This is a genomic window from Microvirga sp. BSC39 (assembly GCF_000739015.1).
Taxonomy (GTDB): domain Bacteria; phylum Pseudomonadota; class Alphaproteobacteria; order Rhizobiales; family Beijerinckiaceae; genus Microvirga.
Map to the genome: position 1 here is coordinate 113750 of NZ_JPUG01000077.1, position 56165 is coordinate 169914.

Here is a 56165-nt window from a genome sequence, read left to right on the forward strand (position 1 = left end):
CGTCGCGATCAAAGGAATCACGACAGGTGATGTGGATGCTGCTCGCAAAGTCTTAGCAAGGCATAAAAACTCGGTTTGGCTCGGCAAGGGTGAGAGCCAGGCGCAGTGGGAGCTGGTTCGGTCCGGGCTGAATCTTATTGAGGCTTGCGACGACTATGAGCGGCAACTCGCAGCTCGCGCGCGCACGCAGTCAGAGCTGATCGACTTCTATGTAACTACGCTCCGTGAGGTCGACCGCTTGCATCGGGAGTTCGAGCAGGCTGTTGGGGAATTTATCGATCCACATAGCTTGATGCATGAGGTCATCCAGCAATCTCGCCATCGCTACCGCCGGCTCGCGGAGAAGGTGCAAGCAATCTTCATGAAGCACTTGGCAGCAACCGGTTGGCCGCCGGCGGAGCGGCTTGCAAATGCAGAGACATTTGACCGCTTCGTGGGTTCGCGTCTGAAGGCCTCAGGGCGTCGGGTGGCTTACATCTTAGTCGATGCTCTCCGCTACGAACTCGGGGTCGCGCTGGAAAAGATGCTGGCGGAAGACGGGCCGGTTGAGTTCCATGCCGCTTACGCGCAATTGCCCACGATCACACCGGTCGGCATGGCAAGCTTGCTGCCGGATGCCCACTCGCAGCTGACGCTGTCGACGGAAACCGGGGTGCTTGTCCCTAAGTTTGGGGGGGTGGCCGTTGCTAATGTTGGCGCTCGCATGGACGTGCTTCGAAGTAAGTTCGGTGATCGGTTCAGCGAAATGCCGCTCGGAGACTTTGTTCGCGGGAAGTCTAAGATTTCAGCCACCGTCGATTTGTTAGTGCTGCGGTCAACGGAGATCGATAGCCAGCTTGAGAACAATCCAGAGACGACCCTTGGATTGATCCCGTCAACGCTCAAGTTTGTGCGCCATGCGGTTCACAAACTGAAGGGCATGGGCTTCAACGACGCCGTCATCGCGACCGATCATGGCTTTTTCCTGAATGCGCAGGCAGATCATGGTGATGTTTGCGCTAAGCCGCTCGGGAGATGGGCGATCAATGCACATGATCGTATGCTTCTCGGCACGGGCAACGAGGACAGCAATAATCTCGTCGTGGCTGCTGAGCGGATTGGCATCCGCACTGACGCAGCACAAGCAGCACTGCCGCGGAGCATGGCCCCATACAGCAACGGTCACCTCTACTTCCATGGCGGCGCCTCCTTGGCGGAGGCTGTAGTTCCGGTCCTTATCGCGCGACTGGATTCTGGGGGGCAAGCGGCCGTCTCTCGCTCTTCGGTCGAGCTCAGTTACCGCAATGGTGCGAATCGCATCACCACGCGCGTGCCGGTCATCGAAGTGGCGCTGATTTCGGACGATATGTTCTCGCGCGATATAAGCGTTGAAATCCTGTTGGAGGCCCATGATGCCAAGGGCCGTGTTGTAGGGGAACCGCGGCCAAGCGCGGATGTGAACCCTGCCACCCATACAATCACCCTTATGCCTGGCGATCGTAAGCAGATCGCCGTGGGCATGGACCGGGAGTTTGAGGGCAAGTTCCTGGTCAAAGCTCTCAATCCGACAACGCTGGCAAGCTATTTCATCCTTACCCTTGAAACGGACTACACCGTATGAGTGAGCACGACCAACTAGATACGAAGCTCCTGTCAGCTTTCGATGGAAAGGTGGTCCGTAAAGATCTCTTGCATCGGATCAAGAAGGGAACGAACGTGCCGACGTTCGTTCTTGAGTTTTTGCTTGCCCGCTTCTGCGCCAGCGACAGCCAGGCAGAGATCGATGCCGGAATGGAAGCCGTGCTTGCCACGCTTCAGGACAACTATGTGCGCCCCGATGAGGCGAATGCCGCGCAGTCGAAAGTCGCGACAAAAGGAACCCACCGCTTCATCGACAAGGTGCATGTGCGCTATATCGAGAAGGAGAAGCGGCACTGGGCATCCCTCGAGAATTTCAACTCTCAGCGGATCGCGATTGGCGAAAAGTTCTATCGCGACAATGACAGGCTCCTTGAAGGTGGAATCTGGGCAGAGGTCACGCTTACGCATAACGATATCGAGGAAGATGATTACGCTTTCTACATAGAGGATTTGCGCCCGATTCAGCTGTCCCGGTTTGATTTTGCTCGCTACGCCGAGGGACGAAACGGGTTCACACGCAATGAGTGGATTGACGTGATCATGCGGTCGGTGGGCTTGGAGCCTTCAAAGCTCGATCACCGTGTAAAGATGCATTTCATAGCGCGGTTAGCTGCGTTGGTGGAGCCGAACTACAACTACATTGAGCTTGGGCCCCGCGGAACGGGCAAGTCGTACTTCTTTAGCGAATTCTCCCCGTACGCCACGCTTATCTCGGGTGGTCAGGCAACCAAAGCAACACTGTTCTATAACAACGCCCGCCGCAAAGTGGGCCTCGTTGGCTATTGGGACACAGTAGCTTTTGACGAAGTGGGCGGCATCAAGGTTCGTGATCCGGACACGATTCAGATCATGAAAGACTTTATGGCGAATGGCCGGTTCTCGCGTGGCGCAGAGGTCATCGCTGATGCGAGCTTGAGCTTTGTCGGTAATATAGACCTCTCGGTGCAGCAGGTTGTCAACTCTACTGAATATGACCTGTTCCAGCCCTTGCCGCCTGAACTCGATCTTGCTGTGATGGATCGCTTTGCGGCGTACATCCCTGGCTGGGAAATGCCTAAAAACAGCAGCGCCTTTCTCACGAGCCGATATGGCTTTATTACCGACTATCTAGCAGAGGCTTTCCACTATCAATTCAAGCACACCAATCGGTATGAGGAAGTCAGCCGTCGCGTTCGCTTGGGCAAAGCCGTCGAGGGCAGAGACGAGAAAGGCATTAAGAAGACAATCTGCGCTTTCCTCAAAGTTCTGCACCCCAATGGCCCTCCGACCGACGAGGAGTTTGATGAATACGTCTCCTACGCGGTCGAATGCCGACGTCGCGTTAAGGAGCAAATGAACAAGCGCAAACCTGATGACGAGTTTGCGAAAATAGGGCTCTCGTATTTCGATGCAGCCGGGAAAGAGATTGTCGTTTATTGCCCGGAGTCCAAGGATGCCGAGGCGACCCAGCAGCCCGCGCGACGCCGCCTGCGGCAGAGCGGGGAAAACGCGGTGTCCGAGAGCGATAAGCCGAGTTCGCCAATTGTAGCAGAAAGCCCACTGCCATCGGCCGACACAACGGATGCTCCGTCACCCGTGTCTAACGGGAGGGTTCCTGAGTTGAGGGAGCAGCATTTTAGTATCCTCTATGGCGACACCGGTTATAGCTACGAGTCTATCCTTGGTCCATATTTGCGCGGCGCGAAGTCGGTGGTCATCGAAGACCCCTACATTCGCATGCCACATCAAATTCAAAACTTCGTCAGGTTCTGTGAGACTGTTCTTCGATACAGCGTTGCGAAAAAAATAACATTGATAACGAGCTACGACGACAAAACGCAACTAGCCGACATTTCGGAGAAACTCGAAGAGCTGAAGCAAAGTTTGCTCGAGCTAGACGTTGCGCTTGAGATCAATCTTAATACGAACATGCATGACCGGGAGATCAGAATCGACAACGGGTGGGTGATCAAGATTGGTCGCGGTCTAGACTTTTACCAAAAGCCAGGAGGCTGGTTCGAAGTGGGCTCGCACGATTTGAGCTTGCGCAAGTGCTTGGAAACGAAGGTCGACATATTCCGTGCCACAACCGGTACAGTCGCTTGAGCACCTTGCAGCTTTCTTAGCTGAAGGGCTTACCCAGAGAGAATAGCGTATGCCGACGTTTGAAGAGGTGACAGGGTCACTCGACAAGATCATGGGGGTGAAGGCGGTCTGGGGTCGCTCTTCGGAGCCTGTCATGTGCTTTGGATCGCGCGGTGATGAGGCTCTTAAGAATCCTGGTCATTTTCAGCAGGCTCGTGCGACCGCGGAAAAGGCGATCTTACGGCAATACCTTGTCACCATCGGGGGCGGCGCCGAAGTCAGTTCAGATTTGCGCGGTCGGGTTCTGGAGGTTGTCCGGGTGACGGGTGTGTACGGGAAACGAAAGCTTTCGTTCGCGATCCCGCCTTGATGGCCCGCCTGGCGCAGTGGCCGGTGGCGGTCGTGCTTTCAGAGGTCTACCGCATCGAGGGCGAACCGCGGCTGATTGAAGACCTCGGCTTTGCGGACAAGAACATCCTGAACAATGCCTATGACGGTGTGCGACGCGACGAAGCCTCTATGACGCAGCTTTGGGACGCGGTGCGCTCCGTGGAGGTCGCCCGTCGTTGGGATGTCGAGCCGCTGCTAGGCTTTCGTGATCCGGGAAAAGTCCAGCTCTGTAGTTCGCTCTACCCCAACGTCCGTGCTGGATCGGCGGAAGGGAGGCGTATCAGGAAAGAAATGGTCGATAAGGAGCGGGACCCAAAGCTTGCCAGGGCGGTGAAGGAGAACAATCGGGCACGCAATGGAGGCATCATCGTCTGCGAGGGCTGTGACTTCCGCGACGAGAACAACGTGTTGTTCGACGCTCACCATCGCGACCCCCTCGGTAAAGGACCCCGCTGGAGCTGCCCTGAAAGCTTCGCCGTACTTTGTCCGACTTGCCACCGCTGGTGCCACTACAAGGCCGCCGACATTCTTCAGCCTCTCAAAATTCCCACGTTGAGAGCAGTCCGATCCGGTGCAGTTAAGTTGGCTGCGACGGCGATCGCTGAATGACCGCTGCAGGCGCCCCTTGGCAAGGCGGGCTCTAGGCAGCGCCCCGAGCCGCCACACGTCTCGGCTGATACGGGCGACGATCCCCGGCGCAAAAAGGCTCAGGATTCACCACCAAAGCAGACCCTGCTGATCGCCTGAAGCCGTCGGCTGCCCTCCGCCTTTGAGGCGACGGACAGTTCCAGACGAAGCAGGATGATAACTCAAAAAAGCGAGCTCACGCAGAGACTTGCGAGGTTCTTGACTTGGCGCAGGCGCCCGGGCAGAATTCCTGTGTGCATGAGAGCATAAGGCGAGGCCTGGCACCCTAGACTACTGTCGCCAATTAAGAATCCAGCGCCAGTTTACTGGAAATGCTGATGAAATCCCGGAAACAATCTACGGAGGACGTGCAATGCACGACACGGATCCGTTTACGCGGACGCCAGCGCTGGACTCGATTGCTGAGCAGCCGCTTGAAGAAATGCTCCATTCATTCGAGAAGGAATGCGAGGTCGCGTTTAAGGAAGAGATCTATCTCGTTCGCGATAATGGCGCGGTGTTCAGGCGCTCCCGCCTGAATGGGCGACGCAGAAAGCTCGATGAGCTATGGACCTTCGGGACCCTCAACCGTCATTCGGGCTACTTTGAGATCGCGGGTGTTGTTGTACATCGGGTTGTAGCGACGGCCTTTCACGGACCAGGGCCATCGCCAGACCATGTCGTGGACCATATTGACACCAATAGGCTCAACAACCGTGCCGAAAATCTGCGCTGGGTCACGCGGCTAGAAAACATCCTTCTCAATCCCATCACGCGTGCGCGGATAGAGACCGCCTACGGCTCGCTTGACGCTTTCTTCGAAAACCCGGGTGCCCGTCCTATCCCTAATTGGGAGTGGATGCGGGTCGTTACGAGGGAAGAAGCAGAGCAGTGCCGCAAGCGTCTGGAGCAGTGGGCGCAGACGGCGAAAGTGGGTAGAGGCGGAGCGCTGGATGAATGGCTATACAAGCCTGCTCCTGAAAAGTCGCTCCCGGCCAGGATCAACTTCGTCTCCTCTCCGTTAGGAGAGATCCAACGAGAAGCTTCCGAGGTGCCGACCTTTTCGTCTCCGGTGGGTCAGGACGCCGCGCCTCCTCGGTGGCGGGGAGCCGTTGCTATGGCGCCAGAGCCGGAACCACTAGACATGCCCTCGCTTACAGCGAGCGCGATCCAGCGCAAGTGGCGGACGCCAACCGAGTTCCCGCAATGCCCTAGGGCTGTTTCTGAGGACGGTGTCGCCGGCTATCAGGCGCGGCTGGTGCCGGGCAGTGTTTTTGCCCGAAATCGTTATGGAGAAAGCACTGTGGTGGAGGCGGCCATTGGCCCCGATGGCATCCTATCCGTGGTCTGTAATAGCCCGTCGGGCGTCAAGGACTGGTCTCATGCCAAGGTGTATAATGAGAAAGAAACCTTTTGTCATGAGTCCGGCGGCACGTTCTTCACTCTGGAGGGCGCGATGAAAGCCCATTGCGTGACTATTGGCGCCCCGTTTGAGCAGTATGAGGGATCAATCGACGACTTTTGTTAGAGAGTCGATCTAGCGGGTGGGTAAATGCGGATCACGTTATCTAAGGCCGACATAGAGAAGTACGCCAGCACGTACGCGTACGAGGGCGACGAAGAGTTGGCCTCATTGATGATTGATGCACGCACGCGCGGTTTTATGACACGTAACGATCTTGAAGCAGTCGCGAGGTGGAAATGGCGCGGCGGACGAACTCGTCAGCTGGTAAGCGAGAATATGGATGACGAGGTCCGCGAAATAAGTCAGACCGCATTCTCGGCGAAAAGTGAAAGACTGAGAATTGGCGCGCTGCTGGCGTTACGCGGCGTCCAGTGGCCGATGGCGAGCGTTATCCTGCATTTCGCCTTTCCCGATCAAAATCCCATCCTTGATGTTCGTGCGATGAAAACTGTCGGGGGCTCCACACTATATATTTTCGAGAAGTGGCTCGCTCATACAGAGCTCTGCCGGCAGAAAGCGCAGGCCGGCAATGTCACGCTGCGTACTCTGGACCGCGCGCTGTGGAGTGCCGACAAGGCCCAGAATCCGAAGAGGCGGAAAGCGCCGCTGGCGCATGGCGACACGTGATTCGGATATTTCAGCGAAGCGGCTCGGCAGCACGTAAGGTAGCCTGCACCAGAGCAAAGAGCCGATGGTAGAGATAATCAACCTGGCTGTGACTGGTTATCGCTTCACGATCCGTTTCTGAGTGACGAATGCGGAGCTGATTGCCCAACTCCGTGAGCGCAACGGCATCCTGCTCCAGCGCAGCGCGAAGTCGGGGTGAATCCGGGCCGGATACGGAGTTAAGGAGGGACGAAATACCAGCCTTCTTTGCCGATCCGCCTAGGGTTTTCAGGCGCTCCCAAGCGTCCCATAAGGCTTCGAGAGATTCGCGCCGTATGTCGAGATCGGGATCGAGAAACTTCCGGCGTGACTTATCAAGCAACCGATCAAGCTCGGAATCGCCGGTGCGGAACGCGATGCGAGACAGTGTGTCGGCGAGCGCCAGGGGCGCAAGCCGGACGATCTCTCCGCCCTCGCTGAGCTCAAAGACAAGACCGTTGCGCCGGAAGATGCGATTGACTGAATCGCGAAATTCGGCGCGGCCACCCTCAACCTCAAAATTGAGGTGATGATGGCCAAAATAGGAGTGGTATGAGCCCTCGACCGGCTTTCCGACCGCCTGCCAGCAGAATTCGATCACGTCGAGCCCGTCCAGCATAGATGGCATGGCTGCGGACGGGTGCCACGGCTTTTCGTCAAGGTTGGGAATCTCGGAGCGCATCACCTGCCAGAAAGCAGTCTCATCGGTGCCGATCGGCCCACGTCCATCCGGACACATGGCTGGAAAGCGCGCCCCGAATGAGCCGTCTTCGACACGGCTGCGGATGATGGCGCGGATTCCATCCCAGACGGCTTGGTTGATTGTGTCGCGGTCGCGCGGAAGTGCGCCCGCTTCCCGATCACTAAAATAACTCATGTCTCGATGGCCTTAAGGAGGCGCGTCACAATGTCGGATGCGTCGCGCTGGCGCCGGGCGCGGCTTTCTCGGGCTTCTACATCGTCGTCTTCGCCCATCTCGAACTTGGCGACAGCTACGGGACCGTTCTTCCTGTAGCCTTCCGTGTCACGATCATCGGCGAAGTGCTTGGCAAGGAGACCGAGAACTTCCCCCACGACATTTTTGTGCTTCCCTTCTAGTGCGGCTTTAAACTTCGCGGCGGCAGATTGGATCCCGCCGTCGAAATGCTCAAGGCAGTAGACCAAGTCGTGAGCGTCCTTACGTTCGTCGCGTTGGTCGACGGCATAGGCTTTGAGGCAGGTGAAGGCGACCAGATCGGCATAGTGGAGGTTGACTGCCGCGACGCCGTTGTCGCCAAGCAGCTCGGCCCTGATCTCCCTCGTCTCATGGTGATCAAAAACTATCGATGAGTGCGGGATATTAAGTGCCGAGACGTTGCCATCGGTGGGCAACTCCATCACCTTCCCGCCTGATTTGGCGGGATCGTCGGCGAGAAGTTCGACGATGACTTTTATCCCGCCCGTGAACACTTCCCAACGCCAGGAGACGGCTCTTCCCGCATTGTTTGTAGCGCGGGTGAAGCCCAACTTTTTGAAGTTGTCTTCTAGTGTGTGATACGCGTCCGTGCTGGCCAACATATGAAGCTGGATGACAACATCCAGGTCTCCTGTACCCGCGTGGGCGGGAACATCCGGCGGGCGCTTTGCTATCAGGTAGCGCGGAGTGAGACCGCCAATCAGGTAGATTGAGTCTCGCCACGGCCCGAGGCCGCGGATTAGAGTTACAAGGACTCTCTCACAGTTCTCCGTGACGTTAGGATCGTATCCTTCGGCTGTTGTGGGTTTCGTCATGATCAGATCCTCAGTAGTTCTTTTCTTATATGCTCGGCCATGTCGCGGGCGCGCCCTTCGCCGCGAAGAAGGTCCAGATAGACCTGCACAGGGCTCGCGAGCCAGAGATTGTCTACCTTCTCCTTGAATAGGAATTCGCTTTGGGTCTTCGTTTCGAGGATGTCGACATTTGCGCCTTCCGTTACCGGGCGGGCATCAAAATCAGCCAGCATTTGCTCAACACCGCGTACAGGCGGAACGCGAATGGCGAGACGTGAATAGCTGGACAGGAAAGGGGCGTAGCGCTGTGCAGCAGCTTCCTGGGTCAGGGCATATTCAATGCGCTCGCCCTCGCAGTGCATTGCGATGCGGTGCGCCAACGCAGAAAGATCTCCCCCGGGCACATAATAGCGGCGGCGGGGCAACTGCCGCCGCGATGCTTGTATCTGCGTTTTCCACTCATTTAGAAGTCCCGGCGCGTTCGAAACACGGCGTTCTTTCGAAGGCCCCTGGCCACGTGCCGATACCCATTCCATCTTTTCCAGCATGGTGAGGGTCTCGGAAGCGGTGGCAGGGGATACTTCGGCGATGTGGGAGAGTCCCGTTACGCCCAGCCACTCGTCCTGCTTTATGAGCAGCGCGTGCAGGACTTGGGAGCGCTTCCCCGTAAAAAGAGTACGGACGGATTTTTCGAATGTCTTGGGAACGGGGCGGTCGATGTAAAGGTAAGCCCCTTTGGCTGGGATAAATAGACTTCCGCCGGTATCGAAAAAACCTACATCTTCGGCCTGGAGCAGCGCGCGAGCGCCCTGTGAGATTGAGTCGGCGGCAACCAGAGCAACGACTTGAGTCTTTCGTTCGTGGATATATGTGTTACGGAGATCCCGCATTTGCCATAGCAGCTGCCTAACGTCGCGGGGATAGACAGCCTTTTTTATTTCGACCAGGAGCACGACCTCCTTGCCTGCGATTTCAAGGTCGATGGCTGCATCGATCGTCCGTCCCATTCCATTGAAGGGATGCTCGACCTTGCTGATTTCAGCGTGCGCATGAGGGAGCGATTCCAGCGCTGACGTCAGCGCATCCAGTGTTTTTCGTTCTCCCTCAAACCTCTCTGTCATCACCCAATCTGCCTTTTTTGCTGCGCAGTGAATAACGCTCTTATGGCGAAATTTTACTAAAAAGGCAATATTCACTGTTCAGTGAAAACGTTCTGCGCAACGAAGGAATAGGGAGGGAGTTCAATTCTTCTCACTGGTTCAGAGGCTTAGGAGGCCCGGCGATTGGCTCGGTGGGTGAAAGCCGAGGCCGGTGACTAATGATATTAGCAAGCAAAGACAATGAGATAGTAGGTCTTCTTTTCAGTCTGTCTGGCGTGCCATTCCTTTCAGCATGCAAAGCGGCATCAGGCGGAAGCAACGGCTGATCCATCAGGCCCCAACCGAGGCGTCCCGCCCCTCCATCTGCCGTGCCGTAGCCTTAATCATGTTAGCAATCCGAAACGTGACTCTGGATACAACCGGAAATGCCGGCCCACTTAACGGTTGGGCCTCCCTGTCAGTCCGGTTAATCACTGCTCATTGCCTGATCCCTCAATCCCCTTTTATTCACGTATAGACCTGCCCAGCATTTTCTCAGTGCTGGAGATCAGAAATGTGAGCGCTTGCCGGTCCGCTTGGTAGCAGGCGTCCATACCCCGCCAGTAGGTCGCCCAGCGCATCCACTTTGGCTTTCTGGGTAGCTTTTCCAGCAGGTTCGGGCTCCCTCCAATCCGAGCTCGCGCTTTGCGAGCGCGCCGACGGGCCTGCTCGCCTGCGCCTTCCCGCTGAACGGCATAGCCCAAGCTATGGGCCTGCCGGGACGCGAATACACAAGCGCCTGGGGGAAGATACAGATTCATCACCCGCCGGCCGGTCTGCGGGCACACAAACCACCACCGGCGGCCACCATAGGGCAGGGTCGTAGCTACCAGTCGGATGCTCTGGCTTGGAAGGTGACTGAACCTCCCATAGGGGTCAAAGCACGTGATGTTGACCAGGTGTAAGAGGCCAGCATCCTCGCCGAGATGGGCCCGATAAGCTACCTGGCAGGACGGCCGATTGTTGGACCACATCCATTGCCATGTACCTGACTGGGTATAGCCTGAGACGTGGCCGCCCCGGGTGAGGTGGCGGACATCAAGAGTGATGCTGTTTTCAACCGTCGGGCGCCCGCCGCCACACCTTGCCATTCACTTGCTCCCGAATCCTAAATTTTCTGGCAAACCATACAACCGAGTTAACAGGTGGGGTGTCCTAGCCGGTGGAAGGCATGTGGTTGAGACCAGCATAGCCGGGGTAATCCGCCGAGCGGTATCGGCCCGATTGTAGGTCGAAGGTCATCTTAAGCTTGCACGGGTAGCCCAGCTCCTCGAACCGGCTCTTGCGCTGATAGAACTCCGCTTCCGTGTTGCGGCCATTCTCGTCAATGAACTTCGGCCGGTGCACGACAAAGCCCTGATCGACCATGTTGTCCCAGTTCTTCGAGCCAGAGATATCCTCCAGCTCCGGTGCTTTGCCTTTACGGGATGCATCCATTTTAGCTGGGTGTGCAAGAACTTGGAGGTGACAGTTCATGTCATGTGCGAAGGCATGCAGGGTGCGCAGGCAGCGCCCGATGTATTCAGTCTCAGTCTCATTGCGCTCGCGCGTCGCCTCTAGCCGGTTCCACGGGTCGACCTGAATGATGCGTGCGCCGTGTCGGACCACAGCGACTTCGGCCATGTCCAGGAACCACTCCAGTGACGGCCGTTGCTCCGGGTGCAGAAGCCAAAGGAAGTGATCGTTGATCCAGGCATCCGCCGCCCGAACTTCCCGGTCTGACAGGTTGCCTTCCAGCTTGCCTGCATGGAGTTGCCGAAGCGTGCGGCGGTGATGCGGCTTGGCCCGCGTCTCGAAGGAGGCAATGGCGGCCGATAGCCCGTAATCCCTGCAGATCTGATACCAGATTTGCATAAATAGCGTCGTCTTGCCGTGCCCGGGGTGTCCTGTGACCACGCTCAGCGTGCGGGGCGCGAGATGAACCTTGCTCTCCCACTCGGGAAAGCCAGGATGCCAGAGCGTCAGGGGAGGAAGTTCCGGCACCTCGCTCAGCCGGTAGACACCTTCAATTGGCCACGGCAGAGCACGGTTAGTCACCATCTCGTGGAGCGCCGCTGCTCCGTGCCGGCGCAGAACATCATTGGCGTCCTTGCAGCCCTCTGGCCACTCGACATAGTGGCAGCGGGCAGGGCCGAACAACTGCACCATGTCGGTACGCAGTCCGAGGCCTACACCATCATTGTCGCCGCACCAGACGAAGCGCTTCACCCGGCCAAGACCACTGCGCAGCGCCTCCTCGACATAGGCATAGCCCCGCAGCTCTGTTGGTGCATCAGCTGGGCGTGAGCGGGCGCCGTTTGGCACGCTGATGACCTGTTCAACCGGGATGCCGGCCTCGACGAGGGAGGCCGCATCGATCTCGCCTTCGGTGCCGTAGATCGTCTCCGAGCCCGCGGCACGTTCAATATTCCAGAACTGGAGCCTGCCACCCTTCTTGGACGTGAAAGCCTTCACCGGAAAAGCTGCTGCCTTCCAGTTCACGACTTCGTCGCCAGTGCGGTAGGCAAACACGAGTGCCTCGCTCTGGCCGTTCAGCTCAGGGAAGAACACCGTAGCGGAGCCGACGTCGAGCCGCTCCAAAGTCGCCTGGCTGATACCACGCACGTTCTTGGCGTAGGCCAATGCCGTTGGACTGATTGTCGAAGGCACCACCGCTCCAGTCGCAGTGCCAGCAGTGGAAGACTGCCCCATCATTCTGAATCCTCACAGAAAGGCATCGATCGAATTTCTTGCGGCGGGTGGGCGAGCACCGGGGACATTGGGTGCGGTGCTCGCCAGGGCGGCTGGGAACAACAATCCCGAGACCACGAAGGCGCTCCAGCATCACCATCCGACCATCTCACCCGCTTCGTTCAGGAGTTCGCCCAGACAGCGCCAGTGCCGACCGTCGCGTTCAACGATGACACCGGTGGCCCGGCGTTCAGCGACCCAGGAGGGCACATGTGGGCTGGGGCGAGGCGAGGGGGCCTTGCCACTTTGCTGCCGGTTGCGAATGATAGCACCAAGATACTGACCGGGTTTTGCCGCCTGCTCGGCCCCATCCAGCGCTCGATTGGCCTCGATGAAGTCGTGCCCAGTCAGCGCCAGAAGCTCTGTGCAGCGGGAGCGGCTGATCCCTTTTTCCTCAAGGTCATTCAGACGAGCCCAAAACCGGTCCTCCGCCGAGATACTGGCTAGATCGGACGGCGCGTTCTGACTCTCTCCCTTATGTAGTTGTGATTGTGGTTGTGATTGTGGTTGGCCCAGCCGGGCTTCGGCATTGCCGGCTTCTTGCTGAAGCATTGCTCCAGCATCGGTTTGCTTTTGCTTTGTTCGGCCCGATGCGAGGCCGCCTTGGCGTCCCGCTACGGCGCGCCTCTGGTACTTCTCCTTTGTAGTCGCGAGTTCCTCCTCGATCCGCTTGTGCCGCCAGCCGGGCTGGAAAAAGTCGGCAAGGGTCGAGCGGATTTCCATCCATTGGTCCAGCGGCAGGCGGACAATGCGGGCGAGTTTCGTATCATCAGAAGGCAGGACTTCATTGCGCCAATAGTGGATGATGAGCATGAGGTAGGCTCCATGCTCGAGGGTGCTCAGGTGCACCGTGTCGGCGAGGTAATCGCCGGGGTAGAAGGGCATCCAAGGGTGGCTCATGCCGCCTCCTGCGCCAACATCCAGGCCCGGTTGAGCCAGGCTGAGAGGCGATTCAGTTGGGGCGCCCACGCGATGATGTCTTGAGCTTCACGCTGCTTATCTAGGATCAGGAAGAGGAAGGCGCGGGCGCCATCCACTTCATTGTTGCCGTGACCACAGAAATCAAAACCGGCGTCGTCGAAGACCACATAGCCCGCGCGGACCGGAGCGGGGCTCAGCAGGGTAGGCAAGGGGGCGCCGTACCTGGCTAATTCACCACGCTCGCGGCGGAGGAGATCCTGGCTGGCCCAGAAGGCGCCTGCAATCTGAGCCGAACTTGTGCTGTGGGTACGAGCGAAAAGACTAGCCGGCATCATTGAACGTCTCCTTCAGATCGACACCGGTGATGATGATCCCGCTATGCAGCACATAGCGGACCCCAAATCCGCGACCGTCGGTACTCTTTGTGCGAACAGTCTTGATGCCGATCCCGGCCTTGCGGAGCTCGCAAATAAAGCGGCTTAAGCTTGGCCCCATCAGATTGGCAGGCGTGCACCCCACTTTGCCGGCGTGCATGAGGCGGATCAGAATCCACGCGAGCTCGGCTTCAAGTTTGAGCTTCAGGCGCTCGTCGATATAGCCGCGGATTTCCTTGAAGGGATTGTAGAAGATCGGGTTTGTCCTAAGCATGGGGCACCTCATGAGACAGGCCAGAGAGTTCGACAATCAAAGCCGCTGCGATGGGGCTGACATGAGAGCGTCGGACAATGGTACGGACTGCTGGGATAGCCAGCAGTTCAAGATCGCGTTGGGGATTGATGCGCTTCGGGCAAGCGGAAGCCTTGCGCCGCTTGCGCCGTGTGCTAGACAAGTTCTGCATTTGAATTCCTTTGCCCCGCCGGAGCGCGCCTCTTGTGGGGCTTTTCTTTAAGGCGCTGGCGTCGAGAAGTTAATTAGGCCGTCACCGGACGGCTCTGACGTGCGGCAACCCAGTCAATGAGATCGCCAGCCCGCCAACCGAGCTTTCTGGCGCTGAGTTGAATAGGCGCGGGTACGCCGCCGCTGCGATAGAGCCGACGGAGATGGACGACGCTGAAGTTGAGGAAGGCTGCTGCTTCTGCGGTGTTCAGGACGCGATGGCGGGAGATTTCTGTCGGAAGTTGATTGAACTGCTCAAGCTGGTTGAGCAGTTCAAGCTTAGTAAGAATGGACGTCATGGTGACCTCTCGTGAGGACCGAGTTTGTCCCAGTGGCACAATGGGTCAGAGTGACTGTTCGTGATTACGGGCTCGGTGTTACAGAAAGATCAGGGACGTTCATTGGGATTGGAATGGAGACTTAATCCCAAAGCCTCCTCCACTAGGTGATTGGCCAACTCCTCGGCTTTCTGCTGCCGTATTTCGAGTGGCAGCTCCTTGATCTGAGCTGCAAACTTGGGCTCCTGCATCTCATAGGCCTCAAGAGCGGCAGGATGCTTAACCTTTTTCGATCGGAACGCCTTGTCCCATTCGATGATCGTTGCTTTCAAGTCCTTGGATTTTGCGCCAGAAATTCTGCTAATTTTCTTATGGTGTTGAGCTAGAAATGCAGCTGCCTTCTGCTTGTTCCTGCCTGCTGCGACTAGAACAACTAGAGCTAGCGCAATGAAAGCTCTCTGCCGTCCTCTCTCACTCGTATCTGGGGGCCTTACAGGAAACCTAGTGGGTTTAAGTGCAGGGTGCTTTGAATCATGAAGCAATGGATGGATGGATCCGACCTCCAAATCGCCGATTGCCTCTGCAAGCATGTAGAATGTATCTGCTTGTCCAGCTGGCGCTCCTAAACCCTTCAATAGCTCTCCGACAGCGCAAAGCGCATCAGAGCAGCGAGCGCGAGCGGAGTTGACATCGGGGTTAGATAGTACTCCGCTGCCAAGCGCTTCGGAGATTGCGCCCTTAAAGGTGCGGAGCTGACTCAAACCATTACCCATTATTTGTCCTTCCGTGAATGCGAAGAGCCTTTTGATCTCACGGATTGTCACCTGCTTTGGTTGCAGCTGCTTTAACGGATTATTGGTTATCTTTTGATCTTGCTGCTTTTTCTCTCATGAAAGAGCCAAGTTTCTGACTTTGTTAGGATCCCTCCTGGGGCCACGTGGGTGGACTATCGTCAACTCGTTGACGCATGGACCAGGTGAGTGACCGGCACAGTCGCTTGAAGCTGAGACCGGAGCTCTTTGGCTACTATGTATCGCAAGAGAAAGTCGGTCAGAAGGCGAAGCTTCACATTCCTGAGGTGGTCGGTATCTTCGGGCAGCAAGGAAGATGTCCGCAATGAAGCTCGCTAATCTCGAAACGTTTGTGCATCTCGCGCGCCTTCGTCATTTCGGACGGACTGCGAAACACCTTAACACGACCCAGCCTGCAATATCGTCTCGCTTGGCCGCTCTTGAGCGGGAATTGGGAGTCCAGCTGATCGATCGTGAAGGGCGCGAGTTTCATCTCACCCCGGCCGGTCACGAGGCGCTGCGGGTGATCAAAAAGATGCTGACTGACTTCGATAACCTAAAGTTAGGTTTTACGGACCCAGAAAGCATCCCTGTCACTTTGCGGATCGGTGCCATCGACGCGATCGTTCAGACGTGGCTTCCGCGCCTCTACGACCAGCTGCGACAGACCTATCCAGGTTCGCAGATCGAGATCGTTACGGACTCAACCTTCAGCCTCAACCAGCACCTGAAAAGTGGTGAACTGGATATTGCATTCTGTCTCGATCCTGTCCTGGAGGAGGGCTATCGCAGCTTTGTCGTGTGCTCCTATGCGATGGCCTGGGTTGGAAGCCCGAAGCTTGTGGAGCGCGATCAGCTCTATTCAGTCGCGGAACTAGGAGCCATGCCGCTCATCACGTTCCCACGTGGCTCGCCGCCGTATCGGATGATCGCGCCCTATTTCCAAGACGAGAGTGTTCTTGCTTCCCAGTTGTCGAACTCCAATTCCCTGCCAACCATGATCCGTCTGGCTCTCGACGGTTTCGGAGTGGCTGCTATTCCTACCATCGTGGTGCAACGGGAGCTTGCATCGGGCGAACTGGTTCAAGTCCAAATCAACAAGCCTTTTCCACCTTTGACATTCATTGCGAGCTACTGCCCGGTTCCTGGGTCTCTTTTGACTGAGAGAGTGGCGGAGTTGGCCCGGCGAACCGCAGCAGACTTTTGCGCTGAGGCCAATCCAAGCCTTGCTTGGATTGATAGAGGTAGTTGATAAATAATTTTTATGGTGGCGATATAGAACGATAATTGGACTTGTTCTGCCTTGGCTGCAACGCTTTCGTGGCAAATGCCGGCTGGGTTTGCTCCCGGCCTTGGGGAACAGCTCATGACAACACGCCGCCTTTACCTAAAGTTCGTTGACAAGGATGTTCAGGGAAACATCGATCTTTATTGGGAAAATGCTCCTGTAACCTGTGAGACGATCTGGAATGCTCTGGTCAATCCCGTCCGAATGCCAGCCGGGCATGCCATGTTCGCTGGGCCTGAGATCATGACCGGTCTTCCGGCCGAGGCGCAGACCTTCGATCCTCTCTCGATTCCGGCTGAGAACCAGACCTGCTTCCCCATTGCGGGAGAGCTCCTGTGGTTCTACCAAGCCAAAAATCTCATGAAGGGCATGACCGACGAGTTCTGGGAGATCGGCATGTTCTACGACAACGGGGGGCGCATCTTCGGGCCCATCGGCTGGACCCCCTGCAACATCTTCGGCCGTATGACCGAGGGTCTTGAAGAGGTGGCTGCCGCATGCCGCAGCATCCGTATTGAAGGCATTCAGACTGTAGAAGTTGGGCGCTTGGCCTGAAACAGCGTAGCCTGAACCTGTGCAACAAACCAGAGGGTGAAAACAATGTTTGCCAGAGTCTCACAAATCGCGGCAGCTCTTGCCATGGCAACGGCTCTCGTCACGCCGGCTGCAGCCAAAGATAAGCTCGTCATCAACTCCTATGGCGGGGCCTACGAGCAGATCCACCGGAAGCTCGTGATCGAGCCGTTCATGAAGAAGTACGATGTGGACGTTCAGGTCGTCACAGCCTACTCGGCCGATGCCCTGGCGCAGGTGCGCGCCCAGAAGGCATCTCCGCAGTTCGACGTTATCCACTTCTCTGGCGGACAGGAAGTCGTGGCCGCCCGAGAAGGGCTGATCTCGCCGATCAAGGCGGAAGAGCTAGCGAACGCAAAGGATCTTTATCCGTTCGCTACTGAGGGGCTGTCGCGAGGCGAAGGGCCTGTTCACGCAGTTGCCGCCATTGGTCTCCTCTACAACAAGGACAAGGCGCCTAAGAAGCCGGCGCGCTGGGCTGACCTCTGGGATCCTGCATACAAGGACCACATCGTCCTGACCGACCTATCCAACAGCTATGGTCTCCTGGGCTTCCTGATGATGAACAAGGTCAAGGGCGGCGAGATCAAGAATCCGGAGCCGGGCTTCACTGCGGTGAAAGACCTGCTCGATAGTGCCGTCGTCGTGTCAACCTCGCCCGAGATGCAACAGAACTTCGCACAGAACGACGCCTGGGTCGCTCCTTATGCGCAGGACTATGCCTACACCTTACGCAAAGCAGGCCTGCCAATCGAATTCGTGCAGGGCGCCGAAGGCACCCCAGCCGTCTATCTCACGGCAAACCTTGTAGCGAACCGTCCAAATCATGATCTGGCTAAGAAGTTTATCGACTTTTCTCTCTCTGCCGAGGTGCAGGAGGGTTGGGCTCGTGAGCTGCGCTACTCGCCCACCAACAAGGCGACCAAGCTCGACGACACTCTTGCGAAGGAGGTCGTCTATGGTGAGCAGGCCGTGTCTGGCCTGATACGCTTCGATCCCGTCGAGGTGGATGCCGCCCGCGCTTCGCTGGTCGAGCGCTGGAAGAAGCTGATCGCCCGCTGATCGTTTGACCGGGGCTCGCCATGCGTGATCGCATTGAAGACATCGCACTCGCGGGCCCCGGCATTCTCCTGCTGGCGCTCGCCTTCGTCCTTCCTCTTGTCGAGATGCTGCGTCTTAGCATCGTCGGGGCAGACGGAGGTGTGACCGCCGAGCATTTCGTCCGCTTCCTGTCAGATCCTTATTACCTCGGCGTGGTGTGGCGCACGATATACCTGTCTCTATTGATCACCATCATCTGCGCTGCCGTTGGCTTTCCGCTGGCCTATGTAATGGCCCGGGTCAGCCCTCAGCTGCGGCTCTGGCTCATCGTACTCATCATCCTGCCCCTGATGACCAGCGTCGTCGTACGCACATTCGGTTGGATGGTTGTGCTCGGGCGCGGCGGATTGATCCCGTTCTCCCTTTGGAAGCTCGGATTTGTCGGGCGCAATTTCACCCTGATGCATACGGAAGCAGCGATCGTTATCGGCATGGTCCAGGTTCTGCTCCCGTTCACGGCTCTCTCCATTCTCGGCGTGGTCATGAAGATCGATCGCCGTCTGGAGGAGGCGGCGCGAACCATGGGCGCGAGCTTCCTGGCAACTTTGCGCAGCGTTGTGCTTCCGCTCGCGATGCCTGGAATTCTGGCCGGTTCTCTCCTGGCCTTTACGCTGTCGGTCAGCTCCTTCGTCACCCCGTCACTGCTTGGCGGCGTCAGGCTCCCCGTAGTGGCCAGCTCCATCTACGATGCCGCAACCAAGACGCTGGAATGGAATTTTGCGGCGGCTCAGTCGGTCATCCTTCTGATCGGCGTACTCCTCGCGCTGACGCCCTACATCAGGCTCTCAGGACGACGTCATGGTTAGAGGCGTTCCCCGCTGGCTGAAGGCACTCACATGGGTATTCGTGGCGCTGACGCTCGTCTTCGTACTTGGCCCGCTGATCGTGGTTGCGGGCGTCTCTGTTTCGGAAAGCCAGTTCATCGCCTTTCCTCCGGCGGGGTTCTCACTCCGCTGGTTCGGCGCCATTTTCGAGTCGAACGCCTATGTGGGGGCCCTTGTCACGAGCCTTCAGCTCGCGGTGCTGGTCACGTTGACCGCAACTGTCATTGGAGCTGGAGCGGCAATCACTCTCCATCGCCGGCGGCTTCCAGGCACCGGGATTCTCGCCGGCCTTTTCCTTTCACCCTTGATCCTGCCGTCCATCATCTTCGCCATCGGCTTGCTCATGCTGTGGAGCGCAAGCGTCGGGCCGGTCTCGCTCCCGGTCCTGTGGATCGGCCATACGGTGATTGCTCTGCCCTACGTCATCCGCACCACGCTCGCGGTTCTTGCGGATTCGGATCCTTTTCTCGAGGAAGCCGCACGCACCATGGGAGCAAGCCGATGGCAGCGGATCCGCCATGTGGTGCTGCCACAATGCGCACCCGGCCTCGCGGCGGGCGCCTTCTTCGCCTTCAATATTTCATTCGATGAGGCCGTCGTTGCCCTGTTCCTGCGGACGCCCGACCTCGTGACCCTTCCGATCCAAATCTACAACCAGCTTGAATTCAGTCCGGATCCTACCGTGGCGGCCGTCTCGACCCTGATGATGGGGCTCACGATCCTGCTCATCGCGGTGATCGACCGGTTCCTCGGCATTCAACGCTTCGTCGGCACCTGACATGGCAACCCTTGATCTTACCGAAATCGTGAAATCCTTTGGCTCGACACAGGTGCTGCACGGCATCTCTCTTGCCATCGAAAGTGGTCAGTTCGTGAGCCTGCTGGGCCCGAGCGGCTGCGGAAAGACGACGCTTCTGCGCATCATTGCCGGGCTGGAGGGCGTCACGCGTGGGTCCGTCCGCATTGATGGGCGCGACGTGACAGGCTTGGCGCCGGAGTCCCGGGACATCGCCATGATGTTCCAATCCTATGCGCTTCTGCCGCACATGAGCGTGCGTGAGAATATCCGGTTTCCTCTGAGGATGCGGCGCAGAGGCACGCGGGCGGAGCAGGACGATCGCGTCCAGGCTGCTCTCGAGACCGTTCAACTCGGCCATCTCGCCGACCGAATGCCGCGCCAATTGTCAGGCGGCCAGCAGCAGCGTGTCGCCTTGGCCCGGGCCATCGTATCCGATCCGAAGATCCTTCTGCTCGACGAGCCGCTGTCGAATCTCGATGCCCGCCTGCGCGAGGACATGCAGGTGGAGTTGATCGAGCTTCACCGCAGGCTGGGGCTGACCACCGTTTTCGTCACCCATGACCAGGAGGAGGCTCTCAGCCTCTCGGACGTGGTCGTGCTGATGAATAGCGGTCGCATCGAGCAGGTCGGAGATCCCCAGACCATCTACGCATCTCCCCACACAGGATTCGCCTCCGAATTCTTGGGCTCCGCGAATCTTGTTCCGGTAAGGGTCGTTGACGGTGTATCGGGGCCTCAGGCCCAGTTGCCAAACGGTGAAACGGTCGCCGTCGCGGTGGGTACAAAGCCGCACGGCGAAACTCACCTGGTTCTTCGCCAAGAGGATTTGAAGCTCTTTCCTGCCAGGCCCGGCATGTCCGGCGATTTCCTCGCGACGGTGGAGACCCGGGTCTTTCTTGGCGCCCGTATTCGCTACGTACTCCGCATGGGAGATCTGCGCCTCAAATGCCTGGCTCCCGCATCCGATGACTTCTCTGCGGGGGAGAGGGTGACGGTGCGCCTGCCGGAAGGCGGGGCACAAGTTATTTCGACCTAACTTTGACCGTATCCGTGAGGAGCCCAGCGCCATGATCGGCTTGACAACCGCGCTGCAAAACAACTCCGGTGAATCCCAACGACCGCTCCTCGGCGTGATCGCCTGCAACCGCATGGTTGCTGGAGAAGTCGCCGCCAGCGTGATGCAGCGCTATCTGCTCGCCGCGGCTGAGCATATGAACGCCTCACTGGTGATCATCCCGAGCCTGCCCGATTTCGTCGAGGCGCCGCGCTTGGCGAGCATGATCGATGGCTGCCTTTTGACCGGCAGCCCGTCCAACATAGCCCCCCGGTTCTACGGGGGGGCCGATGCCGGGGCTGACGGACCGTTCGACGAGGGGCGGGACGAAGTCGTGAGGCGGATGTTCTCGGAGATGGTCAAAGCTGGCAAGCCTGTTCTCGGCATTTGCCGAGGCCTGCAGGAAATCAATGTCGCTCTCGGCGGAACCCTGCGATGTGACCTTGCAACGAGCAGCGGCACCCTGAGCCATCATGCCCCAGCCAATGCCGATATGGATTCGATGTTTGAGCACAGTCACGAGGTCCGCCTTATGGAAGAAGGCGTCCTCGCCCGCGCGCTGGCGGCATCGAGCATCGTGGTCAACTCGGTGCATTACCAAGGTATCGACCGATTGGCCCCAGGGCTCTCGGTCGAAGCGACGGCTCCCGATGGCGTCGTTGAGGCCGTCTCTGCGCGCGTAGGCGCATCCTCCATCCTCGCGGTGCAATGGCATCCGGAATGGCAGGTTCATAACAATCCTGAATCCCAAGCCCTCCTTCGTCTCTATGGCGATGTTCTCCGGGGCAAGGTCACTCTGGCTCACGGCTGAACGCTCATTTCACAGGAACTTAATCATGTTTGATCAGGCACAGCTTTTCGTAAACGGTCATTTCCAGGCTGGCGAGGGAGCCGCCGAACCAGTGGTGAATCCGGCCACTGGCGATCTGATGGTGTCTCTTGCCAGCGCCAGTGAGGCTCAGGTCGACAGTGCCGTCGCGGCTGCAGAGGCAGCTTTCCCTGCCTGGGCCGTTCTGACGCCCCGCGAGCGTTCGAGGGCCCTCTTGCGGATTGCGGACGGGATCGAAGCCAACGCCGCGGGCTTCGCACGGCTCGAAGCCGACAATTGCGGCAAGCCACACCGCTATGTGCTGGGCGGCGAGATTCCGAATGTAGTGGACGTGTTCCGCTTCTTTGCCGGCGCCGCGCGGAGCATGCCGGGCGTGCCCGCGGGCGAGTACCGCAACGGTCAGCATACCAGCATGCTGCGGCGCGATCCGGTCGGCGTGGTCGCCTCGATCTCTCCCTGGAACTATCCGCTTCTCATGGCGGCCTGGAAGATCGCGCCGGCCATTGCCGCCGGGAACACAGTCGTGATCAAGCCCTCGGAACATACGCCCCTGACCCTGTTGAAGCTGGCTGAAATCTTCGCGGAGGTGTTGCCGCCGGGCGTCGTGAACATCGTAACCGGGACTGGGGCTCTTGTCGGCCAGCGGCTTGTCTCGCATCCCTTGGTTCGGATGGTGTCCCTGACGGGCGATGTGGGCACCGGGCGCAAGATCCTGGCTACAGCGGCGGAAACCATGAAGCGCACGCATTTGGAGCTTGGAGGCAAGGCACCCGTCATCGTGTTCGACGACGCGGATCTTCCGAGCCTGATCGAGACCCTCAAGGAGGCGAGCTTTTACAACGCCGGTCAGGACTGCACGGCCGCCTGTCATGTCTACGCGGCGGCCCCGATTTACGACCGTCTCGTGGCCGATCTCGGACGAGCCATCGCCTCTATCAGTTATGGAGGCCCGGATGAGGCCGGGGCCGAGTTCGGACCGCTGATCACGCAGAGGCAACGCGATCGTGTCGCCGGCTTCGTGGACCGCGCTCAGGCCGACGGGGCGACGGTGATCACAGGTGGCGGTATCCCCGATCGGAAGGGCTTCTTCTACGAGCCGACACTCATCGCGGCGAGCCAGAATTCAGAGATCGTGCAGAAGGAGGTCTTTGGCCCCGTGGTCTCGATCACGCCCTTCAAGGACGAAGACCAGGTGATCGGCTGGGCCAATACTTCTTCCTATGGCCTTGCCTCGTCGATCTGGACACGCAACCTAGGACGCGCAGCCCAACTCTCCGCCGCCTTGCGCTATGGCGTGACATGGGTCAACACCCACGGCGTCTTCGCGACCGAGATGCCACACGGTGGGATGCGAAACTCCGGCTACGGCAGCGACCTCTCCATGACGGCTCTTACCGAATACACGCAGGTCCGGCACGTAATGTTCGCCCACGGACGCTGAAGGCTCACCGCTGTTAGCCCGGCTCACTGGCCTGTAGATCTGGCTGCCCCTCTAGCTCCCTCATGCTGGCCGGTTTTCTGGCAACTGCCGACGGTGTTGCCTTTTGGCGCTGGCGGACCCCAGGGCAGCCGGCACCGCGTTCTCCGTGACAGTGAGCTGGGTGTGTTACAACAACGAGCGAATTACGGCGAGCACCTGACCTCGGCAGGCGCTCGCCTTTCTCGCCGTGGGAGAGCGTGACCGCTCAGCCGGCCAAATCTACTGTTTCTGGCTTTTCACCAGATCAAGAATGCCGGTTTCGGCAACGACCTGCTTCAGCTTGGCCGTCTCGGATGACCAGCGCTGTGCAAAACCGGCGGCATCCACCGCGACCGGGTCAGAGCCGAGCTTCTCGATCTGGGCCTTCACCTCAGGGTCAGCCATGGCCGCCACAAAGGCATCCGACAGTTTTTTGACGATGTCTGGATTCAGACCTTTTGGTCCCGCGACGCCCGTCCAGGAGACGATCTCCGCGTCATAGCCGAGTTCTTTTGCAGTCGGAACGTCCTTCAAGAGGGGATCGGTGCTGCGCTCGGGGCCGAAGTTGACCAGCGCCCGGAGCTTGCCCGCCTCGATTTGGCTCTTGTAATCCACCGGACTTCCTGCTGCCGCAGACACGTGACCGCCGAGGAGCGCCGTCATCAGCGGCCCGCCGCCGTCGAACGTTACGGGTTCAATCTCAACGCCCGCCGCGCGCGCGAGCTGCGCAGGCCCGATATGGGAGGAGTTCCCGATGCCTGTAATGCCGTATTTGACCTTCTTAGGATTGTCTTTCGCGAAGGCCAGTAGGTCCTTCAGAGTCTTCCATTCCGATTGCGCGCTGGTGGCGAGGATAGGCGGCGTAACCACAACCTGGGCCAATGCTTGTAGGGCGTTCGGATAATCGTAGCGGGTGTTGCCGTAAAGCGGCTGGAGCACGAGCGTGCTTGTTACCATGCCGATCGTATAGCCGTCCGGCTTGGCGCCCGCGAGTTCGTTGAGACCGATCATCGTTCCGGCGCCCGGCCTGTTCTCGATCACCAGGGGGTTGCCCAACTTTTGCTCGGCGACCTTCGCCACAATCCTGCCGATTAGATCGGTGCTGCCTCCCGGTGCAAACGGGACGATTATTTTGATCGGACGCTCTGGGTAGCCCTGCGCAACAGCGGCACCCGTTCCAAGGGTGAGGCAAGAGACCGCCGCGGCTGCGGCGGCTGCGAGGAGGGACCTTCTTCTGAAGAGGTTCGGTCGGCACGGCATGAAAAGTCTCCCTAAATGTCGTTGTTGTGCTGGGGTAGACCGGACACCGGCGTAGAAGCCAGTACCGGGGCGAGATGGGCAGAGCTGGGCCGGCGCGCATATCGAAGGGCCGCAAGCGCGATGCGGGCGACGATGAACAGCCCAGCCGCTCCAAGCAGGAAGCCGCTGAAGGGCCGCGCCATCAATCCTATGAGGCTTCCGTCGACCAGGACCATCGATTGGACGAAGCCCTTCTCGATGAGCGGGCCCAGAAAGAGGCCAATGACAAGCGGCGCGATGCTGTACCCGGTCCCTTTTAGGATGTACCCCGCGACGCCAAAGGCAATCGCGAGCCATAGGTCGGACAGGCTGTTACCGATGAAGTACGTTCCGCTTAGGACTAAAACCGAGACCAGCGGCATCAGGATGTTGAGTGGAACTCGTAGTACGGATGCGAATACACCGACAAAGGGCAGGTTAATGATAAGCAGCATCATGTTGCCGATGACGAGGCTCGCAATGAGACCCCAGAACAGGTCAGGTTGGCTGTTGACGAGGTTCGGGCCCGGTGTGATCCCGTGGATTAGAAAGCCGCTCAAAAGCATCGCCGCACCTGCGTTGAACGGCAGTCCGAGGGAGAGAAGCGGTATGAGCGTCGCGGAATCTGCGCCATTGTTTGCCGATTCCGGTCCCGCGACACCTTCGATGGCGCCAGAGCCGAATTCGTGGCGGCCACGGCTGAAACGCTTCTCAACTGCATAGGACGCAAAGGTCGAGATGGTGCCGGACGGGCCGGGTATCAGTCCGATCAGAAAGCCGATCAGACTCCCGCGGCCGATCGCTGGGATCGAGCGGCTGATCTCCTCGCGGGTGGGATAGAGATCGCGCAGGCCAATCTTCGGCGGATTGACGGCGGCATTGCCCTCGGCGGCGGTCTTAAAAACTTCCGCCAGTCCATACGCTCCCATCACGACGATGATGAACGAGATGCCGTCGAGAAGCCCGTCGAGGGAGAAGGTAAAGCGCTCAACCCCGCTCATGGGATCGATGCCGATCGTGCCAATCATCACCCCCACCACGACCATTAGTCCGGATTGCACCATCGATTGGCCGCTGATCCCAGACAAGACCACCAAAGCCAGGACTGCAATGCAGAAATATTCCTGGGGTCCAAAGGCGAGGGCTGCGCCGGCAATGGTCGGAGCAAACAGAATCAGTCCCGCGAGGCCGAAGAGACCAGCGACGAACGAGCCGATCGCCGCAACGCTCAGGGCGGCGCCGGCCCGGCCGCGCCGCGACATGGCATAGCCCTCGATGCAAGTAACAACGGACGCTCCTTCACCCGGTACATTGAGGAGAATTGATGTTGTGGACCCACCATAGGCGGCGCCGTAATAGATGCCACCGAAGATCACCAGTGCGGTGAGCGGATCAAGGCCGAAGCTAATCGGGATGAGAAGGGCGATGGTGCCGGAAATGCCAAGTCCGGGAACCATGCCCGCGAACGTTCCCAGCATAACGCCTAAGCCCGCGGCCAGGAGGTTCGTCGGGGTTGCGGCGACTGTGAAGCCGTGGATGAGCGCGTCAAGGGATGTCATTGCAGCGGCCGCCTATGGCAAGGGAAGCTGGAGGATGCGCCCAAATAGGAGCCAGATACCTCCAGAGAAACAGCCCGCGATGGCGACGGGCCAGACGAGGCCGCGCAATTCTCCAACCTTGAGTAGTGCCAGTGTGGCTAGGAACGTTGCGAGGAGGAAGCCCAGAATTCCGAGCACCCCCGCATAAAGCATCAGGACGGCGAGGAACCCGAGCGCCCGGATCGGGGACTGGCCGAAATCGGCGGACCCAGCGGCGCCTGCCCGGAAGATGCGAACTACGTTAGCGGCCGCTAGCATGACGCCGAGCGAGCCGACGATGGTGGGCACGAATCCCGCCTTGGGACTGCTCCAGCTTCCGAAGGAGAAACCCGTCGCGGCGTTGAGGTAGACAGCGCAGATCAAGAACAGCGCTAGGGCGACGATCCGTTGAGTCAGGATGACAGGGTTGATCTGTCCCATTCCCGCAATCTCCTCTCCTGGTGGCCTAACCTGCCATTTCCGGGCTGGCCACAACTGTACTAGGCAGCTGGGCCAGCCGCGCCTTCAAATCTGCGTTGAGTGTTCGCAAGCGCTCCCACCCAAGCATGTTGTAGACGGCGAAGTGCTGGTCCGTTCGCGCTTCAGCGGCCTGCATCCGGTCCGCCAGCACGAGCAAATCGTCCAAGTCGGTCAAGATCAACTCCTGAGCCTCGCGCCCGAACCTTGTTGTGGCGCTGGGATGGTCAAGAAGGTATTTCGTGAGCATGCATGCGCGCACGACAGCTCGCCAACCGGCGACATAGAGCCGGAACGTATCGAACTTGGCGGTCAAGTCGGTATGGGCCTGCACGGACAGGGCATCTGGTTTGTCCCTGACGAGGAGAGATTCCTGCTCGACGAGACGGAGTGCCTCATCCTTTTCAGCTAGAATGGCTCGGACGTTTTCTTCGCTCGTTTCTAGCGCGTTCCCCTTCGCGGGATCCCAATCTTTGAGACTATTCTTCTCCTCCGCCAACCACCAGGCGTGTTCAAGGCTGACAGGGTAGTTGCTGGAATCGGAAAAAACGCAGTCATTGACGAAGAGGCTCTTGCTGATGATCTCCCACGATCGGGCAAAAAGCCGTTCGCTCCAGGCTGCGGCATCATCAATGGCGTGATCCGTCGCATCGGGGGAGATCATTCCGTTCTCTGTCAACCATTCCCGATGAACTGCGACTGAGGAGACGTTTTCGTCTACCGCTAGGGCCGATGCGGCGTGCAGGTTGATGAGATTGGGTGTGTGGAAGCAGGAGTGTCCGTCGAGACTTTCCCAGTCCGTTCGGAGGATGACGCCCTCAACGCCGTGTTTGAGCGCCATCGCCATGCGTCGCCTATAGTCGTCAATGATAATAGCTGGCCCGACGCCCCACCCGAAATACTGGCCCATCGTGTCGAACTCGACCCACTGAGGGTGGTTGCCGACGTCGCCGAGGCGTGGGTTGTCCGGGAACGTCGGGTAGTAGTCGTGGGGAGTGTTCTTGAGGCAGACGATTATGTCCTCTGGCAGCTTCTCGATCGTCTCGGCGAGCTCCGTCTGAGCCTTCTTGTCGAAGACAAAATCGCGAACGGCGAGCTGGCGGCCCGCAGCCCGGATTGGCTCGTACATCGCCATGATCAGCTTGCCGTACCAGGCTTGAGGCGTGCTGTTGCGGCACTGGTCACAGGTGCAGCGGTTAGAAGAGATCGCTAGCCGGCTCTCGCCCGTGCCCGGCGCCGTGATGATGCCTGCAATATTCGGGAGGTCTTGGAAGAGCTCGGTGTATTTGGTGCGGACAAAATCCCACCAGAAGTGGTCGTTGGGGCAAAGCGTCCCATTCTTGTTCAATTGCGGATTGAGCTCGATCAGGATGTCGGGGAACGACAGCTCCTTGTTCTCGAAATAGACATCGAGACCGTCCCGGTTGGCGAGGTCGATGACTCGGCGGAGATAGTCCCTGCGCTGGTAGGGACCGCTGCGCCGGGTAGGGGTATATTTGTAGAGTTTTGGATAGATCTCCCGGTAGCGCTCGAAGATGTTGCGACCGATATCGGAGGCGCCGAAAAGCTTGCCGGGATACACTGTCAGGTCGACGATATCGTTACGGTGGAGCACGAGCGCCGTCATATCGTGCCGCTTGGCGAAATCCAAAGCCTTGCGGATCCAATCGAAATTCCAGACATATCCGCTGTGGACTTCCAGAGCTCGCGTCGAAAAGCGGGCCATCCTCTGCTCCAATCTTGCGAGCGCGGCAGAGGCGCACGAGAGCGATCGCCCTTGGCGCTTGGACGAACGTTTCCTCAGCCGCGCATAGCCGCGCTTGTTGTGTTGGGGGGCAGGTTGCTCGACAACCGGGTGGACGTCGACAGTTCAATGATGCGTCGGCCATAACTCTGGGTTATGGTCAGCTATGTTCAATCTTCGCCAACTCGAAATCTTCCGGGCTGTAATGGTGGCCGGCAGCATTACGTCCGCCGGAAAGCACCTCCAGATGTCACAACCGGCCGTGACGAAAGCTGTGCGGCGGATGGAAGACCTCGTTGGCTTCGCGTTGTTCCGGCGCTCGAACGGCCGAGTCCAACCCACACCGGAGGCCCTTAACCTCTTTCGAGAGGTCGAGAAGGTCTTTCATACCGTTGGGGTCGTCGAGAAATATGCCCGAGACCTGAAGGAGTCCCAGTCTGGGGTGCTCACCCTCGCCTGCACACCGACCCTATCATGCAGCTTTCTGACGGAAGCCATTGCCAGCTTCCGCCGCGACCGCCCCCGTGTGCGGATCTGGCTACAAATCACGAAGACTAAGGAGGTCATGGAACTCGCCGCCAGCGGCCAGATCGATCTCGGTTTGATCTACGCACCGGCGGAGCACTTGGCCGTGAGTGTGTATCCTCTCTTCGAGACGCAACTCGTCTGCGTCATGAGTCCTGATCATCCGCTGGCCCGCAAGGCGGCCATCCAGCCGGATGACCTTCATAAGGAGCCGATCATCACGAATGTTCGCAACGAGCCCATCCACGACCTGCTCGGAGCGGCCTTTGGCAAGATTGATCTCGATCGGCAGGTCATGATTGGAACCAACAGCACAATCACGGCCTGCTCGCTGGTGATGAAGGGGAGTGGCGTCGCAATCGTGGAGCCGATGGGAGTGAGCGAGATCTTTCCGACGGCAGTCCTGAAGCCGTTCCTGCCGGCAGTTTCAGTCACGCCGCGCGTCGTTCAGGCCCGGAATGTTGCACCCTCCCGGATTACCCGCGCATTTCTTGAGGTTCTCGAGCAGGCGGTCTCACGGTATCTTGAAAAACGCTAACCCCGCGATCCGGTTAATCCGCGGGCCAAACAGGTCGACTGCTTCCGAGTTGCTGGCGAGGTTGGAGTGTTCGAAGAGTATCCTAAAGCGCGTCATCGATACGTTGATCCTTTGCTGGATTGCAGCTTGCTTAGCTTTCAGACTGACGGTTCACGCCGTGATCACCTGTTCGCGATCAGCACACTCGGTCCCGGGCTAACCTCAGACAGTTTGAGGATGTAATCCGCCCACCTGGTGAGAGCCTCGCGCTTCTCTTTGGCGTACGTCGCGCGGTTATAAATTCCGGCGACACCTGCTTTATGGCCAGAAACGTGATTGAGGATTGCCTCGACGACATGGGGGAAGATGCCTATCTCCGCTATGCGTGTGGCCACCGTGCGCCGCAAGTCATGAAGCCGCCAGGGGCGCATCACTGCCCCGGCTTTCGCGATCCGGGCATCAAGACGAGTTTTCGACTTTGACCAGCCACTGAATCCGCCTCGACCCTCGCCGAATACAAAGTCGCGCCCTTCGCGGCGTGCTGTATTTCGCAGGATCTCCAAGGCAGCGCCACTGAGTGGCACCTCATGGGTCAACCCATTCTTTGTGCGCTCGCGCGGAATGGCCCAGAGACCCATGTCGAGGTCCAGCTCCGACCACTTCATGTCCCCAACTTCGTCGCGCCGCTGGCCTGTTAGGATCAGGAGCCGAACGATGCGGCCATAATCGTCATCGCGGCAGGCCGTCCAGATGGCGGCGAGCTCCTCGTCCATGACGACGTGCTCGCGCGAGACCTCGGCGGCCACCCTAATGGTGCCCATAACTGGGTTGGAGTCAGCGAGCCCAACTGCCACCGTCCAGGCGAAAAGTGCAGACAAGGCGGCACGGGCACGGTTGGACGCAATCGGCCCGCTCTGCTCGGCGATCTCCTCGAGGCGGTTCGCGACCAGAGCCCGTCTGATTTCACTGATGGGCAGTCCCTGAAAGGGCTGCCAATGCTTCTTCAGATGACGTTCCACCTCCTCGAAGCTGCGCGGCTTCAGGCGGTCCTGCGCATGCTTCAGGTACCGCTCAGCGACAGCCTCAAAAGTGATCTTCGCACGCGCCTTGGCTTGTGCCTTCTCGGCGTGAGGGTCCGACCCCAGCTGCACCTTCGCAAGTGTCTTCTTCGCCTGCTCGCGAGCCGCATCGAGGGGAACAGTATCCACACGACCGATGGTTTCGCGGCGGGATTTCCCACCAGCGCGGTACTGCACCACCCAGACTTTGCCCGTCGGGTTGATGCGGACTCCAAAGCCCGGGAGCACGTCATCCCATTCGATGTGGTAGGGCTTGCCGGCGGGAATTCGGAGGCTGGAAACGGACTGCTTTGAGAAGCGCATGGAACCCTGCTGGTAAGCAGCTGGTAAGCAGCCTGATGCTTACTAGCGATTATCTCGGATCGCATGATCTGGTGGTCCCCATTGAATTGTCAACGGAATTCGGTGCTATGATGCTTACTGATCGCTTATGATCAGTGTGGCTGCCAGATTGTGGATCTGGGGGTCCCCCGTTCGAGCCGGGGCGGCTGTACCACTTCAAAGTCGAAGATTTGGCCCTCGCAGGTTCGAGGTGTTGCTTCCTGAAAATCCAGTCTGATCTGCCCTCCAAGGGCATGGCGGCTTGTTGCGTCCTGTTCTGAGCAGAGCCCGCTTGACTGGCAGCTTGCCGTTTCTGGGATTTGGACTACGACCCTCAATAAGGATCGTCGCAGGTCACTGCGCTCACATTGTCCAACAGGTTGAATCAATGACACCGGACCAGGAGAACCCCGAGGCGCGTCGGACGAGGATCGGCGTTCTCTATGCCCTTGCGGCATTCTTCATGTGGGGTTTGGTGGTGCCGCTGCACTTCAAGCTCCTCTCGTCGATACCGCCGCTCCAGATCCTCGCCCACCGCATCGTCTGGGCGAGCCTGTTCGCACTTGGGCTGATCTTTGCCTTCAGGCAGTGGAAAAGGCTCGTCGAGGCCTTCCTCTCCGGTCGGCAACTGCTCCTGCTCGGCGTTTCGGCGGGTCTGGTTGCGATCAACTGGCTGATCTACATCTGGGCCGTGAATTCCGGGCATCTGGTGCAGACAAGCCTCGGATACTTCATCAACCCGCTCCTGAACGTGGTGCTGGGTGTGCTCTTCCTCCGGGAGCGCCTCCGGCCTGCTCAGGTGGCAGCCTGCCTGCTCGCCGGGATAGGTGTTCTCGTCCTTGGCGCGTCCTCCGGCGAGATGCCCTGGGTTGCGCTGGCCCTGGCATGCAGCTTCGGCTTCTACGGTCTGGTCCGAAAGATCGTGCCGGTGCCTCCACTTGTCGGCTTCTGCATCGAGTCTCTTCTGCTCACACCTCTGGCGCTGGGCAATCTGGCCATGACTTTCGCCGATGGCAGCGCTGCGGCATTCCAAGGACAGATCGGCCTCGATCTGCTTCTCGTGCTCACGGGGTTCAGCACGGCGGCGCCGTTGATCTGGTTTGCCGCCGGGGCGCAACGACTGAAGCTTTCCACCATCGGGCTCCTGCAATACCTGGCCCCGTCCGGGCAACTGGCTCTCGGTGTCTTCGTTTATGGGGAGGCCTTCGGATGGGTGGATGCCATCGCGTTCGGTCTGATCTGGATGGCCCTGGCGATCTATACGACGAGCGCCTTGAGGTCTGCACCCGGCAAGAAATGAAACGAAGGCTGCTTTCCTGATCCTGTGGCGCCCATTCAACCAGAGCGGGATGTGCAAACAGAAGCGGCCCCGGTTGCCCGGGGCCGCTTTGCAACTGATGGATTAGGCCACCCTTAGATGACGAGGAAATCGGCCGCCGTAAGCTTGGCGAGGTTCTCGATCATGGCGAACTTGACCGCCGCGCTTGAGCCCGAGCCATCCGCATCATAGGACAGAGCGCCGGTCTTGCTGTCGTAGATGATGCGGTCGTCGGAATCCAAGGCCTTGGTGCCAACCACGAAGCTGCTGGCCGACAGGTTGCCCCACTTGAGCTTGGTGAACGCCGAGTCGTTGAGGCGGATCGTGTCGTCGGCCACATTGAAGTCGACGATCACGTCCACGTTCTTGCTGCTCGGCGTGGTGTCGAACGTGAACGTGTCCTTGCCTGCGCCCCCGATCAGCACGTCGTTGCCGTTCTTGGCCCAGATCTTGTCGTCGCCGCCTTTGCCATCGATCAGATCGTTGCCGGACGTGCCTGTCAGGCTGTTCGAGCTGCTCGTGCCCGACATTGTATTCGTCGTGACCGGTCGCGAGGTGGTGGGCGTCGGGGACGTCGGTGCGGCCGTCTCCGCCACATCCGCAACGGCGAGAGTCACGGTGCCGGTGTCCGTGTCGCCATCCGCGTCCTTGGCGGTGTAGCTGAAGCTGTCCGAGCCGAAGAAGTCAGCCTTTGGAGTGTAGGCGAAGGAGCCATCGGCATTGATCTTCACGCTGCCGCCCTGAGCGGTGGCGAACGTGCCGGCGACAGCCACCTTGCCGCCATCGGCGGCGGTGTCGTTGATCAGAACGCCCTGCGACGCGCTCACAGTCAGAACCGTATCTTCCACCGCCGCATAGCGATCGTCCGTTGCCGTGACTGCATTGTCCTTCGACACGGGAGTCGGGGTAGGAGTAGGAGCCGGCTGCGTCGGTGTCGTCACAGTGCCGTTGTGGTTGAAGCTCAGAGCGTAGAAGGAGGTCTGGCCATAGCCCGTGCCATTGGTCTCGTTCGCCCCGAGATAGGCTCCGGCCTTGAAGTAGAAGGTATCCGACTGCCACACGCTGTTGATCGTGCTGACCGACTTGTAGACCTGTCCATCGGCAAAGATCGTCACCTCGAGCGTGTCGCCCTTGGCATTGATCGTGTAGGAGAAGCGCTCGTCGAGCGACACGCTCGGCTGCTGACCGGACGCATTCACGAAATAGAACTTCGTCTCGGCATTGCTGGAGCCGGCGTGATCGTTCGCGAAGTAGAGCTTGCCGTTCTCCCAATAGAGGCGAACCAGCTCGTCGTTTTGACCGTGGATCTGACCGACGATGATGCGGCCGCCCATGCCGTCGCGGATCGGAGCGGCATCGACCTCAAGGGTGGCGCTCATGAAGCCGCCCGTGTTGAGGTTCCATGCGGCCTTCGCCGTGCCGTTCATCTCGCGCAGTTCGGAACGGGCATAGGACGAACCGCTGGTGGTGGCACCGTCGACTGCCGCCACGAAGGTCATGGCGCCGTCGGCAGCGGTGTAGAAGTACTTGGAGTTCTGGTAGGTGGAGAGATTCTGCACTTCCACGGCGGTGCCGCTGATGCCGCCATTGGCATCTACAGGAAGGGTGATCTTCCAATTGGACAAGTCAAAGTTGCCGCCGGGAGCGACTGAAGGATTCAAAGTCATATTATCTGCCCCAAAATTAAGCGAGCCTCTTTCTGAGGCTTCTGAATAATAGTTATGCAGTTCTATGAAGAACTTGCTGCGACCACGCAGTAATAAAACACTATGCAACTATCGATACAGGTGAGCACTTCTTACGTTGCTCATAATATTGCGGATCTCAGAATCGTGATCTGCTCATCCGTTGAGGCCGTTCTGACGGCCGAATAAGGCAACATCGTGGCAAGGACGATATTATTATCCTAGGTTTTCCGAAGCGTAACAGTATCGGAAGTGCCCCGGTGCGGTTCGAGACGACAGGGGGCGAGGGATCATACATGATCCTCTTTTCCCCTGACAGTGTAGCCCTGATCAACTCACCCTTTCCAGAGGCATGCAAAGAAAGAGCGCCTTCTCGAATGGCGCTCTAGGAGGGCCGCTCTTGCGACCGGGAGGGAGGACCGTGCCAGTCAGGCACTCATGAAGGCTGCGCCTGAAAGGTAAATGGTTGATTACGTAACGGAAAGATACCTGTGATTTTTGAAGTGTCTGCCAATCGGACAACCGACTCAGGCTCGTAGCCATGCCGGGGCGTGGCTGAACTTTGCTGCTTCAGTGCAGCACAAGCAACCAGCTCACCAGAGCCAGAGGAGCGACTATGCCGAGGACAAATGAAACAGCACCGTGAGCCATGAAAGCCTCCTGCTAATTCCCGAAGGTAAGCCAAGGCTCATCAGGCGGCGGTGCGCTGCAGCACGTTCACGAACCGCGATATCGGCGCTCAGGTCTCTTTATCAACAGGCTGGGTTGCCGTGTGCGGGGGTGCATCCGCTTGCGCCGGGGCATCCGCCGCATCGTTGCGCGCCTTGCGCTTTCGACCGAGCCATCTGTACAGCATCCAGCCCAGTCCCGAGCTGATGGCGGCGATCACGACCAGGCCGGAACTCGGGTAATCCCGGAAATTGACGCGGCTTTCGGTGTCGAGCTCGTCTGTTCCCTCATCGGTATGCTTGTCGGTCTCAGGCATGAATGCGCCTCGTCTGGAATGCTCCACATATAGGCCGCGCAAGCTGGCCGTCCATCAATGGTGCACAGCCAATACGTTCGGAACAGCACACGAGGCGGCTCCGAAAAGGACACGAACGGCACCGGTCCATATGTTTCCGGTGCCGTTCCCGGCTCGATGGCTTTCCCTACCTCAGCCTAGGGCCTCGGGGAGGGCTCTTTCATGCAGGATTCCGGAAAGGCGCCAACGAAGAGGCCGCCCTTCTGGCGCTGCCCTGCCATGTTGCCTTTTCCGCGAGCTGCACGGCAAGGTCAGCCAGACGGAAGCTGTTTTGGAGCGTCAGTTCGAGATTGTCCTGCATGAGCGAAACCTGCGTCCTGGTGAGGTCCTGAATCGACCGGCACTGAGCGAGCTTGGTCCATGCATCGAGGTTCGTCTGAAGCCGCTTCTGGCTCATGCGCAGGCACTCTTGCGAGAGGTCCTGCACGCTGGCGGCCACCGTATGGGCGCTGTCCGTTCCCATGCGAACAACGTCGTCAACTCCGTCCAGGCTACCCCGGACCACAGGGCTCATGCCTGCGGGAGCGCGCGGCTCGACCTGCTTTGCGTCGCTGAGGTTCGCCAACTCGTCCTCGACCTGGTCCGCGACGGCTTGGGCTTCCTCGTCGCTGAGCACTTCGAGGACGGCCGGAAGAAGCTGCTTCCGATCATCCCGGATATGCCGCTGGAAGGCCTTTCTGAGCTCAGTGACCTTGCCGAGAAACTCGCTGCTGCTCTTTTGCATGCGCTCGAGTTCCCCCAGCAATGACGCCGTCTCCTCGTTGTCGCTGACGGAGGCGCTGAGCAGGTCGTGCATCCCATGCCTTTGCAGAATCGGGAAGAGATGTTGCTCCTGAAGGCTCGCGAGGAGTTCCAGTTCGTCCTTCAAGTCTGCGAAGAGACGCTCACGGGTTTTGGTCGCGCTGTCCGAGGTTGCTAGGATTTTCTCGAAAAGGTCATTGGCTTTGTCAGGCGGCGTCTGGCTGAAATGTTTCGCTGGCATTGTCGTGCCTCATCATCGTGGGAGGGAAATGGATAAACTCAAACGCTCTTGGCTCATGCGTTGCTGCCTGAATCATCGAGCATCACGCCAAGTTCCCGACTTTCAATGGAAAAGCCCGCAACTCTTTCGCCACGAGCGGCAACCTCAACAGCAAACCATGACCTGAATACGACAGGTCTCATGAGAATCCGCGGCCGAGGAAGATCGTGCGATCCGGAAGGTTGTTGCGCCAGCCAGCAATTCTGGCTGCACCGCATGTTCGCAGTATTCAAGGAAGAGACCAGGCCGACTACGATGCGGCGATCGAGTGAGCCCCGTGCTCCTGCGATCTTCTCATCGACTCGACACGAGAGCAGAAGAGCCAGCTCCAACCGCGCTGTTTCGCGAGCAGGTTCAAGAACCGATGCTCAACGTGCTGCAGTCATTCCGGCGGCTTCCGGAACAGGGCTCTTGGTGAGAGTGATCTTGTTGTGGCTCCGATCGCACGAGACGGTGACGAAGCCGTCCGAGGCCTGGATGCGAGCTGTCACGACATCGCTCGTGTTCACGAGCTTGACAGGTTCTTCGTCCATTTCCTGTGCAGCTTCGCTGATGATGGAGAGGCATTCACCGAAAGGCATGGATGCAATGCGGGTGTCGGCGGACTGAGCTTGAGCGCCACCCAATGCTGCCGCGCCAAAAGTGCCAGCCAAGATTATCATCAGAAAGGAGCGCATCAACCTATTCTCCAACGCCCGGAAGATCATCACATCCGAGCTTTGCCCGCTGTGCTCTGTCGCACAGGGAAGGAACGTGCCGCAGCATGCGGCCGTTCCTCGCTGTCAATGTCGCAGGGAGATGTCTGCCGGTTCTGGTGGATCCTATTCGGATGCCCTTAGCAGAGATTGAATCTTGGCGGTGAAAAGCGCTGTCGCCATGGCTGAGGCGATACCTCAGCCGCTCGATTCCTTCTGATTTCCGAGGATCTGGCGCCCGCGCCGTTCTGCCTGCTCCAGGGCCTCGGCCAGGAGACGCCGACCCTGCAGCAGGGCCTGCTCGTCCGGGACGGTAAGGCTCAGGGCGGAGAGAATCTTGTCCGCTTCCATTTCATGGCGAGTGTCTGTCATGAGGTCATTCTCTTTCCAAGCTCTGCTGGTGGAACTGCCGAACTTCACCTCAGGTTCCGGGCTGATGAGTGCTGCGCCTCAAAAGCGCCCAGCTTGACCATTAGAGCGCCGTGGAATGCACCCGTAGAGGCTTGCCAGCCTTCTGGAACTGTAAGACACTTACATCCACTAAGCAGAGCCCTCATGATTGCCGATGCACGAGCCTCGTTTCGCGGCCGTGACCAGTATCGTTTTGCGTAAAGCCTCCTGCCGGGCCTGTTCGTGGCAGGCCTCTCCGATTGACGTTCATTCTCTTGCGCGTTCAGACATGATTCATCGCAACATTGGCAGTCATGGTTCCATGACAGGCGACGACCCGGATCCCTTGAAGGACGCCCTTGATCTCCAGAATCGGGTGAGATCTTTGAGGGCCTTGCTCGAGCTGCAGCGCTGGCAGATCGAGGTGCTCAATGACAGGCTCTACTCATCCGATGCGGGCGGAGTCGCCGCTAAGCGGCTGCTTGCCCTCAAGCGCAGTGAGACGGAGAGCCTTCAAGCGCCTCGTGCTGTCAACGACCCCTGATGCAGTGGCCCGGCCAGCGGCAAAACGAAAAGGCCCGGTGACAGCACCGGGCCTTCATGCTTTCCGAACAGTCAGGCAATCAGTTGAACTTGTAGTTCACGCCCGCACGAAGCACGCCGAACTCGGCATCGCGGTCGACATTGACGCGGCCACCGCGATCGAAATTGTCCTTCGTGTCGATATCCACGTAGAGGCCTTCGACCTTGGCGGTGAAGTTGTTGGTGATCGCGTATTCGACGCCGCCGCCGATGGTCCAGCCCCAGTTGATTTCATCGCCGGAATGATGGCCGAGAACCGGGTCGATGCCCCTGTTTCCGCCGACATCGCCATAGGCGAAACCGGCCGTGCCGTAGACCAGGGCGCGGTCGAAGGCCACGCCGGCGCGGGCGCGGATGGTGCCGAAGAAGCCGTCCGAGTCGCCTGGGTAATAGGTCGTGCCGTAGGAGGCGCCCTTGTTGCCGACGGCGGCATATTGGAGATCCGTCTCCACGCCGGCCACGAACATGCCAAACTGATAATTGTAGCCGCCCTGCACGCCGCCCACGAAGCCGCCGTGCCGCCGGCCGGGAATGCTGCCGAAGGTCGGGTCATAGAAGCGGCTGTCGCCCATGTTCCAGCCATAGCCGGCGTTCAGGCCTGCATAGAAGCCCGTCCATGTGAAAACCGGGAGTGAATTGTAAGCAGGAGCAGGGGAGTAGCGGGACGGAAGATCGGCCGCCTGGGCGTTCGAAGCCGCAAGGCCGAGAGCCGCTGTGGCAGCGAGCAGTCCAAGAGCAGATTTACGCATGATTGTATTCCGTACTTGTGAGCTAGATGTCGCTAGGCATGAATTGCCTGTCGCCAAGGTCATAAAAGAATGTGAGAGAATGTTGCAATATGTTTGAGTGTAACCACTCGAAACATGATTGACGGTTTATGAAGGTTTACTCTTCATCAACCATGTTACGGAGCTGCGGGTTGAGGTCGGCTGGCGATTATGTGCAAATCGCAGCGTGACGTTGGGCCTTCCAGCCTCAAGTTAAGAGACAACAACTTGGCCTCATCCGCACAGGGGTGGGGCCTTTTTCTTAACGCGGGAGGTTATGGGTTCGACACGAGAGCCCGAGCGCGACGGGCAATCGTCCCGACATCAGCGCTCATAGCAAGTCTGTCGTGTTCAAGCTCGATCACCGGAAACCAGCCGGCCTCGAGCGCATCGTCGCCCGCGACAGGCTCTCCGGAGATCCAGCGGCAGCGGACGGCGATCAGGATGTAATGCTGCTGAACCGCCCCGGAAGGATCCGGTACCAGGATGTCGAGCGTGGTGATGACGTCCTGAGCTTCCGCGTGCACGCCGGTCTCCTCCAGGAGTTCTCGGATGGCTGCGGCCCTGACCGTCTCGCCGAACTCGATCTTCCCGCCCGGGAAGCCCCACAGGCCGGCATCGGGCGGATTGGCCCTGCGGACCAGCAGGGCCCGGTCGTCATGGATAACGACGGCGATGACAGCTGGAATGGGTGATGGAGACATGAAAAAGGCTCGGCCGATGTGGCCGAGCCTTAGCGTATGATCCGGCAGTCGGATAGCGCTACTAGCGCCCGGGCCTTTGAAAGGCCGAGTGCAGGGGCTCCAGGCTCTTGGTGAACCAGAGTGCCGCCGACTCCGCGACGTCCTTCCACTGGGCGGAAGCCGCCTCGTAGGCCAGGCGCGTCGCTTGGCTCTGCGCCTTGAGGGCCTCGGGCAGGGGAGCAGGGCTGATCGCCGAGCGCCAGAGGTCGAGAGCTGCGCTGCTCTGGATGGTCAGGGCATCGATGATCTTGCCGTTGACCTCCAGAGCGCCTTTTGCCGATACCGTCACGGCCTCGCCGACGGCATGGCGGAAGGCGTCGCTCTGCTTCTTCGCGGACGAGAAGAGGGCCTCGGCCGCGACGGGCTCCACCTCGACCACCTTCGGCGGCGTTGCAGGCTTTGCAGCCGTGACCGCCTCCAGGGCCGGGGCGGCCGGAGCAGCCGCCAGCTCGATGAGATCGGCTTTCAGCTCAGGGCTGGCGGCCTTCGTTGCTCTCTTGGCTCTTGGCTTCTTCGCTTCCGCCATCGTGAGGTCCTCGCGGGGCTGTGGGAGGGTGGCTTACTTCTTGGAGCCCGGCTGCTTCATGGCCGACTGTGCCATGGAGCCGAATTCCTTCATCTGGGTCTGCATCGCCTCGAACTGGCTGCGCACGAACTCGGCCTGGATCTGCATGGCTTCCTGCATGTCCTTGGCGCGAACCATCCTCTGGGCGAGGTCGAAGGCTGCGTTCAGGTTCTGCTCGGTGTAGCTGAAGGTCTTGCGGGCGGCATCGCGCGCGCTGGCCTGGACCGTGGTGGCCGAGCCTTCGAAGGTGTCGGCAGTCTTCTGAGCCGCGCTCATGAAGCCGTCGATGGCCTTGCGGGCCTGATCGACGCTCTTCTCAGCGAAATCGCGCATCTCCGGGGGAATTTCGTAACCTTGGGGCTGGTTCGTCGCCATGACATGCTCCTTGTTGTAAGGCATTTGTGCAGTGCAATATCACATTGTGCGCTGCAAAATCAACTCCTTTGTGCCTTGCGTTATTAAGGTTACCTCAAAGTAAACGGATTCAAGGGTTCCGCCTTGCATGCTTGACCGCAGATATTAGTCTAGAAGCTCAAGCTGAAGAGTTTCCGCGGCAGTCGTGGCAAGGACCGTTGATGACGGGTGGCCCCAATCCCTTTGAACGTTTGATCGCGCGGCTTGCCGCCGAGCCGGGCCTGGGCCTGCTCGCCGAGCCGGGCGCGGTCGCGTTCATCTGGGATCGGACAGGGGAGAGACTGCTCTGGACATCACCTGGCGCCGAAGGATTGAGGGATGCCTTCACCGAGGGCTTCGAGCGGGTCACCCGTGATGTTCGCACCCGGGAACGCATCAAGGCTCTCGCCGGCGGCTTTGCTCCCCGCGAAAGTGTCCGGGTGGAACGTCTGAGGCTCGACCCGGCTCGCCCATGGCTTCCCGTTGCCTGTGCCTGCCGTTTGGCCGCCTTGGACAACGGTGAGACCGTGCTGGTGACGGCATTCACCGGATCGGCAAACAGGGCCGGGCGCCCTCGCTCTTTCCAGGCCGCCGGCGAGAACTCACCGGTTCAGAGACAAGCCCCTGAAGTTTCCGGCAACTCCGCTCCTCGAGCAGACCAGCCCCGTGGCACGATCCGTTTCGTCTGGCAAGCGGATGCGCAGACCCGCTTCACCGAAGTCTCGCCGGAGCTTGCCCAAGCTGTCGGGCCTGTTGCGGCCAATATCCTCGGGCGGACCTGGGACGAGGTGTCCCGTTCGGTCGTCATGGATCCGGACGGCGCCGTCGCGGACCTGTTTGCCCGTCGGGATACCTGGAGCGGGCGAACCGTCTTCTGGCACATCGACAACGCCTCTTTGCAGGTGCCTGTCGATTGGGCCGGTATGCCCGTCTTCAGCAAGGACCGGGAATTGACGGGCTTCCGAGGCTTTGGCCTGCTGCGCATGGATGCGGCGCGCGAACGGGACGTTATTGAGGAGCCGATAGAGGATGAGCGCCGTAGCCAGGACGATCTGATCGCCCAAAGCCTCGTCCCTGACGACACCTTCCCGTTCCGCCCGCCGGAGGAGATGCCCTCGCAGGAGCCGGAGGCCGTGAGCGAGGGGTCCGATGAGGACAACTGGTTCACCAATCTTCGGGAGCAGGTCGCGGAAGCGCTCTCCAGCACGGCTCCGCCGGAACCTGCGCCGCAACGCAAGCTCCTTGACAGGCCGCCTCCAGGCTCGACCCTTTCGGATACTGAGCGAAATGCCTTCCGGGAGATTGCGCGGGCGCTCGGCGCCCGGTTGGAAGACGTGCCCTCTCAGGACAAGGTCCCGGAGCAGCCCGACGAGACCGCACCGGCCGCCGAGAGAGACGCTCCTTCCGGGTCGTCCAGCGCTCCGGCAAGCAGCGACCCCATCCTCGACCGGCTGCCGATCGGCATCCTGGTCCATCGCGGCGAGCGCATTCTTTTTGCCAATCGCTTCCTGCTCGATCTCACCGGCTATGAGACCGTCGAGCAGATCCAGGTCGATGGCGGCCTCGTGCACCTGTTTCGCGGCTCTCCCGCCCTCGGAGGTTCAGGCGAAGAGGACACGGCTCTCGCACTGACGACACACGGCAACGAGAACATTGCCGTCACCGTCCGCACTTCGTCGGCTGAATGGGACGGCGGGGAGGCGGATCTTCTGGTGATCCGCAGGGCTTCCAACGCGGACGTTCCTCCGCATCGACCCCAGGACAGCCGCGTCCACGAGCTGGAGGCGATTCTCGATACGGCAACCGACGGCGTGATCGTGCTCAACGAGACGGGGCGCATCCTGTCCCTCAACCGCTCGGCCGAGGCGCTGTTCGGCTATGACGAGCGGGCGGTGGCGGGCGATGCCATCACGGTGCTGCTGGCGCCGGAAAGCCACATCGTCGCTCTCGATTACCTCGAGCGCCTGCGATCGCCGGGTGTCGGCAGCCTGCTCAATGATGGACGCGAAGTGCTCGGCCGGGAGCGCCAGGGTGGGTCCATCCCGCTCTTCATGACCATGGGTCGCCTGGGCGACGGACCGGAGCGCCGCTTCTGCGCCGTGTTGCGCGACATCACGGCCTTCAAGAAGACCGAAGGCGAGCTGCTCGGCGCCAAGCATGCCGCCGAGGAAGCAAGCGCCCAGAAGTCCGATCTTCTGGCCAAGATCAGCCATGAGATCCGCACGCCCCTGAACGCCATCCTGGGCTTCGCCGAAGTCATGCTCGAGGAGCGGTTCGGCCCGATCGGCAACGATCGCTACAAGGAATACCTCAAGGACGTTCACGCCTCCGGCTCCCATGTGATCAGCCTCGTGAACGATCTCCTGGACCTTGCCAAGATCGAGGCGGGGCGCCTGGAGCTCTCGTTCACCGGTGTGAGCCTGAACGACCTCGTCTCCAGCTGCGTGTCCCTGCTTCAGCCGCAGGCCGCCCGCGACCGCATCGTCATGCGCATGAGCTTCGCGCCCAAGCTGCCGCCCGTGGTGGCCGATGAGCGCTCCATGCGCCAGATCGTGCTCAATCTCGTGTCGAACGCCATCAAGTTCACCGATGCGGGCGGACAGGTGATCGTCTCCACAGCCATGACGGACCGGGGCGAAGTCGCGTTCCGCGTGCGCGACACCGGCATCGGCATGACCTCGGAGGAGGTCGTGGCCGCCCTCGAACCCTTCCGTCAGCTCGCCACCTCGCGCAAGCGCGGCGGCACTGGGCTTGGCCTGCCCCTCACCAAGGCTCTGGTTGAGGCAAACAAGGGAGCGCTGCAGATCTCCAGTCAGCCCAGCGAGGGAACGCTGGTCGAGGTGATTTTCCCACCGACGCGGGTTTGGGCGGAATAGTGCCCAGCTTCGTTCTGCGGCATGCTTCCTCTGACGACATGAAGGCTGTGGCCCGGTTGCACCGCCACGTGCGCAGAACCTGCCTTCCTTATCTGCCCGAGCTCCACACGCCGCAGGAGGATCTGGCTTTTTTCGAGGGCCACATCTTCCCATCCTCCACAATCCGGTTGGCCGAGGATGAGGGCCGGTTGATCGGATTTGCGGTCTCGAAGCCGAATTGGCTCGAGCATCTCTATGTCGACCCGACATGGCATGGCCGCGGAGTCGGGCTGGCCCTTCTGACAGCTGTCCGGGAAGATGCGCAGGAGCTGAACCTCTGGACCTTTCAGGCGAACGGGCAGGTGCGCCGCTTCTATGAACGTCACGGCTTCAGGCTTGTCGAGATGACCGATGGATCCGGAAACGAGGAGCGTACCCCGGATGCGCATTATCGCTGGACACGTCGTCAGGCTGGATGGAGCGACGATCATCACGTTCATGAGGCTGACACCCCCTCGTGATCCTGTGCGATGGATCAAAGCCGCCGGAGTGACTTGCGCTTATAGACGGGCGCAATAGGTTCTGGTGGCCTGCTCCGCCCCGGAATGTCCACGAGACGAAGGATCCCGATGTCCACCTATCGCCTCGACAAGATGCTCGCCCCGCGCTCCATCGCGGTTGTCGGCGCGAGCCCCCGACCCGGCTCCCTCGGCCTGACCTTCCTGCGCAATCTCATCGCGGGCGGGTTCGAGGGAGACATCGTGTCCGTCAACCCGCACCATGTGGAGATCGAGGGGAGGGCGTGCTTCCCGTCCCTGGCCGAACTCCCGGAGGTGCCCGACCTCGTCGTCGTCGCGGTGCCGCCCGAGAGGGTGCTCGGGGTGATCGAGGAGGCTGGGCGTGCAGGCGTGAGCGTCGCCATCGTGGCAACGGCCGGCACGGGCTATGGCGAGGGCTCCATGAGCGAACAGGTTCGCCTTGCGGCCCGCGCCCATGGTCTGCGCGTCGTCGGGCCCAACTGCATCGGCGTGCTGGCCCCCCGGGCCAAGATGAACGCGAGCTTTGCGGCTCACAGCGCCAAGCCCGGCGATCTGGCGCTCGTCTCCCAGTCGGGCGCCATCGCGGCGGGCCTCGTCGAATGGGCCGCGCAGAGAAATGTGGGTTTCTCGGCCATCGTGTCGCTCGGCGACAAGGTCGATGTGGACTTCAGCGACTGCCTCGACTTCTTCTCCGCCGACAGCGGCACGCGGGCGATCCTGCTGTACATCGAGTCCATCGACAACGCGAAGAAGTTCATGTCGGCGGCGCGTGCCGCGGCGCGCGTGAAGCCGGTGGTGGTGATCAAGGCCGGGCGCCATGCCCAAGGAGCAAAGGCCGCTGCCACGCATACGGGTGCGCTGGCGGGTTCCGACGCGGTCTATGATGCAGCCTTCCGCCGGGCCGGATTGCTGCGGGTGCTCGATCTCGACCAGCTCTTCGCGGCGGCGGAAACGCTGGGGCGGCAGAAGCCATTTCCTGGCAGTCGATTGGCAGTTCTTACCAATGGCGGTGGTATCGGGGTTCTCGCGGTCGACCGGCTTGTGGATCTCGGCGGAACGCTGGCCACGATCTCGGAGACGACCCGTCAGTCGCTCGATGCCATCCTGCCGCCGACCTGGTCGAAGGCGAACCCTATCGACATCATCGGCGATGCCAAGCCCGAACGTTATGCGGGGGCCCTGGAGGCGCTGCTAACTGACCCTGAGAACGATGCCGTTCTCATCCTCAACGTGCCGACGGCCGTGGCCGGAGCCTCGGAGGTGGCCTCCTCAGTGGTGAACGTCGTGAAGAAGGACCGGGCGAAGGGCTACCGCCAGAAGCCCGTGTTCGCCGCCTGGATCGGCGAGGATCCGGACTCGGCCCGCGTGTTCGAGGAGGCGCGGATTCCGCACTTCGCCACGGAGGCCGATGCGGTGCGCGGGTTCATGCAGCTCGTGCGCTACCGCGAGGCGCAGAACCAGCTGATGGAAACGCCCGACGACCTCCCTGACGATTTCGAGCCGGATACGAACACCGCCCGCGCCATCGTGGACCATGTGGTTTCGCAGAGCCGGCGCTGGCTCGATCCGCTTGAGGTCAACGCGCTGCTCAGAGCCTACGACATTCCCACCGCTCCGGTGGTGCTCGCGACGACGCCGGACGAGGCTGCGGAAGCCGCACGACCGATCCTTGACGAGGGGGGAACGGTTGCCGTCAAAATTCTCTCGCCGGACATCGTGCACAAATCCGACATCGGCGGCGTGAAGCTCGATCTCACCACCGAGGAGGCGGTGAAAAAAGCCGCCGCCGACATCTTCGAGCGTGCGGCGCGCCTGAAGCCGGGGGCGCATGTCAGCGGCGTCACGGTGCAGCCGATGGTGCGCCGGACCAAGGCTCGCGAACTGATCATGGGCATTGCCGACGATCCGTCCTTCGGCCCCGTGGTGCTCTTCGGGCGCGGCGGCACGGCCGTGGAGGTGATCAACGACAAAGCGCTCGCCCTGCCGCCCCTCGACCTGAAGCTCGCCCACGATCTCATCGCACGCACCCGCGTGTCGCGCCGCCTCAAGGCCTATCGCGATGTTCCGGCGGCCGACGAGGGGGCGATTGCCCTGACCCTCGTGAAGCTCGCCCAGATGGCCGCCGACCTGCCGGAAATCCGCGAGCTCGACATCAACCCGCTGCTCGCGGACGAGACCGGGGTGATCGCCGTCGATGCCCGCGTGGCGGTTGCGCCGGAGACCCGCAAGGGCAGCGGGCATCCGCGCTTCGCGGTGCGGCCTTATCCCAAGGAATGGGAGCGCACCATCGGGCTGCGCAGCGGCAGGAACGCCTTCGTGCGGCCCGTGCGCCCGGAGGACGAGGACGAGTTCCGGCGCTTCTTCGAGAAGATCACCCCGGAGGATCTGCGACTGCGCTTCTTCGCACCGGTCCGCGATTTCAGCCACACCTTCCTGGCGCGCCTGACCCAGCTCGACTACGCCCGCGCCATCGCCTTCGTGGCCTTTGACGGGGAGACGGGCGAAATGATGGGAGCGGTCCGCCTCCATGCGGATGCGAACCACGAGACCGGCGAATACGGCATCCTGCTCCGCTCGGACCTAAAGGGGCTGGGACTCGGCTGGGAGCTGATGCGGCTCATGATCGAATGGGCGAAGGTGGAAGGCCTGCGCGAGGTCGAGGGCCAGGTGCTGCGCGAGAACTCCACCATGCTCGACATGTGCCGCAGCCTCGGCTTCGCGATCCGTATCGACCCGGACGACCCGGAACTGCGCCTCGTGACCCTGCCGATCGCGTCGATCGAGGAGCCCGGCAAGCTGGCGAAATCGACCTGACAAGCAAAAGGCCCGCCTGGGGCGGGCCTCATCCTGCATCTAATGGATGCGAGGTCGTCAGTTATCGTCGTCGAGGCCGCCGATGTGCTTCTGGGCGTAGAGCTCGACGCCGATCTGCTCGATGAGGTTGAGTTGGGTCTCGAGGAAGTCGATATGGCCTTCCTCATCCTTCATCAGTTCTTCGAACATGTTCTTCGACACCCGGTCGCCGATGCTGTCGCAATAGGCGGCGGCCTCGCCGTAGAGGTTGCGGGCTTCGTATTCCGCTGCGAGGTCGGATTCGAGGATTTCCTGGATGTTCTGGCCGATGCGCAGGGGGTCGAGCACCTGCAGGTTGGCGAAGCCCTCAAGGAAGATGATGCGCTCGATGAAGCGGTCCGCGTGGTGCATCTCCTCGATGGATTCCTTGCGCCAGGTCTTCGCAAGCTCCTTGTAGCCCCAGTCGTCCAGGAGCCGGTAGTGCAGCCAATACTGGTTGACCGCCGTCAGCTCGCTGCGCAGGCCGCGATTGAGATACTCGATTACCTTGGGATCACCCTTCATCCTAACCCTCTCGTCCATTGGTGCATCGTGCGGAAAAGTGGATCCGGTTATCCGCACGAACGATGCGCCCATCCACTAGAAGCACCGGATGGATCCCAAAAGTGGGGTCCACTTTTGTGTCCGATGCTCAGGCGCCGGATGCGCCGGCCATCTTTAGAGGATTTATGAACTAGGGTGGAAGCCCCTTTGTTCAAAGGGTGGGTTCGGCGGCGGTTTTTTCGAGGGTGGTCGGGCAGCAGCCGCGCTGGCAGGCCGCGATGGGCTCCACGCCCGCAGCCGCGAGGGCCTGGTCCATGATGGCGCGGATCGTCCGGGCGCAGCGCCCGCAATTGGGGCTGCAGCCGAGACAGCGATAGACCTGCGCTGGGGTGCGGGGACATTCGGGTCCCGGCTTCAGGCAGGCTTTGACATCACCGTCGGAGAGGATGTTGCAGGAGCAGACGATCATTTGTTGTTCTAGTTTAGAATGACTAAAAACTACGTGCGATATCAAACACTTAACTGAGAATGGGGTGGGGCGCCAGGGCTATCTCCTGTGCCCAGATGTCACGGCAGCGCTATGGCGCTCAACCCAGACGCTTGAACAGACCGGGATAGTCGAGCACGAAACCGTCCTGGTCCACGGGCAGGTCGACCGTGAAGCCGTCCTCCAGGCTCTCGAAGCGATAAAGCGAGCCTGCCTCAAGGGCGGTATAGCGCTGGCTCGCGGCGAAGACGGTCAGATCCGGCACGGTGATGTAGCACAGGCGGATCTCCATGCTCTCGCCGGTCTCGAGATCAAGGCGCCGGACCGGCAGGGTATTGGTGATCGGGGTCGCCTGAATGTCGATATCGATGCAGCCCTGGAGCGCGGGCTGATCCTTGCCGTTCTCCCGCCAATGCCCGTGGCCGTCGCTTTCCAGATGCAGCACGTGGCCTGAGGTGGTTTTCACGAGTACGTCCCTCATGTGCCACAAGGCATCCAGCTTGAGACGGTAGGAAAGGCCGAACTGGGTCCCGTCCTCCTGGGCGATCACCACGCCGGAGATGTCGAGCCCGCCATCGGCCGGCCGAATGTCCACATGCTCCAGCCCTGCTTCGCAGCCATCCCAGGCCGACCAGCGGAGGGTGCGAAAGATCAGTGTCGGGATGGACATGCGGGGCTCCAGGCTTCGCGGCTGCTCTGCGAGGATTATGGCTCAGCCGCAAAGCTTGTCGACTGCGGCGCTCCTCAGAGGCTGGATGAAAAACGTTCTGCGCGGCTGCCCCACCGGTGCGGAGAGGGGGCAGTGTCATTCCCGGCCGGAGCGTCAGCGGAGGGGAAGGTAATCCACCCCCACGCACAACGCTATGGATCCCCTTCCCGCACTTCGTGCGCCGGGGATGACACCCACCACGTCATGGCCGTCCCCGGACTTGATCCGGGGATCAGTCCCGGCCATCCACGTCTTCAAGCCGTTCGCTTCCTGCCCTCATCCTGCGGAGGATTGCGTGAGCAATCCGTCTCGAAGGAGCGTCCAGAGTGCACTGGAGGCTCCTTCGAGACGCAGGCTGCGTCTGCTCCTCAGGATGGAGAGGGTGGGTGGCAAAGACGTGGATCACCGGCACAAGGCCGGTGATGACGAGAGAGGGTCATGATGCGGCCGTGTGCCATGCAGCAGTGCGGCTTGGGCTTTGACGTTACTCCCGCACCAACACCACATGCAGCCGCCGCGGACCGTGGGCGCCGAGCAGCAGGGTCTGCTCGATGTCGCCGGAGCGGGAGGGGCCGGTGATCCAGTTCACGGTGCGGGGCATCGAGCCCTTGCCATAGGCGAAGCGCACCCGGTTCCAGACGGATTCATAGTCGCTCGCGATGTCCTTGGCCGAGACCACGATGATGTGGTTGTCGGGCAGGAAGTTGAGGGTGGACGGGTTGTCCGCGCCCGACACCATGGCGAGCGTGCCGGACTCGGCGATGCCCCCGAAGGCGTGGCTCACCGCGTTAAGATCGCGGCCTTCGCTCAGCCCGTGGGCGATCTCGAGGGTGGTGTCCTGCCAGGGCATGGTTTTCAGCCGCGGATCGTCGCCCATGCGCAGGGTGGCGGGCAGGTTGTGGTTGCGCAGGAACAGCGCGATGGATTGCGGCACCTCCGCCTGGGAGGCGACTTCCGTCACCGTGGCGAGCGACGTCTCGACCATGGTCTTGAACAGGGCGATCCGCTCCTCGCCGGAGACCTGGCCACGCTGGGGGATCACGCCCCTGGGCGAGCGCTCCAGGCGATCCTCAACCATCTGCCGCCGGATGGTCTCGGTGCCGTTGACGCCGAGCGAGCGGCGGATATTGCCGAAGATGTCGTCGCGGGCGCTCATGGGCGGGCTCCCTTGCGCTCGCGCTTCCAGCGCTGCTGGAACGTCTCTCCATGCGGGGCCGGGAAGTCGCGATACTTGGTCCAGCCCTTCGCCATCGGCAGCCAACTGAAGCGGCCGCGCTGGCGGCCTGCGAGAGCCAGAGCGCCCATCGCCGCGCGGGTGGCGAACCGGTAGAGGGCAGGGCGCTTGGCGAAGAAGCCCCAGAGCTGCAGGCCCGAGCGCACGGTGGCCGGCGTCAGGTGTCGCTCGAACTCCCGCTCGCGCCAGTGGCGCATGAGCTTGGGCAGCGGAATGCGCACCGGGCACACGCTCTCGCAGCGGCCGCAGAAGGTCGAGGCGTTCGGCAGGTGTCCCGCCTTGTCGACGCCGATGAGCGACGGCGTGAGCACCGCGCCCATGGGGCCGGGATAGACCCAGCCATAGGCGTGCCCGCCGACCGCGTGATAGACCGGGCAATGGTTCATGCAGGCGCCGCAGCGGATGCAGCGCAGCATCTCCTCGAAGGCCGTGCCGAGCATGGAGGAGCGGCCGTTGTCGAGGATGACCACGTGGTAGTTCTCCGGCCCGTCCGCATCCGTGCTGCGGCGCGGGCCGGTGGAGAAGGTGGTGTAGACCGAGAGCTCCTGGCCCGTGGCCGAGCGGGCGAGCACGCGCAGCAATTGGCTCACGTCCTCCAGCGTCGGCACGAGCTTCTCGATGGACGCGAGCACGATGTGGGTCTTCGGCAGGATCTGGGTGAGATCGCCGTTGCCCTCGTTGGTGACGATGATCGACGTGCCGGTCTCGGCCACCAGGAAGTTGGCGCCGGTGATGCCCACATCGGCCGCGAGGAAGCGCTCGCGCAGCACGGCGCGGGCCTCGGTCAGCAGCTGCACCGGCTCGGAGAGATCGCGCTTGGCATCGAGATGCGTGTGAACGCGCCGGAAATCCTCTTCCACCTGGGTGGCGTTCAGATGCACGGCGGGCGCGATGATGTGGCTCGGCAGCTCGCCCCGCAGCTGGATGATGTATTCGCCGAGGTCGGTCTCGACAGGGGTGATGCCGTGGGCCTCCAGATGGTGGTTGATCCCGATCTCCTCTGAGATCATGGACTTGCCCTTCGTCACCGTCTTTGCGCCCGTATCCCGGCAGATGTTCAGGATGATGTCGCGGGCCTCCTGGGCGTCGCGGGCGAAGTGGACGTGGCCGCCGGACGCCTTCACCTTCCCCTCGTAGGCCTCGAGGTACAGGTCGAGATGCTCCAGGGTGTGGTTCTTGATGTCGCGGGCCGAGTCCCGCAGCGCCTCGAATTCCGGCAGCTTGTCGGCGGCCATCTGGCGCTTGTCGATGAAGCCCTGCTTCACGTTGCCGAGCGCCTTCTGCAGCTGATCGTCGTTCAGCGCCCGCGCGGCATTCTGCTTGAACTGGGGGGAGGTGGAGTGAACGGTCATCGGACCTCTTTCTGTCCGACCCGCAGCCACTCGGCATAGGGCGGATGCTTATCTTTCATCTCATCGTAGAGCCAGACCATGCGGTCGCAAAACCACATCTTGGCAAACCATGCAATGAGACCACCGGACACAGTCGGCAGCCAATCGTTCAGGAGGGCTCCGACGAGCGCGACGGCAAAGCCCAGGGCGGACGCCATCGTCAGCAGATGGGCCATGCGGGTGTGATGGCCGGGAATGGGGATCGTCTTGCGGTTGAGCCAGACCCGCTCGCCGAAAGTGGCCTTCGCGCTCCAGGTATCGGTGCGGGCGGGTGCGGGAAACAGGCGGGGGTTCAGCCACAGCCACAGGATGACGAGCACGACGGGCAGGAGCGCCCAGAGGCCCAGCCACGCATGGCTCCAGATCGCCGCAAGGAGAAGGGGCAGCGATGCAACCCGCGTCCAGACGCTCCAGGGACTCGCGTGGCGCTCCCAGGTGCGCTCGTCCATCTGGAAGAGCCTGGCGGCGATGTTGCCGTAATCCGTCATGCCCCGCGCGTTTCTTTCGCGGCACCGATCGGCGGCTCGTCCGTCATGCCGGCGAGAACCTCGGCCACGTGACGCACCTGGACCTGTCTGCCGTCACGGCTGAGCTTGCCGGCCATGTTCATGAGGCAGCCGAGATCGCCCGCGAGCACCGTGGGCGCGCGCGACTCCTCGATGTTCTTGGCCTTGGCCTCGACGATGGCGCCGGAGATGTCACTGTATTTCACCGCGAAGGTGCCGCCGAAGCCGCAGCACACGTCGCTGTCCTGCATCTCGACCAGCGTGAGGCCTTGCACGCTGGCGAGGAGCTTGCGCGGCTGAGTCTTCACCTTGAGCTCCCGCAGGCCCGAGCAGGAATCGTGATAGGTTACGGTGCCATCGTAGGAGGCGTCGACCTTCGTCACGCCCAGCACGTCGACCAAAAAGCTCGTGAGCTCATGGGTCTTCCCCGCCAGGGCATCGGCCTTGGCGCGCCAGTTCGGATCCTCCTCGAAGAGTTCCGGATAATGGGCCTTGATCATGCCCGCGCAGGAGCCCGAGGGGGCGACCACGTAATCGTAGCCCTGGAACGCCTCGATCAGCCGCATCGCCAGATCCCGCGTGGTGCCCCGGTCGCCGGAATTGTAGGCCGGCTGGCCGCAGCAGGTCTGGACAGGCGCCTCGACGATGCAGCCGGCATCCTCCAGGAGCTTCACGGCGGCAAAGCCTACGGAGGGGCGCATCAGGTCGACAAGGCAGGTGACGAACAGGCCCACGCGGGGTTTCGCCGGGCGGGATGGGGACGGCGTGGCGCTCATTGGGTGGCCTTCTGGCCCTGTGCGTTGAACTGCTTGAGATAGGCGGTGAGGTCGTTGATGCGCTGCTCGTCCTTCAGCCCCGCATAGACCATCTTGGTGCCGGGGATCTTGGCCCTTGGGTTCTGGATGTATTCCTTGAAGACCGCCTCATCCCAGGTGATGCCGGAATTCTTGTTGGCCGGGGAGTAGTTGTACCCTTCGACTGTCCCGGCCGGGCGCCCAAAGAGCCCGTTCAGCACCGGGCCCACGGCGTTCTTGGCGTTCTCGCCCACCTGATGGCAGGCACGGCATTGGGCAAAGACCTTCTCGCCGGCGGCCGCGTCCTGCGCCTGGGCCTGATTCAGGCCGAGGAGGACGGCGGCGGCGGATAGTACGAAGGAACGCATCAAAAACTCCTTTGCTGGACACCTGTCCCATCTTAGAGAGATTCTACATTATTGGAAAAAGCCCCCAGGGAAAGCCGCCTTATTGTTAAGGTAGCCATGCCCCGGGTGCAGCCGATGATCCTCAAAGGAGGTTTTCATGACCATTGCATTTCCCAAACCGGACCAAGCTGTTCTGGCGCGCCGGCGGGAGATCATCGAGGGGCTGGGGCGCCTTGTCGCGTCGGAGGCCCTGATTATCTCCGAGGATGAGCGTCGGGCCTTCGAGACGGATGGCCTGACCGCCTATCGTCAGATGCCGCTCGCGGTCGTGCTGCCCTCTACCACGGAGGAGGTCTCGGCCATCATGCGCTTCTGCCGCGAGAACGGCGTGAAGGTGGTGCCGCGCGGGGCAGGGACCTCGCTCTGCGGCGGGGCCATCCCGCAGGAAGATGCCATCGTGCTCGGCGTTGCCAAGATGAACCGGGTGCTGGATGTGAGCTTCGAGGGCCGCACCGCGCGTGTACAGGCCGGGATCACCAATCTCGGCATCAGCCAGGCCGTGGCTCATGAGGGATTCTTCTACGCCCCCGATCCGTCGAGCCAGCTCGCCTGCACCATTGCCGGTAACATTGCGATGAATTCCGGCGGCGCCCATTGCCTGAAATACGGCGTGACCACCAACAACCTGCTCGGCGTCACCATGGTGATGCTCGACGGCACGGTGGTGGAGATCGGCGGCGAGCATCTCGACAGCGCCGGCTACGACATCCTGGGCCTCGTCTGCGGCTCGGAAGGGCAGCTCGGCGTGGTCACCGAGGCGGTGGTGCGGATCCTGCGCGCGGCGGAAGGCGCAAGGCCCGCGCTCTTCGGGTTCGAGAAGGCGGAGGATGCGGGCGCCTGCGTGGCGGCGATCATCGGCGCGGGAATCATTCCGGTGGCGCTCGAATACATGGACAAGCCCGCGATCCAGATCTGCGAGGCCTTCGCCCATGCAGGATACCCGCTCGACGTGGAGGCCATGCTGATCGTGGAGGTCGAGGGCTCGGACCAGGAGATCGACGACATGCTGCGCCGCATCGTCGCCATTGCCGAACCGTTCAGGCCCAAGACCATGAAGGTCTCGCAATCGGAAGCCGAGAGCGCGGCGATCTGGAAAGGGCGCAAATCGGCCTTCGGGGCCACGGGCCGCGTGGCAGACTATATCTGCATGGACGGCACGATCCCGACGGGCCAGCTGCCTTATGTCCTGAAGCGCATCGACGAGATCGTGAAGTCCTACGGGCTCGGCGTCGCCAACGTGTTCCACGCGGGCGACGGCAACCTGCACCCGCTGGTCATGTTCAACACCAACGTGCCGGGTGAGATGGAGAAGGCCGAGAAGGCCGGCGAGGACATCCTCAGGCTCTGCGTCGAAGTCGGAGGATGCCTCACCGGCGAGCACGGCGTCGGCATCGAGAAGCGCGATCTGATGACCCATCAGTTCAATCCCGTGGACCTGGAACAGCAGATGCGCGTGCGCGGCGTGTTCGATCCCGGCTGGCTGCTCAACCCGGCCAAAGTCTTTCCGCTCGAAGGAAGGTTCACCGCGTGACCACTCACATCCCCCGCGACGAGCAGGACGCCTCCATCATCATCCGCGACGCTGCCGACAAGGGCACGCTTTTGAACCTGTCCGGCAACGGCACGAAGGCGCCCATGGGGCGTCCGAACCAGACCGACGCCTCGATCTCGTCGGCTGCCATGTCGGGCATCACGCTCTACGAGCCGGCCGAGCTGGTGATCTCCGCGAAAAGCGGCACGCCGGTGCTGGAAGTCATGCGGGTTCTCGCGGCAAAAGGGCAGGAGCTGCCCTTCGAGCCCATGGATTATCGTTCGATCCTCGGCACCAGGGGCGATCCCACCATCGGGGCGGTTGCGGCCATGAACATCTCCGGCCCGCGCCGGATTATGGCGGGAGCCGCGCGCGACAGCCTCATCGGCGTGCGCTTCGTCAACGGGCGCGGCGAGGTGGTGAAGTCGGGCGGGCGCGTGATGAAGAACGTCACGGGGCTCGATCTCGTGAAGCTCATGGCGGGCTCCTGGGGAACACTGGGTTTTCTCACCGAGGTCACCTTCAAGGTGCTCCCCAAACAGGAGCGCATGGCGACGCTGGTCATCCGCGGCCTCGACGACCGGCAGGCCATCGAGGCCCTGTCCACGGCCCTCGGCTCGCCCTTCGACGTGACGGGCGCGGCGCATCTTCCCGACCGGGACCGGCGCGGCGGCAGCACGCTGATCCGGCTCGAAGGATTCCGGGTCTCGGTGGATTACCGCATGAACGAGCTCAAGCGCCTGCTGAAGCGCTTCCGGTTCATGGACATTCTCGAAGGCGTTGGGGCCGAGGCGCTCTGGCAATCGGTGCGCGATGCCAGCGTGCTGACGGATCAGGGTGCGCGGGCGGTCTGGCGCGTGTCCACGGCGCCCACCAGGGGGCCCGATCTCGTGGCTCATGTGGCGCAGTCCATCGACGCGCAATGGTTCTACGACTGGGGCGGCGGCCTCGTGTGGATTTCGACGCCCGCCGACGGCGATGCCGGTGCCTCAATCCTGCGCGAAGCCACCAAATCCTACGGCGGCCACGCGACCCTCGTGCGGGCGCCTACGGAAGTGCGCTCGACACTCGACGTGTTCGAGCCGCAATCCGATGCGCTGATGACCCTCACCCGCGGCATCAAAGCCTCCTTCGATCCGGCCGGGATTCTCAACCCGGGGCGGATGTATGCGGGAATCTGAGATGGCGGGAGGTGCAGCTCTGGTGAACGGCTCGGGAGTGCCGAGGGGAGGGCGGACGGGCCTTGTCGTCGCGCTGGCACTTGGCCTCATCGCGCTCACCGCCGCCATTCTTCTCATGATGGGTCGCACGCCGATCTGCACCTGCGGCACGGTCGAGCTGTGGCATGGGACCGTGAAGGATTCCGGCAACTCGCAGCATCTGACCGATTGGTACACGCCTTCCCATGTGATCCACGGGTTCCTGTTCTATTGCGGAGCCTGGATGATCGGTGTTCTGCGCAGAAAGGCGCTTCCCTTCGGCATCGCGCTTCTGCTCGCCATCGGGCTGGAGGCGGCGTGGGAAATCGCCGAGAATACCGACACGATCATCAACCGCTATCGTGCAACCACCATCGCACTCGATTACTATGGCGACAGCGTCATCAACTCCGTCTCGGACATTATCGCCATGATCGCCGGGTTTACCTTGGCGCGGCTCTGGCCTGTCTGGCTGACGCTCCTCGTCGCGTTGGTCATGGAGGCTTTCGTCGGCTTCTGGATCCGCGACAATCTCATTCTCAACATCATCATGCTGATCCACCCCATTGACGCCATCAATCAATGGCAAGGGTCGCAGTGAGATAAACCATGCAAACCAATTTCACGCCCGATCAGCTGAGAGATCCCGCCATGGCGGCGTCGGAGAAAATTCTCCGGACCTGCGTTCATTGCGGCTTCTGCACCGCCACCTGCCCGACCTATCTGCTCCTCGGGGACGAGCTCGATTCTCCGCGCGGGCGCATCTACCTGATGAAGGACATGCTGGAGAGCGGCAAGCCCGCCTCTCCCGAGGTGGTCAAGCACATCGACCGCTGCCTCTCGTGCCTGTCCTGCATGACCACATGCCCCTCCGGCGTGCATTACATGCACCTGGTCGACCATGCCCGCGCCTATATCGAGGCCACCTATACGCGGCCGTGGCACGACCGGCTCCTGCGCTGGGTGCTCGCCACCGTGCTGCCCTATCCGAACAGATTCCGCTTCGCGCTCGGCGCCGCCATGCTGGCCAAGCCCCTCAAAGGCCTCATCGGCGCGCTGCCGCTGCTGGGCCGCCGCCTGCAGGCCATGATCGAGCTGGCGCCCGTGCACGTCCCGCCCCGCACGCCCTTCGACCAGCCCGGCACCTACACGGCCCATGGGGAGCGCCGCGGGCGCGTCGCCATCCTGTCCGGCTGCGCCCAGCCGGTGCTCAAGCCCGGCTTCAACGAGGCCGCCATCCGCCTCCTCAACCGC

Annotated in this window: 55 protein-coding genes (2 of these 55 running past the window's edge); 24 read left to right on the top strand and 31 right to left on the bottom strand. The window is 60.8% G+C overall.

Annotation, left to right across the window (positions count from 1 at the left end):
* The 6 genes from MA07_RS22790 to MA07_RS22815 form a co-directional block, all read left to right on the top strand.
* Positions 1 to 1600, top strand: partial view of a PglZ domain-containing protein gene (locus tag MA07_RS22790; RefSeq protein WP_036357317.1) — the 3' portion only. 929 nt of this gene lie to the left of the window's left edge; 1600 of the gene's 2529 nt are visible here — the last part of the coding sequence; its start codon lies beyond the left edge, outside the window; its stop codon occupies positions 1598 to 1600.
* The gene (gene brxL / locus MA07_RS22795) at positions 1597 to 3705 is read left to right on the top strand and encodes a BREX system Lon protease-like protein BrxL (RefSeq protein WP_036357318.1); all 2109 of its coding nucleotides are present in this window, start codon (positions 1597 to 1599) and stop codon (positions 3703 to 3705) included. Before MA07_RS22790 ends, brxL begins: the two co-directional genes overlap by 4 nt.
* 49 nt (positions 3706 to 3754) lie before the next feature.
* Entirely contained in the window at positions 3755 to 4054 is a 300-nt protein-coding gene (locus MA07_RS22800; RefSeq protein ID WP_036357319.1) for a hypothetical protein, read from the top strand.
* Positions 4054 to 4683: a hypothetical protein gene (locus tag MA07_RS22805; RefSeq protein ID WP_036357320.1), complete on the top strand. Its 630-nt coding sequence runs from the start codon at positions 4054 to 4056 to the stop codon at positions 4681 to 4683. The genes MA07_RS22800 and MA07_RS22805 overlap by 1 nt, the downstream gene beginning before the upstream one ends.
* 391 nt (positions 4684 to 5074) lie before the next feature.
* Complete coding sequence (locus MA07_RS22810) at positions 5075 to 6229, top strand: HNH endonuclease signature motif containing protein (RefSeq protein WP_052003444.1); 1155 nt, start codon at positions 5075 to 5077, stop codon at positions 6227 to 6229.
* A 24-nt stretch (positions 6230 to 6253) separates the two neighbouring features.
* Positions 6254 to 6793 carry a hypothetical protein gene (locus MA07_RS22815; RefSeq protein ID WP_036357321.1) on the top strand — a complete coding sequence of 180 codons (540 nt, stop codon included), beginning with the start codon at positions 6254 to 6256 and terminating at the stop codon, positions 6791 to 6793.
* 10 nt (positions 6794 to 6803) lie between these two features.
* Here MA07_RS22815 and MA07_RS22820 read toward each other — a convergent pair whose 3' ends face one another.
* The 9 genes from MA07_RS22820 to MA07_RS29785 form a co-directional block, all read right to left on the bottom strand.
* A complete protein-coding gene (locus tag MA07_RS22820; RefSeq protein ID WP_036357322.1) occupies positions 6804 to 7688 on the bottom strand; it encodes a hypothetical protein in 885 nt (294 codons plus the stop codon).
* Positions 7685 to 8581 carry a hypothetical protein gene (locus MA07_RS22825; protein WP_036357323.1) on the bottom strand — a complete coding sequence of 299 codons (897 nt, stop codon included), beginning with the start codon at positions 8579 to 8581 and terminating at the stop codon, positions 7685 to 7687. The genes MA07_RS22820 and MA07_RS22825 overlap by 4 nt, the downstream gene beginning before the upstream one ends.
* A gap of 2 nt (positions 8582 to 8583) precedes the next feature.
* Positions 8584 to 9756 (bottom strand): type IV toxin-antitoxin system AbiEi family antitoxin, encoded by a 1173-nt coding sequence (locus MA07_RS22830; protein WP_200879419.1) that lies wholly within the window; start codon positions 9754 to 9756, stop codon positions 8584 to 8586.
* Between the two features lie 1098 nt (positions 9757 to 10854).
* Positions 10855 to 12321 (bottom strand): DnaB-like helicase C-terminal domain-containing protein, encoded by a 1467-nt coding sequence (locus MA07_RS22835; protein ID WP_036357325.1) that lies wholly within the window; start codon positions 12319 to 12321, stop codon positions 10855 to 10857.
* Between the two features lie 201 nt (positions 12322 to 12522).
* Positions 12523 to 13329, bottom strand: coding sequence for a DUF1376 domain-containing protein (locus MA07_RS28085; RefSeq protein ID WP_052003445.1), 807 nt, complete (start codon positions 13327 to 13329; stop codon positions 12523 to 12525).
* Positions 13326 to 13685, bottom strand: coding sequence for a hypothetical protein (locus MA07_RS22845; protein ID WP_036357326.1), 360 nt, complete (start codon positions 13683 to 13685; stop codon positions 13326 to 13328). Before MA07_RS22845 ends, MA07_RS28085 begins: the two co-directional genes overlap by 4 nt.
* A complete protein-coding gene (locus MA07_RS22850; RefSeq protein WP_036357327.1) occupies positions 13672 to 13998 on the bottom strand; it encodes a hypothetical protein in 327 nt (108 codons plus the stop codon). The genes MA07_RS22845 and MA07_RS22850 overlap by 14 nt, the downstream gene beginning before the upstream one ends.
* A 263-nt stretch (positions 13999 to 14261) precedes the next feature.
* A complete protein-coding gene (locus MA07_RS22860) occupies positions 14262 to 14525 on the bottom strand; it encodes a hypothetical protein (RefSeq protein ID WP_036357329.1) in 264 nt (87 codons plus the stop codon).
* 89 nt (positions 14526 to 14614) lie between these two features.
* Positions 14615 to 15094 (bottom strand): hypothetical protein, encoded by a 480-nt coding sequence (locus tag MA07_RS29785; protein ID WP_152568986.1) that lies wholly within the window; start codon positions 15092 to 15094, stop codon positions 14615 to 14617.
* A 526-nt stretch (positions 15095 to 15620) separates the two neighbouring features.
* Here MA07_RS29785 and MA07_RS22870 point away from each other — a divergent pair.
* From MA07_RS22870 to MA07_RS22905, 8 genes are all read left to right on the top strand, one after another.
* A complete protein-coding gene (locus tag MA07_RS22870; protein WP_036357331.1) occupies positions 15621 to 16547 on the top strand; it encodes a LysR family transcriptional regulator in 927 nt (308 codons plus the stop codon).
* Between the two features lie 114 nt (positions 16548 to 16661).
* Positions 16662 to 17138, top strand: coding sequence for a DUF3830 family protein (locus tag MA07_RS22875; protein ID WP_036357332.1), 477 nt, complete (start codon positions 16662 to 16664; stop codon positions 17136 to 17138).
* 84 nt (positions 17139 to 17222) lie between these two features.
* The gene (locus tag MA07_RS22880) at positions 17223 to 18218 is read left to right on the top strand and encodes an ABC transporter substrate-binding protein (RefSeq protein ID WP_200879420.1); all 996 of its coding nucleotides are present in this window, start codon (positions 17223 to 17225) and stop codon (positions 18216 to 18218) included.
* A gap of 20 nt (positions 18219 to 18238) precedes the next feature.
* Entirely contained in the window at positions 18239 to 19063 is an 825-nt protein-coding gene (locus MA07_RS22885; protein WP_036357334.1) for an ABC transporter permease, read from the top strand.
* The gene (locus tag MA07_RS22890; RefSeq protein WP_036357335.1) at positions 19056 to 19859 is read left to right on the top strand and encodes an ABC transporter permease; all 804 of its coding nucleotides are present in this window, start codon (positions 19056 to 19058) and stop codon (positions 19857 to 19859) included. Before MA07_RS22885 ends, MA07_RS22890 begins: the two co-directional genes overlap by 8 nt.
* Before the next feature lies 1 nt (position 19860).
* Positions 19861 to 20916: an ABC transporter ATP-binding protein gene (locus MA07_RS22895; protein ID WP_036357336.1), complete on the top strand. Its 1056-nt coding sequence runs from the start codon at positions 19861 to 19863 to the stop codon at positions 20914 to 20916.
* Between the two features lie 31 nt (positions 20917 to 20947).
* Positions 20948 to 21745, top strand: coding sequence for a gamma-glutamyl-gamma-aminobutyrate hydrolase family protein (locus tag MA07_RS22900; protein WP_052003446.1), 798 nt, complete (start codon positions 20948 to 20950; stop codon positions 21743 to 21745).
* A 25-nt stretch (positions 21746 to 21770) separates the two neighbouring features.
* Positions 21771 to 23204: a gamma-aminobutyraldehyde dehydrogenase gene (locus MA07_RS22905; RefSeq protein WP_036357337.1), complete on the top strand. Its 1434-nt coding sequence runs from the start codon at positions 21771 to 21773 to the stop codon at positions 23202 to 23204.
* Between the two features lie 258 nt (positions 23205 to 23462).
* Here the strand turns inward: MA07_RS22905 and MA07_RS30270 are convergent, their stop codons facing one another.
* From MA07_RS30270 to MA07_RS22925, 4 genes are all read right to left on the bottom strand, one after another.
* Complete coding sequence (locus MA07_RS30270) at positions 23463 to 24302, bottom strand: tripartite tricarboxylate transporter substrate binding protein (RefSeq protein WP_052003447.1); 840 nt, start codon at positions 24300 to 24302, stop codon at positions 23463 to 23465.
* Between the two features lie 191 nt (positions 24303 to 24493).
* A complete protein-coding gene (locus MA07_RS22915; RefSeq protein WP_052003448.1) occupies positions 24494 to 26059 on the bottom strand; it encodes a tripartite tricarboxylate transporter permease in 1566 nt (521 codons plus the stop codon).
* Between the two features lie 12 nt (positions 26060 to 26071).
* The gene (locus MA07_RS22920; RefSeq protein ID WP_036357338.1) at positions 26072 to 26518 is read right to left on the bottom strand and encodes a tripartite tricarboxylate transporter TctB family protein; all 447 of its coding nucleotides are present in this window, start codon (positions 26516 to 26518) and stop codon (positions 26072 to 26074) included.
* Between the two features lie 25 nt (positions 26519 to 26543).
* On the bottom strand, positions 26544 to 28280 hold the full coding sequence (locus MA07_RS22925) for a hypothetical protein (RefSeq protein WP_052003449.1): 1737 nt from the start codon (positions 28278 to 28280) through the stop codon (positions 26544 to 26546).
* 184 nt (positions 28281 to 28464) lie between these two features.
* On the opposite strand from MA07_RS22925, the gene MA07_RS22930 reads away from it, so the two are divergent.
* On the top strand, positions 28465 to 29361 hold the full coding sequence (locus MA07_RS22930) for a LysR family transcriptional regulator (RefSeq protein WP_036357339.1): 897 nt from the start codon (positions 28465 to 28467) through the stop codon (positions 29359 to 29361).
* A 161-nt stretch (positions 29362 to 29522) separates the two neighbouring features.
* Here the strand turns inward: MA07_RS22930 and MA07_RS22935 are convergent, their stop codons facing one another.
* A complete protein-coding gene (locus MA07_RS22935; protein WP_036357340.1) occupies positions 29523 to 30722 on the bottom strand; it encodes a site-specific integrase in 1200 nt (399 codons plus the stop codon).
* Positions 30723 to 31128: 406 nt separating this feature from the next.
* On the opposite strand from MA07_RS22935, the gene rarD reads away from it, so the two are divergent.
* Positions 31129 to 32040, top strand: coding sequence for an EamA family transporter RarD (gene rarD / locus MA07_RS22940; protein ID WP_244445337.1), 912 nt, complete (start codon positions 31129 to 31131; stop codon positions 32038 to 32040).
* A gap of 113 nt (positions 32041 to 32153) precedes the next feature.
* Here rarD and MA07_RS22945 read toward each other — a convergent pair whose 3' ends face one another.
* From MA07_RS22945 to MA07_RS30275, 5 genes are all read right to left on the bottom strand, one after another.
* Positions 32154 to 33725: a polysaccharide lyase family 7 protein gene (locus MA07_RS22945; protein ID WP_052003450.1), complete on the bottom strand. Its 1572-nt coding sequence runs from the start codon at positions 33723 to 33725 to the stop codon at positions 32154 to 32156.
* Between the two features lie 757 nt (positions 33726 to 34482).
* A complete protein-coding gene (locus MA07_RS22950) occupies positions 34483 to 34728 on the bottom strand; it encodes a hypothetical protein (protein WP_036357341.1) in 246 nt (81 codons plus the stop codon).
* A gap of 199 nt (positions 34729 to 34927) precedes the next feature.
* Positions 34928 to 35749: a phasin family protein gene (locus MA07_RS28090; protein WP_052003451.1), complete on the bottom strand. Its 822-nt coding sequence runs from the start codon at positions 35747 to 35749 to the stop codon at positions 34928 to 34930.
* Positions 35750 to 36156: 407 nt separating this feature from the next.
* Entirely contained in the window at positions 36157 to 36495 is a 339-nt protein-coding gene (locus MA07_RS22960; protein WP_152568987.1) for a hypothetical protein, read from the bottom strand.
* Between the two features lie 186 nt (positions 36496 to 36681).
* A complete protein-coding gene (locus tag MA07_RS30275; RefSeq protein ID WP_160195482.1) occupies positions 36682 to 36855 on the bottom strand; it encodes a hypothetical protein in 174 nt (57 codons plus the stop codon).
* 217 nt (positions 36856 to 37072) lie between these two features.
* Between MA07_RS30275 and MA07_RS22965 the strand changes: the two genes are divergently transcribed.
* Positions 37073 to 37417, top strand: coding sequence for a hypothetical protein (locus MA07_RS22965; protein ID WP_152568988.1), 345 nt, complete (start codon positions 37073 to 37075; stop codon positions 37415 to 37417).
* Positions 37418 to 37496: 79 nt separating this feature from the next.
* Here MA07_RS22965 and MA07_RS22970 read toward each other — a convergent pair whose 3' ends face one another.
* The 4 genes from MA07_RS22970 to MA07_RS22985 form a co-directional block, all read right to left on the bottom strand.
* Entirely contained in the window at positions 37497 to 38204 is a 708-nt protein-coding gene (locus MA07_RS22970) for an outer membrane protein (RefSeq protein ID WP_036357345.1), read from the bottom strand.
* 293 nt (positions 38205 to 38497) lie between these two features.
* Positions 38498 to 38926 carry an NUDIX hydrolase gene (locus MA07_RS22975; protein WP_036357347.1) on the bottom strand — a complete coding sequence of 143 codons (429 nt, stop codon included), beginning with the start codon at positions 38924 to 38926 and terminating at the stop codon, positions 38498 to 38500.
* A gap of 61 nt (positions 38927 to 38987) precedes the next feature.
* Positions 38988 to 39491 carry a hypothetical protein gene (locus MA07_RS22980; protein ID WP_036357349.1) on the bottom strand — a complete coding sequence of 168 codons (504 nt, stop codon included), beginning with the start codon at positions 39489 to 39491 and terminating at the stop codon, positions 38988 to 38990.
* A gap of 33 nt (positions 39492 to 39524) precedes the next feature.
* Positions 39525 to 39905 carry a phasin gene (locus tag MA07_RS22985; protein WP_036357921.1) on the bottom strand — a complete coding sequence of 127 codons (381 nt, stop codon included), beginning with the start codon at positions 39903 to 39905 and terminating at the stop codon, positions 39525 to 39527.
* 200 nt (positions 39906 to 40105) lie between these two features.
* Here MA07_RS22985 and MA07_RS22990 point away from each other — a divergent pair, with 200 nt between their 5' ends.
* From MA07_RS22990 to MA07_RS23000, 3 genes are all read left to right on the top strand, one after another.
* On the top strand, positions 40106 to 42799 hold the full coding sequence (locus MA07_RS22990; RefSeq protein ID WP_081929131.1) for a PAS domain-containing sensor histidine kinase: 2694 nt from the start codon (positions 40106 to 40108) through the stop codon (positions 42797 to 42799).
* A complete protein-coding gene (locus MA07_RS22995) occupies positions 42799 to 43299 on the top strand; it encodes a GNAT family N-acetyltransferase (protein WP_052003453.1) in 501 nt (166 codons plus the stop codon). Before MA07_RS22990 ends, MA07_RS22995 begins: the two co-directional genes overlap by 1 nt.
* A gap of 108 nt (positions 43300 to 43407) precedes the next feature.
* A complete protein-coding gene (locus MA07_RS23000) occupies positions 43408 to 46131 on the top strand; it encodes a bifunctional acetate--CoA ligase family protein/GNAT family N-acetyltransferase (RefSeq protein ID WP_036357350.1) in 2724 nt (907 codons plus the stop codon).
* A gap of 57 nt (positions 46132 to 46188) precedes the next feature.
* On the opposite strand, the gene bfr is transcribed toward MA07_RS23000, so the two are convergent.
* The 8 genes from bfr to MA07_RS23040 all read right to left on the bottom strand — a co-directional run bounded on the left by bfr (position 46189) and on the right by MA07_RS23040 (position 52142).
* Positions 46189 to 46674, bottom strand: a complete 486-nt coding sequence (gene bfr / locus MA07_RS23005; protein WP_036357352.1) for a bacterioferritin — start codon at positions 46672 to 46674, stop codon at positions 46189 to 46191.
* Positions 46675 to 46864: 190 nt separating this feature from the next.
* On the bottom strand, positions 46865 to 47122 hold the full coding sequence (locus MA07_RS23010; protein WP_036357354.1) for a (2Fe-2S)-binding protein: 258 nt from the start codon (positions 47120 to 47122) through the stop codon (positions 46865 to 46867).
* Positions 47123 to 47240: 118 nt separating this feature from the next.
* Complete coding sequence (locus tag MA07_RS23015; protein ID WP_036357356.1) at positions 47241 to 47810, bottom strand: putative glycolipid-binding domain-containing protein; 570 nt, start codon at positions 47808 to 47810, stop codon at positions 47241 to 47243.
* Between the two features lie 523 nt (positions 47811 to 48333).
* Entirely contained in the window at positions 48334 to 49005 is a 672-nt protein-coding gene (locus MA07_RS23020; protein ID WP_036357359.1) for a lactate utilization protein, read from the bottom strand.
* Positions 49002 to 50435 (bottom strand): LutB/LldF family L-lactate oxidation iron-sulfur protein, encoded by a 1434-nt coding sequence (locus MA07_RS23025; RefSeq protein ID WP_036357361.1) that lies wholly within the window; start codon positions 50433 to 50435, stop codon positions 49002 to 49004. Before MA07_RS23025 ends, MA07_RS23020 begins: the two co-directional genes overlap by 4 nt.
* Positions 50432 to 50962, bottom strand: coding sequence for a DUF6653 family protein (locus MA07_RS23030; RefSeq protein ID WP_036357364.1), 531 nt, complete (start codon positions 50960 to 50962; stop codon positions 50432 to 50434). The genes MA07_RS23025 and MA07_RS23030 overlap by 4 nt, the downstream gene beginning before the upstream one ends.
* The gene (locus tag MA07_RS23035; RefSeq protein WP_036357367.1) at positions 50959 to 51756 is read right to left on the bottom strand and encodes a (Fe-S)-binding protein; all 798 of its coding nucleotides are present in this window, start codon (positions 51754 to 51756) and stop codon (positions 50959 to 50961) included. The genes MA07_RS23030 and MA07_RS23035 overlap by 4 nt, the downstream gene beginning before the upstream one ends.
* Complete coding sequence (locus MA07_RS23040; RefSeq protein ID WP_036357370.1) at positions 51753 to 52142, bottom strand: cytochrome c family protein; 390 nt, start codon at positions 52140 to 52142, stop codon at positions 51753 to 51755. The genes MA07_RS23035 and MA07_RS23040 overlap by 4 nt, the downstream gene beginning before the upstream one ends.
* A gap of 136 nt (positions 52143 to 52278) precedes the next feature.
* Here MA07_RS23040 and MA07_RS23045 point away from each other — a divergent pair, with 136 nt between their 5' ends.
* The 4 genes in view from MA07_RS23045 to glcF are tightly spaced (at most 8 nt apart) and all read left to right on the top strand, a layout consistent with a single transcriptional unit that may run on beyond the window.
* Complete coding sequence (locus MA07_RS23045; RefSeq protein ID WP_036357372.1) at positions 52279 to 53712, top strand: FAD-linked oxidase C-terminal domain-containing protein; 1434 nt, start codon at positions 52279 to 52281, stop codon at positions 53710 to 53712.
* Positions 53709 to 54893, top strand: coding sequence for an FAD-binding protein (locus MA07_RS23050; protein ID WP_036357375.1), 1185 nt, complete (start codon positions 53709 to 53711; stop codon positions 54891 to 54893). Before MA07_RS23045 ends, MA07_RS23050 begins: the two co-directional genes overlap by 4 nt.
* A gap of 1 nt (position 54894) precedes the next feature.
* Entirely contained in the window at positions 54895 to 55512 is a 618-nt protein-coding gene (locus MA07_RS23055) for a DUF2585 domain-containing protein (protein WP_052003454.1), read from the top strand.
* Between the two features lie 8 nt (positions 55513 to 55520).
* Positions 55521 to 56165: the start of a glycolate oxidase subunit GlcF gene (gene glcF, locus MA07_RS23060; RefSeq protein ID WP_036357378.1), read on the top strand. The gene runs 711 nt beyond the window's last position; the window shows 645 of its 1356 coding nt (coding positions 1-645); it begins with the start codon at positions 55521 to 55523; its stop codon lies off the right edge, out of view.

Excerpts from the sequence above, each read along its gene's own strand:
- brxL (WP_036357318.1), top strand. The coding sequence starts at position 1,597 with ATGAGTGAGCACGACCAACTAGATACGAAGCTCCTGTCAGCTTTCGAT.
- MA07_RS22800 (WP_036357319.1), top strand. The coding sequence starts at position 3,755 with ATGCCGACGTTTGAAGAGGTGACAGGGTCACTCGACAAGATCATGGGG.
- MA07_RS22805 (WP_036357320.1), top strand. The coding sequence starts at position 4,054 with ATGGCCCGCCTGGCGCAGTGGCCGGTGGCGGTCGTGCTTTCAGAGGTC.
- MA07_RS22810 (WP_052003444.1), top strand. The coding sequence starts at position 5,075 with ATGCACGACACGGATCCGTTTACGCGGACGCCAGCGCTGGACTCGATT.
- MA07_RS22815 (WP_036357321.1), top strand. The coding sequence starts at position 6,254 with ATGCGGATCACGTTATCTAAGGCCGACATAGAGAAGTACGCCAGCACG.
- MA07_RS22820 (WP_036357322.1), bottom strand. The coding sequence starts at position 7,688 with ATGAGTTATTTTAGTGATCGGGAAGCGGGCGCACTTCCGCGCGACCGC.
- MA07_RS22825 (WP_036357323.1), bottom strand. The coding sequence starts at position 8,581 with ATGACGAAACCCACAACAGCCGAAGGATACGATCCTAACGTCACGGAG.
- MA07_RS28085 (WP_052003445.1), bottom strand. The coding sequence starts at position 13,329 with ATGAGCCACCCTTGGATGCCCTTCTACCCCGGCGATTACCTCGCCGAC.
- MA07_RS22845 (WP_036357326.1), bottom strand. The coding sequence starts at position 13,685 with ATGATGCCGGCTAGTCTTTTCGCTCGTACCCACAGCACAAGTTCGGCT.
- MA07_RS22850 (WP_036357327.1), bottom strand. The coding sequence starts at position 13,998 with ATGCTTAGGACAAACCCGATCTTCTACAATCCCTTCAAGGAAATCCGC.
- MA07_RS22860 (WP_036357329.1), bottom strand. The coding sequence starts at position 14,525 with ATGACGTCCATTCTTACTAAGCTTGAACTGCTCAACCAGCTTGAGCAG.
- MA07_RS29785 (WP_152568986.1), bottom strand. The coding sequence starts at position 15,094 with ATGCTTGCAGAGGCAATCGGCGATTTGGAGGTCGGATCCATCCATCCA.
- MA07_RS22870 (WP_036357331.1), top strand. The coding sequence starts at position 15,621 with ATGAAGCTCGCTAATCTCGAAACGTTTGTGCATCTCGCGCGCCTTCGT.
- MA07_RS22875 (WP_036357332.1), top strand. The coding sequence starts at position 16,662 with ATGACAACACGCCGCCTTTACCTAAAGTTCGTTGACAAGGATGTTCAG.
- MA07_RS22880 (WP_200879420.1), top strand. The coding sequence starts at position 17,223 with ATGGCAACGGCTCTCGTCACGCCGGCTGCAGCCAAAGATAAGCTCGTC.
- MA07_RS22885 (WP_036357334.1), top strand. The coding sequence starts at position 18,239 with ATGCGTGATCGCATTGAAGACATCGCACTCGCGGGCCCCGGCATTCTC.
- MA07_RS22890 (WP_036357335.1), top strand. The coding sequence starts at position 19,056 with ATGGTTAGAGGCGTTCCCCGCTGGCTGAAGGCACTCACATGGGTATTC.
- MA07_RS22895 (WP_036357336.1), top strand. The coding sequence starts at position 19,861 with ATGGCAACCCTTGATCTTACCGAAATCGTGAAATCCTTTGGCTCGACA.
- MA07_RS22900 (WP_052003446.1), top strand. The coding sequence starts at position 20,948 with ATGATCGGCTTGACAACCGCGCTGCAAAACAACTCCGGTGAATCCCAA.
- MA07_RS22905 (WP_036357337.1), top strand. The coding sequence starts at position 21,771 with ATGTTTGATCAGGCACAGCTTTTCGTAAACGGTCATTTCCAGGCTGGC.
- MA07_RS22915 (WP_052003448.1), bottom strand. The coding sequence starts at position 26,059 with ATGACATCCCTTGACGCGCTCATCCACGGCTTCACAGTCGCCGCAACC.
- MA07_RS22920 (WP_036357338.1), bottom strand. The coding sequence starts at position 26,518 with ATGGGACAGATCAACCCTGTCATCCTGACTCAACGGATCGTCGCCCTA.
- MA07_RS22925 (WP_052003449.1), bottom strand. The coding sequence starts at position 28,280 with ATGGCCCGCTTTTCGACGCGAGCTCTGGAAGTCCACAGCGGATATGTC.
- MA07_RS22930 (WP_036357339.1), top strand. The coding sequence starts at position 28,465 with ATGTTCAATCTTCGCCAACTCGAAATCTTCCGGGCTGTAATGGTGGCC.
- MA07_RS22935 (WP_036357340.1), bottom strand. The coding sequence starts at position 30,722 with ATGCGCTTCTCAAAGCAGTCCGTTTCCAGCCTCCGAATTCCCGCCGGC.
- rarD (WP_244445337.1), top strand. The coding sequence starts at position 31,129 with ATGACACCGGACCAGGAGAACCCCGAGGCGCGTCGGACGAGGATCGGC.
- MA07_RS22945 (WP_052003450.1), bottom strand. The coding sequence starts at position 33,725 with ATGACTTTGAATCCTTCAGTCGCTCCCGGCGGCAACTTTGACTTGTCC.
- MA07_RS22950 (WP_036357341.1), bottom strand. The coding sequence starts at position 34,728 with ATGCCTGAGACCGACAAGCATACCGATGAGGGAACAGACGAGCTCGAC.
- MA07_RS28090 (WP_052003451.1), bottom strand. The coding sequence starts at position 35,749 with ATGCCAGCGAAACATTTCAGCCAGACGCCGCCTGACAAAGCCAATGAC.
- MA07_RS22960 (WP_152568987.1), bottom strand. The coding sequence starts at position 36,495 with ATGATCTTCCGGGCGTTGGAGAATAGGTTGATGCGCTCCTTTCTGATG.
- MA07_RS30275 (WP_160195482.1), bottom strand. The coding sequence starts at position 36,855 with ATGACAGACACTCGCCATGAAATGGAAGCGGACAAGATTCTCTCCGCC.
- MA07_RS22970 (WP_036357345.1), bottom strand. The coding sequence starts at position 38,204 with ATGCGTAAATCTGCTCTTGGACTGCTCGCTGCCACAGCGGCTCTCGGC.
- MA07_RS22975 (WP_036357347.1), bottom strand. The coding sequence starts at position 38,926 with ATGTCTCCATCACCCATTCCAGCTGTCATCGCCGTCGTTATCCATGAC.
- MA07_RS22980 (WP_036357349.1), bottom strand. The coding sequence starts at position 39,491 with ATGGCGGAAGCGAAGAAGCCAAGAGCCAAGAGAGCAACGAAGGCCGCC.
- MA07_RS22985 (WP_036357921.1), bottom strand. The coding sequence starts at position 39,905 with ATGGCGACGAACCAGCCCCAAGGTTACGAAATTCCCCCGGAGATGCGC.
- MA07_RS22990 (WP_081929131.1), top strand. The coding sequence starts at position 40,106 with ATGACGGGTGGCCCCAATCCCTTTGAACGTTTGATCGCGCGGCTTGCC.
- MA07_RS23000 (WP_036357350.1), top strand. The coding sequence starts at position 43,408 with ATGTCCACCTATCGCCTCGACAAGATGCTCGCCCCGCGCTCCATCGCG.
- bfr (WP_036357352.1), bottom strand. The coding sequence starts at position 46,674 with ATGAAGGGTGATCCCAAGGTAATCGAGTATCTCAATCGCGGCCTGCGC.
- MA07_RS23010 (WP_036357354.1), bottom strand. The coding sequence starts at position 47,122 with ATGATCGTCTGCTCCTGCAACATCCTCTCCGACGGTGATGTCAAAGCC.
- MA07_RS23015 (WP_036357356.1), bottom strand. The coding sequence starts at position 47,810 with ATGTCCATCCCGACACTGATCTTTCGCACCCTCCGCTGGTCGGCCTGG.
- MA07_RS23020 (WP_036357359.1), bottom strand. The coding sequence starts at position 49,005 with ATGAGCGCCCGCGACGACATCTTCGGCAATATCCGCCGCTCGCTCGGC.
- MA07_RS23025 (WP_036357361.1), bottom strand. The coding sequence starts at position 50,435 with ATGACCGTTCACTCCACCTCCCCCCAGTTCAAGCAGAATGCCGCGCGG.
- MA07_RS23030 (WP_036357364.1), bottom strand. The coding sequence starts at position 50,962 with ATGACGGATTACGGCAACATCGCCGCCAGGCTCTTCCAGATGGACGAG.
- MA07_RS23035 (WP_036357367.1), bottom strand. The coding sequence starts at position 51,756 with ATGAGCGCCACGCCGTCCCCATCCCGCCCGGCGAAACCCCGCGTGGGC.
- MA07_RS23040 (WP_036357370.1), bottom strand. The coding sequence starts at position 52,142 with ATGCGTTCCTTCGTACTATCCGCCGCCGCCGTCCTCCTCGGCCTGAAT.
- MA07_RS23045 (WP_036357372.1), top strand. The coding sequence starts at position 52,279 with ATGACCATTGCATTTCCCAAACCGGACCAAGCTGTTCTGGCGCGCCGG.
- MA07_RS23055 (WP_052003454.1), top strand. The coding sequence starts at position 54,895 with ATGGCGGGAGGTGCAGCTCTGGTGAACGGCTCGGGAGTGCCGAGGGGA.